This window comes from Rhodococcoides corynebacterioides NBRC 14404, assembly GCF_001894765.1.
Classification (GTDB): Bacteria; Actinomycetota; Actinomycetes; order Mycobacteriales; family Mycobacteriaceae; genus Rhodococcoides; species Rhodococcoides corynebacterioides.
Genome location: NZ_BCWV01000007.1, coordinates 57,672 through 111,501, shown reverse-complemented (window position 1 = coordinate 111,501; position 53,830 = coordinate 57,672). Strand labels below are relative to the sequence as shown.

At 69.1% G+C, this 53,830-nt stretch carries 64 protein-coding genes and 4 tRNA genes (2 of these 68 only partly in view); 25 read left to right on the top strand and 43 right to left on the bottom strand.

The features are described from left to right. The 8 genes from RC2_RS16105 to RC2_RS16075 form a co-directional block, all read right to left on the bottom strand. Positions 1–1,517 carry the 5' portion of an MMPL family transporter gene (locus tag RC2_RS16105; RefSeq protein WP_068150177.1) on the bottom strand. Its footprint begins 799 nt before the window's first position, so 1,517 of the gene's 2,316 nt are visible here — the first part of the coding sequence; the start codon lies at positions 1,515–1,517; the stop codon falls past the left edge of the window. Between the two features lie 36 nt (positions 1,518–1,553). Beyond that, the gene (locus tag RC2_RS16100; RefSeq protein WP_245811151.1) at positions 1,554–2,183 is read right to left on the bottom strand and encodes an acyl-CoA-like ligand-binding transcription factor; all 630 of its coding nucleotides are present in this window, start codon (positions 2,181–2,183) and stop codon (positions 1,554–1,556) included. A gap of 115 nt (positions 2,184–2,298) precedes the next feature. Beyond that, positions 2,299–2,433 carry a hypothetical protein gene (locus RC2_RS19320; protein WP_281250883.1) on the bottom strand — a complete coding sequence of 45 codons (135 nt, stop codon included), beginning with the start codon at positions 2,431–2,433 and terminating at the stop codon, positions 2,299–2,301. 192 nt (positions 2,434–2,625) lie between these two features. Continuing rightward, complete coding sequence (locus tag RC2_RS16095) at positions 2,626–3,303, bottom strand: YceI family protein (protein WP_068150183.1); 678 nt, start codon at positions 3,301–3,303, stop codon at positions 2,626–2,628. 101 nt (positions 3,304–3,404) lie between these two features. Beyond that, positions 3,405–3,495: transfer RNA gene (locus RC2_RS16090), tRNA-Ser, on the bottom strand. 58 nt (positions 3,496–3,553) lie between these two features. Next, a complete protein-coding gene (locus RC2_RS16085) occupies positions 3,554–3,751 on the bottom strand; it encodes a CsbD family protein (RefSeq protein WP_068106530.1) in 198 nt (65 codons plus the stop codon). Positions 3,752–3,860: 109 nt separating this feature from the next. Continuing rightward, positions 3,861–4,355: a nucleoside deaminase gene (locus tag RC2_RS16080; RefSeq protein WP_261771253.1), complete on the bottom strand. Its 495-nt coding sequence runs from the start codon at positions 4,353–4,355 to the stop codon at positions 3,861–3,863. A gap of 4 nt (positions 4,356–4,359) precedes the next feature. Beyond that, a complete protein-coding gene (locus RC2_RS16075) occupies positions 4,360–4,896 on the bottom strand; it encodes a tRNA adenosine deaminase-associated protein (protein WP_068150185.1) in 537 nt (178 codons plus the stop codon). Between the two features lie 71 nt (positions 4,897–4,967). On the opposite strand from RC2_RS16075, the gene RC2_RS16070 reads away from it, so the two are divergent. Further along, a complete protein-coding gene (locus RC2_RS16070; RefSeq protein ID WP_072681627.1) occupies positions 4,968–5,936 on the top strand; it encodes a prephenate dehydrogenase in 969 nt (322 codons plus the stop codon). Between the two features lie 9 nt (positions 5,937–5,945). Here RC2_RS16070 and RC2_RS16065 read toward each other — a convergent pair whose 3' ends face one another. Beyond that, complete coding sequence (locus RC2_RS16065) at positions 5,946–6,533, bottom strand: putative glycolipid-binding domain-containing protein (protein ID WP_068150262.1); 588 nt, start codon at positions 6,531–6,533, stop codon at positions 5,946–5,948. Between the two features lie 304 nt (positions 6,534–6,837). Between RC2_RS16065 and nhaA the strand changes: the two genes are divergently transcribed. From nhaA to RC2_RS16045, 4 genes are all read left to right on the top strand, one after another. Then, positions 6,838–8,157: a Na+/H+ antiporter NhaA gene (gene nhaA / locus RC2_RS16060; RefSeq protein WP_068150187.1), complete on the top strand. Its 1,320-nt coding sequence runs from the start codon at positions 6,838–6,840 to the stop codon at positions 8,155–8,157. Between the two features lie 122 nt (positions 8,158–8,279). Continuing rightward, on the top strand, positions 8,280–9,434 hold the full coding sequence (locus RC2_RS16055) for a DNA cytosine methyltransferase (protein WP_068150263.1): 1,155 nt from the start codon (positions 8,280–8,282) through the stop codon (positions 9,432–9,434). Next, positions 9,434–10,243: a hypothetical protein gene (locus RC2_RS16050; RefSeq protein ID WP_068150193.1), complete on the top strand. Its 810-nt coding sequence runs from the start codon at positions 9,434–9,436 to the stop codon at positions 10,241–10,243. Before RC2_RS16055 ends, RC2_RS16050 begins: the two co-directional genes overlap by 1 nt. A 7-nt stretch (positions 10,244–10,250) precedes the next feature. Next, on the top strand, positions 10,251–10,676 hold the full coding sequence (locus tag RC2_RS16045) for a very short patch repair endonuclease (RefSeq protein WP_068150196.1): 426 nt from the start codon (positions 10,251–10,253) through the stop codon (positions 10,674–10,676). Here RC2_RS16045 and RC2_RS16040 read toward each other — a convergent pair. Together RC2_RS16040 and corA are read right to left on the bottom strand one after the other, a co-directional pair. Continuing rightward, positions 10,673–11,233 carry a hypothetical protein gene (locus RC2_RS16040; RefSeq protein ID WP_068150199.1) on the bottom strand — a complete coding sequence of 187 codons (561 nt, stop codon included), beginning with the start codon at positions 11,231–11,233 and terminating at the stop codon, positions 10,673–10,675. The genes RC2_RS16045 and RC2_RS16040 overlap by 4 nt on opposite strands. A 43-nt stretch (positions 11,234–11,276) precedes the next feature. Further along, positions 11,277–12,293, bottom strand: a complete 1,017-nt coding sequence (gene corA, locus RC2_RS16035; protein ID WP_068150266.1) for a magnesium/cobalt transporter CorA — start codon at positions 12,291–12,293, stop codon at positions 11,277–11,279. A 188-nt stretch (positions 12,294–12,481) separates the two neighbouring features. On the opposite strand from corA, the gene RC2_RS16030 reads away from it, so the two are divergent. Then, positions 12,482–13,579: a ferredoxin reductase gene (locus RC2_RS16030; RefSeq protein WP_068150202.1), complete on the top strand. Its 1,098-nt coding sequence runs from the start codon at positions 12,482–12,484 to the stop codon at positions 13,577–13,579. A gap of 51 nt (positions 13,580–13,630) precedes the next feature. Then, complete coding sequence (locus tag RC2_RS16025) at positions 13,631–15,043, top strand: fatty acid desaturase family protein (protein ID WP_068150205.1); 1,413 nt, start codon at positions 13,631–13,633, stop codon at positions 15,041–15,043. A 75-nt stretch (positions 15,044–15,118) separates the two neighbouring features. Here RC2_RS16025 and RC2_RS16020 read toward each other — a convergent pair whose 3' ends face one another. The 7 genes from RC2_RS16020 to RC2_RS15990 all read right to left on the bottom strand — a co-directional run bounded on the left by RC2_RS16020 (position 15,119) and on the right by RC2_RS15990 (position 18,098). Beyond that, positions 15,119–15,382 carry a lipopolysaccharide assembly protein LapA domain-containing protein gene (locus RC2_RS16020; protein ID WP_068150208.1) on the bottom strand — a complete coding sequence of 88 codons (264 nt, stop codon included), beginning with the start codon at positions 15,380–15,382 and terminating at the stop codon, positions 15,119–15,121. A gap of 175 nt (positions 15,383–15,557) precedes the next feature. Beyond that, the gene (locus RC2_RS16015; RefSeq protein WP_068106546.1) at positions 15,558–15,728 is read right to left on the bottom strand and encodes a CsbD family protein; all 171 of its coding nucleotides are present in this window, start codon (positions 15,726–15,728) and stop codon (positions 15,558–15,560) included. A gap of 140 nt (positions 15,729–15,868) precedes the next feature. Next, positions 15,869–16,558 carry a ZIP family metal transporter gene (locus RC2_RS16010; RefSeq protein ID WP_068150210.1) on the bottom strand — a complete coding sequence of 230 codons (690 nt, stop codon included), beginning with the start codon at positions 16,556–16,558 and terminating at the stop codon, positions 15,869–15,871. Positions 16,559–16,621: 63 nt separating this feature from the next. Continuing rightward, the gene (locus tag RC2_RS16005; protein WP_068150213.1) at positions 16,622–16,894 is read right to left on the bottom strand and encodes a DUF202 domain-containing protein; all 273 of its coding nucleotides are present in this window, start codon (positions 16,892–16,894) and stop codon (positions 16,622–16,624) included. Beyond that, positions 16,891–17,241 (bottom strand): YidH family protein, encoded by a 351-nt coding sequence (locus tag RC2_RS16000; protein ID WP_068150270.1) that lies wholly within the window; start codon positions 17,239–17,241, stop codon positions 16,891–16,893. The genes RC2_RS16005 and RC2_RS16000 overlap by 4 nt, the downstream gene beginning before the upstream one ends. 27 nt (positions 17,242–17,268) lie before the next feature. Continuing rightward, the gene (locus tag RC2_RS15995; RefSeq protein WP_068150215.1) at positions 17,269–17,646 is read right to left on the bottom strand and encodes a DUF5313 family protein; all 378 of its coding nucleotides are present in this window, start codon (positions 17,644–17,646) and stop codon (positions 17,269–17,271) included. Beyond that, complete coding sequence (locus RC2_RS15990; RefSeq protein WP_068150217.1) at positions 17,643–18,098, bottom strand: MarR family winged helix-turn-helix transcriptional regulator; 456 nt, start codon at positions 18,096–18,098, stop codon at positions 17,643–17,645. The genes RC2_RS15995 and RC2_RS15990 overlap by 4 nt, the downstream gene beginning before the upstream one ends. Positions 18,099–18,185: 87 nt before the next feature. Between RC2_RS15990 and RC2_RS15985 the strand changes: the two genes are divergently transcribed. Then, positions 18,186–18,719 (top strand): thioesterase family protein, encoded by a 534-nt coding sequence (locus RC2_RS15985; protein ID WP_139277447.1) that lies wholly within the window; start codon positions 18,186–18,188, stop codon positions 18,717–18,719. An 18-nt stretch (positions 18,720–18,737) separates the two neighbouring features. Here RC2_RS15985 and RC2_RS15980 read toward each other — a convergent pair whose 3' ends face one another. The 3 genes from RC2_RS15980 to RC2_RS15970 all read right to left on the bottom strand — a co-directional run bounded on the left by RC2_RS15980 (position 18,738) and on the right by RC2_RS15970 (position 22,566). Further along, entirely contained in the window at positions 18,738–19,067 is a 330-nt protein-coding gene (locus RC2_RS15980; RefSeq protein ID WP_068150224.1) for a YnfA family protein, read from the bottom strand. A 25-nt stretch (positions 19,068–19,092) separates the two neighbouring features. Then, positions 19,093–19,581 carry an FBP domain-containing protein gene (locus tag RC2_RS15975; RefSeq protein WP_068150225.1) on the bottom strand — a complete coding sequence of 163 codons (489 nt, stop codon included), beginning with the start codon at positions 19,579–19,581 and terminating at the stop codon, positions 19,093–19,095. A 156-nt stretch (positions 19,582–19,737) separates the two neighbouring features. Next, positions 19,738–22,566 (bottom strand): FAD-binding and (Fe-S)-binding domain-containing protein, encoded by a 2,829-nt coding sequence (locus RC2_RS15970; RefSeq protein WP_068150229.1) that lies wholly within the window; start codon positions 22,564–22,566, stop codon positions 19,738–19,740. Between the two features lie 36 nt (positions 22,567–22,602). Between RC2_RS15970 and RC2_RS15965 the strand changes: the two genes are divergently transcribed. The 4 genes from RC2_RS15965 to RC2_RS15950 all read left to right on the top strand — a co-directional run bounded on the left by RC2_RS15965 (position 22,603) and on the right by RC2_RS15950 (position 25,868). Further along, complete coding sequence (locus RC2_RS15965; RefSeq protein WP_068150231.1) at positions 22,603–23,463, top strand: LLM class flavin-dependent oxidoreductase; 861 nt, start codon at positions 22,603–22,605, stop codon at positions 23,461–23,463. A 124-nt stretch (positions 23,464–23,587) separates the two neighbouring features. Beyond that, positions 23,588–24,007, top strand: coding sequence for a fluoride efflux transporter FluC (locus tag RC2_RS15960; RefSeq protein ID WP_068150234.1), 420 nt, complete (start codon positions 23,588–23,590; stop codon positions 24,005–24,007). Beyond that, the gene (locus RC2_RS15955; protein ID WP_068150237.1) at positions 24,004–24,372 is read left to right on the top strand and encodes a fluoride efflux transporter FluC; all 369 of its coding nucleotides are present in this window, start codon (positions 24,004–24,006) and stop codon (positions 24,370–24,372) included. Before RC2_RS15960 ends, RC2_RS15955 begins: the two co-directional genes overlap by 4 nt. A 128-nt stretch (positions 24,373–24,500) precedes the next feature. Beyond that, entirely contained in the window at positions 24,501–25,868 is a 1,368-nt protein-coding gene (locus RC2_RS15950) for an MFS transporter (RefSeq protein ID WP_068150240.1), read from the top strand. Here the strand turns inward: RC2_RS15950 and RC2_RS15945 are convergent. Further along, the gene (locus RC2_RS15945) at positions 25,799–27,244 is read right to left on the bottom strand and encodes a lipase family protein (protein ID WP_082895610.1); all 1,446 of its coding nucleotides are present in this window, start codon (positions 27,242–27,244) and stop codon (positions 25,799–25,801) included. The genes RC2_RS15950 and RC2_RS15945 overlap by 70 nt on opposite strands. Before the next feature lie 146 nt (positions 27,245–27,390). Beyond that, positions 27,391–28,053 (bottom strand): TetR/AcrR family transcriptional regulator, encoded by a 663-nt coding sequence (locus RC2_RS15940; RefSeq protein WP_068150242.1) that lies wholly within the window; start codon positions 28,051–28,053, stop codon positions 27,391–27,393. 336 nt (positions 28,054–28,389) lie between these two features. Here RC2_RS15940 and RC2_RS15935 point away from each other — a divergent pair, with 336 nt between their 5' ends. After that, a complete protein-coding gene (locus tag RC2_RS15935) occupies positions 28,390–29,208 on the top strand; it encodes a DUF8686 domain-containing protein (RefSeq protein ID WP_068150276.1) in 819 nt (272 codons plus the stop codon). A 76-nt stretch (positions 29,209–29,284) separates the two neighbouring features. Here RC2_RS15935 and RC2_RS15930 read toward each other — a convergent pair. The 3 genes from RC2_RS15930 to RC2_RS15920 all read right to left on the bottom strand — a co-directional run bounded on the left by RC2_RS15930 (position 29,285) and on the right by RC2_RS15920 (position 30,303). Next, positions 29,285–29,357 (bottom strand) — tRNA-Arg (locus RC2_RS15930). Between the two features lie 33 nt (positions 29,358–29,390). Continuing rightward, positions 29,391–29,480, bottom strand: a tRNA-Ser gene (locus RC2_RS15925). Between the two features lie 115 nt (positions 29,481–29,595). Next, entirely contained in the window at positions 29,596–30,303 is a 708-nt protein-coding gene (locus RC2_RS15920; protein WP_068150245.1) for a dienelactone hydrolase family protein, read from the bottom strand. A 116-nt stretch (positions 30,304–30,419) separates the two neighbouring features. Between RC2_RS15920 and hisC the strand changes: the two genes are divergently transcribed. Beyond that, a complete protein-coding gene (hisC, locus tag RC2_RS15915; RefSeq protein WP_072681625.1) occupies positions 30,420–31,484 on the top strand; it encodes a histidinol-phosphate transaminase in 1,065 nt (354 codons plus the stop codon). Here hisC and RC2_RS15910 read toward each other — a convergent pair. Then, positions 31,481–32,497 (bottom strand): alpha/beta hydrolase, encoded by a 1,017-nt coding sequence (locus tag RC2_RS15910; RefSeq protein WP_068150251.1) that lies wholly within the window; start codon positions 32,495–32,497, stop codon positions 31,481–31,483. The two genes, hisC and RC2_RS15910, sit on opposite strands and share 4 nt — an antisense overlap. Positions 32,498–33,042: 545 nt before the next feature. Between RC2_RS15910 and RC2_RS15905 the strand changes: the two genes are divergently transcribed. Then, positions 33,043–34,338, top strand: coding sequence for a PucR family transcriptional regulator (locus RC2_RS15905; RefSeq protein ID WP_068150252.1), 1,296 nt, complete (start codon positions 33,043–33,045; stop codon positions 34,336–34,338). A gap of 957 nt (positions 34,339–35,295) precedes the next feature. On the opposite strand, the gene RC2_RS15900 is transcribed toward RC2_RS15905, so the two are convergent. Further along, complete coding sequence (locus RC2_RS15900; protein ID WP_072681622.1) at positions 35,296–36,474, bottom strand: Fic family protein; 1,179 nt, start codon at positions 36,472–36,474, stop codon at positions 35,296–35,298. Positions 36,475–36,692: 218 nt separating this feature from the next. Here RC2_RS15900 and RC2_RS15895 point away from each other — a divergent pair, with 218 nt between their 5' ends. Then, positions 36,693–37,154, top strand: coding sequence for a GvpU-like protein (locus tag RC2_RS15895; RefSeq protein ID WP_072681620.1), 462 nt, complete (start codon positions 36,693–36,695; stop codon positions 37,152–37,154). Positions 37,155–37,234: 80 nt separating this feature from the next. Here the strand turns inward: RC2_RS15895 and RC2_RS15890 are convergent, their stop codons facing one another. Both RC2_RS15890 and RC2_RS15885 read right to left on the bottom strand, forming a co-directional pair. After that, positions 37,235–37,570, bottom strand: coding sequence for a hypothetical protein (locus RC2_RS15890; RefSeq protein ID WP_072681618.1), 336 nt, complete (start codon positions 37,568–37,570; stop codon positions 37,235–37,237). A gap of 5 nt (positions 37,571–37,575) precedes the next feature. Next, on the bottom strand, positions 37,576–37,932 hold the full coding sequence (locus tag RC2_RS15885) for a hypothetical protein (protein ID WP_068153601.1): 357 nt from the start codon (positions 37,930–37,932) through the stop codon (positions 37,576–37,578). Between the two features lie 151 nt (positions 37,933–38,083). On the opposite strand from RC2_RS15885, the gene RC2_RS15880 reads away from it, so the two are divergent. Further along, positions 38,084–38,764 carry a hypothetical protein gene (locus RC2_RS15880; protein ID WP_068153500.1) on the top strand — a complete coding sequence of 227 codons (681 nt, stop codon included), beginning with the start codon at positions 38,084–38,086 and terminating at the stop codon, positions 38,762–38,764. Between the two features lie 318 nt (positions 38,765–39,082). Here the strand turns inward: RC2_RS15880 and RC2_RS15870 are convergent, their stop codons facing one another. The 10 genes from RC2_RS15870 to RC2_RS15825 form a co-directional block, all read right to left on the bottom strand. Next, positions 39,083–39,286, bottom strand: coding sequence for a hypothetical protein (locus RC2_RS15870; protein WP_068153503.1), 204 nt, complete (start codon positions 39,284–39,286; stop codon positions 39,083–39,085). Positions 39,287–39,288: 2 nt separating this feature from the next. Then, positions 39,289–39,804: a hypothetical protein gene (locus tag RC2_RS15865; RefSeq protein ID WP_068153506.1), complete on the bottom strand. Its 516-nt coding sequence runs from the start codon at positions 39,802–39,804 to the stop codon at positions 39,289–39,291. Continuing rightward, complete coding sequence (locus RC2_RS18980; RefSeq protein ID WP_156509794.1) at positions 39,801–39,977, bottom strand: hypothetical protein; 177 nt, start codon at positions 39,975–39,977, stop codon at positions 39,801–39,803. Before RC2_RS18980 ends, RC2_RS15865 begins: the two co-directional genes overlap by 4 nt. A 480-nt stretch (positions 39,978–40,457) precedes the next feature. Further along, positions 40,458–40,904, bottom strand: a complete 447-nt coding sequence (locus RC2_RS15860) for a helix-turn-helix domain-containing protein (protein ID WP_068153509.1) — start codon at positions 40,902–40,904, stop codon at positions 40,458–40,460. Continuing rightward, positions 40,901–41,392 (bottom strand): WhiB family transcriptional regulator, encoded by a 492-nt coding sequence (locus RC2_RS15855; protein ID WP_068153513.1) that lies wholly within the window; start codon positions 41,390–41,392, stop codon positions 40,901–40,903. Before RC2_RS15855 ends, RC2_RS15860 begins: the two co-directional genes overlap by 4 nt. Before the next feature lie 524 nt (positions 41,393–41,916). Beyond that, entirely contained in the window at positions 41,917–42,372 is a 456-nt protein-coding gene (locus RC2_RS15845; RefSeq protein ID WP_072681616.1) for a hypothetical protein, read from the bottom strand. Next, on the bottom strand, positions 42,369–42,770 hold the full coding sequence (locus RC2_RS15840) for a hypothetical protein (protein ID WP_068149075.1): 402 nt from the start codon (positions 42,768–42,770) through the stop codon (positions 42,369–42,371). Before RC2_RS15840 ends, RC2_RS15845 begins: the two co-directional genes overlap by 4 nt. Beyond that, the gene (locus RC2_RS19215; protein WP_245811149.1) at positions 42,767–43,654 is read right to left on the bottom strand and encodes a tyrosine-type recombinase/integrase; all 888 of its coding nucleotides are present in this window, start codon (positions 43,652–43,654) and stop codon (positions 42,767–42,769) included. The genes RC2_RS15840 and RC2_RS19215 overlap by 4 nt, the downstream gene beginning before the upstream one ends. A 65-nt stretch (positions 43,655–43,719) precedes the next feature. Next, on the bottom strand, positions 43,720–44,127 hold the full coding sequence (locus tag RC2_RS15830) for a hypothetical protein (RefSeq protein ID WP_068149071.1): 408 nt from the start codon (positions 44,125–44,127) through the stop codon (positions 43,720–43,722). Next, positions 44,124–44,339, bottom strand: a complete 216-nt coding sequence (locus RC2_RS15825) for a helix-turn-helix domain-containing protein (RefSeq protein WP_068149100.1) — start codon at positions 44,337–44,339, stop codon at positions 44,124–44,126. The genes RC2_RS15830 and RC2_RS15825 overlap by 4 nt, the downstream gene beginning before the upstream one ends. A 139-nt stretch (positions 44,340–44,478) precedes the next feature. Between RC2_RS15825 and RC2_RS15820 the strand changes: the two genes are divergently transcribed. Both RC2_RS15820 and RC2_RS15815 read left to right on the top strand, forming a co-directional pair. Then, positions 44,479–44,958 (top strand): helix-turn-helix domain-containing protein, encoded by a 480-nt coding sequence (locus tag RC2_RS15820; protein ID WP_068149069.1) that lies wholly within the window; start codon positions 44,479–44,481, stop codon positions 44,956–44,958. Next, on the top strand, positions 44,945–46,054 hold the full coding sequence (locus tag RC2_RS15815) for a tyrosine-type recombinase/integrase (RefSeq protein WP_068149068.1): 1,110 nt from the start codon (positions 44,945–44,947) through the stop codon (positions 46,052–46,054). The genes RC2_RS15820 and RC2_RS15815 overlap by 14 nt, the downstream gene beginning before the upstream one ends. Before the next feature lie 72 nt (positions 46,055–46,126). On the opposite strand, the gene RC2_RS15810 is transcribed toward RC2_RS15815, so the two are convergent. Beyond that, positions 46,127–46,216: transfer RNA gene (locus tag RC2_RS15810), tRNA-Ser, on the bottom strand. A gap of 44 nt (positions 46,217–46,260) precedes the next feature. Continuing rightward, the gene (locus RC2_RS15805; protein ID WP_068149067.1) at positions 46,261–47,436 is read right to left on the bottom strand and encodes an alpha-hydroxy-acid oxidizing protein; all 1,176 of its coding nucleotides are present in this window, start codon (positions 47,434–47,436) and stop codon (positions 46,261–46,263) included. An 82-nt stretch (positions 47,437–47,518) separates the two neighbouring features. On the opposite strand from RC2_RS15805, the gene mgrA reads away from it, so the two are divergent. Both mgrA and RC2_RS15795 read left to right on the top strand, forming a co-directional pair. Then, complete coding sequence (gene mgrA / locus RC2_RS15800; RefSeq protein ID WP_139277432.1) at positions 47,519–48,550, top strand: L-glyceraldehyde 3-phosphate reductase; 1,032 nt, start codon at positions 47,519–47,521, stop codon at positions 48,548–48,550. Positions 48,551–48,584: 34 nt separating this feature from the next. Then, a complete protein-coding gene (locus RC2_RS15795) occupies positions 48,585–49,574 on the top strand; it encodes an NAD(P)H-quinone oxidoreductase (protein WP_068149063.1) in 990 nt (329 codons plus the stop codon). Between the two features lie 28 nt (positions 49,575–49,602). Here RC2_RS15795 and RC2_RS15790 read toward each other — a convergent pair whose 3' ends face one another. After that, on the bottom strand, positions 49,603–50,802 hold the full coding sequence (locus tag RC2_RS15790; RefSeq protein ID WP_068149097.1) for a cysteine desulfurase-like protein: 1,200 nt from the start codon (positions 50,800–50,802) through the stop codon (positions 49,603–49,605). 92 nt (positions 50,803–50,894) lie between these two features. On the opposite strand from RC2_RS15790, the gene RC2_RS15785 reads away from it, so the two are divergent. The 4 genes in view from RC2_RS15785 to glfT1 are tightly spaced (at most 18 nt apart) and all read left to right on the top strand, a layout consistent with a single transcriptional unit that may run on beyond the window. Next, positions 50,895–51,503 carry a bacterial proteasome activator family protein gene (locus RC2_RS15785; RefSeq protein WP_068149061.1) on the top strand — a complete coding sequence of 203 codons (609 nt, stop codon included), beginning with the start codon at positions 50,895–50,897 and terminating at the stop codon, positions 51,501–51,503. Positions 51,504–51,521: 18 nt separating this feature from the next. Then, positions 51,522–52,382: a galactan export ABC transporter permease subunit Wzm/RfbD gene (gene wzm / locus RC2_RS15780; RefSeq protein ID WP_068149059.1), complete on the top strand. Its 861-nt coding sequence runs from the start codon at positions 51,522–51,524 to the stop codon at positions 52,380–52,382. Positions 52,383–52,397: 15 nt separating this feature from the next. Further along, the gene (gene wzt / locus RC2_RS15775) at positions 52,398–53,249 is read left to right on the top strand and encodes a galactan export ABC transporter ATP-binding subunit Wzt/RfbE (protein WP_068149058.1); all 852 of its coding nucleotides are present in this window, start codon (positions 52,398–52,400) and stop codon (positions 53,247–53,249) included. Further along, positions 53,242–53,830, top strand: the 5' portion of a protein-coding gene (gene glfT1, locus RC2_RS15770) for a galactofuranosyltransferase GlfT1 (RefSeq protein ID WP_068149055.1). 299 nt of this gene lie beyond the right edge of the window; 589 of the gene's 888 nt are visible here — the first part of the coding sequence; its start codon is at positions 53,242–53,244; its stop codon lies beyond the right edge, outside the window. Before wzt ends, glfT1 begins: the two co-directional genes overlap by 8 nt.

Below are 53,830 nucleotides of genomic sequence, written 5' to 3'. Positions count from 1 at the left end.
GGGTTCAGACCGGCCTGCTGCGCGTTGGCGACGTCGGGCTCCGACGACGCCCGGTCGACGACGGCCGCGAAGGCCGCGGTGCGATCGGCTTCCGGCACCGCGCTGCCGTCGACCACCATGAGCAACTGACCGTTGCGGCCCGGGCCGAACCCCTTGTCGATCAGGTCGTACGCCTCGCGGGCCGGGGTGCCCGGCTCCGCCGTGGCGACGGACGGCAGCGCCAGTCGCAGCGACGTCATGGGGCCGGCGATGACGCCGAGCACGATCACACCCAGGACCAGCACGATCGCCGGTCGCTTCAGCACGATGCGGACCCAGCGCAGACCGTTCGTCGGCTTGTCGCTGTGCTCGGGATCCGGCACGGTCCGGATCCTGCCGGCGAAGGCCTTGCGGCCGAACAGACCGAGCACGGCGGGCAGCATCGTCAGCGCCACGAGCACCGCGACGAACACGCCGAAGCCGGCTGCGAGTCCCATCTGCGAGAGGAAGGGGATGCCGACCACGCGCAGCGCGACCAGCGCGATGAGGACCGTCGTCCCGGCGAAGACCACGGCACTGCCGGCGGTTCCCACCGCGCGCCCGGCGGCCTCTTCGCGATCGTCGGTCTCCGAGAGCTCGTTCTTGAACCGCGCGACGATGAACAGGGAGTAGTCGATCGCGACGGCCAGGCCGATCATGATGGCGAGGATGGGCGTGAACTGGGTCAGTTCCGCGAAGCCCGACGCGGTGGTGATGGTGAGACTGGTGACGCCGATCCCGACGATCGCCGTGATGAGCGGCAGCCCGGCGGCGACGAAGGATCCGAACATCACCACGAGCACGACGGCCGCGACGGCCAGGCCGATGAGCTCGGCCGTCCCACCCGGCGGGTTCGCCGCCTGCATGGCGCTGCCGCCGATCTCGACGGTCAACCCCGCGTCCCGCGCGGGCTGAGCGGCGTTCTGCAGGTCCGTGCGGGTCTGGTCGGTGATGTCGGTGACCGTGCCGGAGATCGGCACGGTGACGATGCCGACGGTCTTGTCCGGCGAGAGCGGCGAGACCGCCGCGGCATCGGCCGCGGCCACGTCCGGCGGCGCCCCCGCCTGCGCGTACTGGTCGACGATTGCCTGGTTGCCCGCGACCGGATCCAGCAACGGCTGCGCACCCTCGGGCACGGGACCGGCGGCCGGGTCGACCTTCGCGCTGTCCTTCACCGCGGCGATACCGCGGATGTTCGCGATGGTGGCGTCGATGGCCGCCGTGGCCTCCGGGCTCTCGAGCGTGGTTCCGGCCGGAGCCTCGAACACGTACTGGGCCGACGCCGCCGTCAGCGGGTTCTCGCCTCCGCCGAATCGCTCGGACTGCAGGTCCAGGGCCTGCTGTGCCGGTGTTCCGGGGATGGAGAAGGACGTGCTGGTGGGGCCGGACAGCGTCGCGGCGCCGACGCCGGCGAGCACCAGGATGGCGAGCCAGATCGGCAGCACGATGCCTTTGCGTCGATACGCGAACCGCCCGATGCGGTACAGGAAGGTGGCCACGGGTTTTGCTCCTCGGTCGGGTGGTCGACGGTCGAGTCAGACGGACGGGGGTGGGGTGGGGCCGGGAAGGGGTGTGTTCAACCCCTGCTCGAGCTGCTGCAGAGCGTGTTCGACGACGGCGCGGGCCGATCGGTGCTCGGGGTCCTCGGCGACGTAGGCCAGCGCGGCGCTCACGGCGGCGCCGACGGAGGCCTGGGCGAGCGTGGGGAAGAGATCGCGACGGGCATCGAGGCCCGTGCGCTCGGCGACCACCCGACGGAACTCGTCGGACAGCGATTTGTCGAAGGCGAGCTTCTTGGCCAGGAGCGACGGAGTCTCTTCGATGAAGCGCGCCGTCTCGATGGTCTCCGCCAGTTCGCGCTCGGGGGCGGTGACGACCTCGAGCAGCAGGTATCGCACGGAGTCCCAGAAGTTCTCGTCCGCAGGGCGGTTCTCGAGGAGGTCGACCCACTCGAACGCGGCCTTCTGCAGATGGAAGAGGGCGGCCTCCTCCTTGCTGGAGAAGTAGTTGTGGAACGTCCGCGTGGAGACGCCGGTATGGGCGGCGATGGCCTCGGCGGTCACGCCGTCGAAGCCGAGCTCGCGGCCGAGGCTGACCGCCGCGGCGCTGAGTGCGCTGCGCGTCTCCGCCTTCTTGCGGTCACGCAGGCCGGGTTCCGTCGTCACCGAACCCAGGGTACGGAACTTGCGTAGTTCGGCAAGTTTGCAGAAAGACGCAATTATGTGACGGTCCCCACCCCGTCACGCGGTGTTGCCGGGACGGTGGCGGGGTACCGGCGCGTCAGCTCCGGTCGGAGAAGAGGTGGGTGTAATCGGGCTTGGCGACGGGCGCGGTCGCCTCGGTGGCAGGCGTCTCGGCGGCGTCGGCCTCGGCGGACGCGTCGACGGGTGCGAGGAAGAGCGGTGTGGTGTCCATGTGACCCTTTCGGGCAGAGAGAGCGCGCACGGTGTGCGCGGCGGAAGAAGCGCAGAAGACCGAGAAGGGTTCGACAGATCGAACGGCTCGACGAACGAACGACTCGGCGCGCTCTGCTTTCGACCCTACGCCACGATCGTCGACCCGACCGTCACCCCCGCCCCGGCGGGCCTCCACTACCCCTCGAGTCGGTCAGCCCTTGCTCAGCGTCACCAGGAAGTCGACCGTGCCGGTGGGCGCGACGGTGACGAATCCGAGCGACGGCGGCTCGACCCCGAAATCCGTCCACGTGGCCGGAATACCGCCCGACGCAACCAGATTCGCGCCGTCCCGCAGGACCGACGCCTCGACCGTCACCGGGCGCGTCTGCCCCTTGAGCATCAGCTCGCCGGTGAGCGGAACGGTGGCCGTGGTGCCGTCGGTGGGCACGGTCGACAGGTCGACGGGCTCGGTGATCGTGAACGTCGCCGTCGGGTTCGCCGCGACGTCGAAGATGGTGCCGCGGAACTGATTGTCGCGTCGATCGCTGTCGGTGGTGATGGTGCCCGTTTGCACGACGATCTCGCCGCCCGTCAGCGTCGAGCCGTCGACGGTGGCCGATCCGCTCACGTCGCGGGTGGTGCCCACGACCGTGACGTCGGCGCCGTTGAGCACCTCGGCCACGGTGTAGCCGGCGGAGGTGGGGTTGCTCTCGGTCCCCGGCGTGACGGCCCACTGCCCGTCCAGGTCGCCTTCCGCGGCGCGCGCGCCCTCGGTGGACACCGTGGCCGCGGGGTCACTGCTCTCGACCGAGGCGTAGATGCGTGGCCCGACGAACAGGGCGATCACTGCCACGACCACGACGGCTCCGACGATCCACCACTTCTTCATGGGGTCGACTTTAGTTGTGGTTTCAACGATGCGGGCGGTTCCGCGGCTGGGAACTCCCTGTGAAACGACGAAACCCCCCGGTGTGACGGGGGGTTTCGTTCTGGCGGTGGCGGAGGGATTTGAACCCTCGGACGGGGGTTACCCGTCACACGCTTTCGAGGCGTGCTCCTTAGGCCGCTCGGACACGCCACCGCCGACCAGGCTACCGGAGGGGGTGGGCGATCGAGAAATCGCGGCCGGAGCTGCGCACTCAGTGCCCGGTGAGCTTGTCCTTGATGTTGGACGCGGCGTCCTTGACCTTCTCCACGCCGTCCTTGACGGCGGACGAGGCCTGGTCGCCCTGGCCCTCGGCGCGAAGCTGGTCGTCGCCCGTGGCGTTGCCCGCGGCTTCCTTGCCCTTGCCCTTGAGGTCTTCCGCCTTGTTGGAAATCTTGTCGTCCAAGCCCATGGTGCTCTCCTGTTCGTCCCGTGGTGGGACTGTCACAACGCAGAACATGACGTCCACCCCTCCGTTTCGGCGGGGCAGGCGACGCAGGTGCTGCGTCTGTCGTTCTACGTCAGAGCAGATACCCGGGCTCCCGGCGCGGCGAAACATCGCGAGCACGGTGGAAGAAGGCCGTGACCGAATCGGAACACTCGCGCTCGAGCACTCCCCCGGCCACCTCGGGTCGGTGGGTCAGTCGCCGGTCGCGCACCACGTCCCACAACGACGACACCGCCCCGGTCCGCGGCTCGTACGCGCCGAACACGATGCCCGAAATGCGTGACATCACAGCGGCTCCCGCACACATGGTGCACGGTTCGAGCGTCACGACGAGGGTGCATCCGCCGAGGCGCCAGCCGTCGCCGTGCCGAGCCGCGGCGGCCCGGAGGGCGAGAATCTCCGCGTGCGCGGTCGGGTCGCCACACTGCTCGCGGCGGTTGGTCGCCTCGGCCAGAACGGTCCCGCGGGCATCGACGATCAGCGCGCCGACGGGAACGTCGTCGTCGGGAGTCGCGGCGGCGACCTCCAACGCGCGCCGCATCCACCGCTCGTGGTCGGCGGCGGGCAGCACGTCAGTGCTGGAGCGAGTCGAGCACGGCGGCGAACTCCTTCGCGAAGCCCATTCGCTGCGCGATCATGCCGAGTTGCTCGTCCGGGTAGAGGTCCGTCTCGGCGACGATCACGCCGAGAACGGGCTCCGGCAGACCCATGTCGCTGAGCAGGTCGAGATCGCCTTCTTCCCACGGCTCGACGTCGTCCAGCTCGTCGGGATCGAGATCCGGGACGTCGATGTTGAGACGGTCGAGCACGTCGGCGGCGATGTCGTAGTCGAGTGCGGCGGTCGCGTCGGACAGCAGGACCCGACTGCCCGACGGCGCCGGGCGCAGGACGACGAAGAACTCGTCGTCGACGTCGAGCAGTCCGAAGACCGCACCCGCGCTGCGCAGCTCGCGGAGCTCGGTCTCGGCGGTGGAGAGGCTGGTGAGAGCATCCGACGACAGGGCGCGACAGGTCCACTTGCCGTCCTCGCGCACGACGGCAACCGCGAACCCCTCCATGTCGTCGTCCTCGTCGGAGGAGGTGTTCCCACTCCCACGCTGTGCAGCCATGCGCGCAACCGTAGTCGCTGTGAGCGGTGTCGATACGTCGACCCTTCTGCGGATGTGCTTTTCTCACAGCTGTGAACTCACCCGATCGTCCCGTCTGCGTCCTGGGTCTGGGTCTGATCGGCGGATCGCTGATGCGGGCCGTCGTGGCGTCCGGTCGACCGGCCCACGGCTGGAACCGGTCCGCGGGCGCCGTCGACGCCGCGCGACTCGACGGGTACGACGTCACCGGCGACCTCGAGACCGCCCTGCGGCGCGCGGCCGACGAGCGTGCCCTCGTCGTCGTGGCGGTGCCGATGACGGCGGTCGACGACGTCCTCACCGCTGTCGCGACGTTCGCTCCCGAGTGCCCGCTGACCGACGTCGTCAGCGTCAAGGTGGAGATGGCGGATGCGGTCGCCCGGCACGGACTGTCCGCCGCGTACGTCGGTGGCCATCCCATGGCGGGCACGGCGGCGTCGGGCTGGATCGCCGCCGACGCCGACCTGTTCCGCAACGCCGTCTGGGTGGTCACGGTCGACGACGGAACCGACCCCGACGTCTGGATGCAGGTGGCCTCCCTTGCCCTGACCTGCGGATCCGTCGTCGTCCCCGCGCGATCCGACGAACACGACCGCGCCGTCGCCCGCGTCTCCCACCTTCCGCACGTGTTGGCGGAGCTGCTGGCGAGCGTCGGCGCCGACGGCGGTGAGCTGGCGCTGCGTCTCGCCGCCGGATCGTTCCGGGACGGGACCCGCGTGGCCGGCACCGCGCCCGCCTTGGTCTCCGCGATGTGCGACGCCAACGCCGCGGCCCTGCTCGAGGCCGTCGACGACGCCCTGGCCCGCCTCACCCGGGCCCGCGAGTCCCTGGCGGCGTCGTCCTCCACGACGGAGCTGACCCGCGACGGGCACCGCGCCCGGACGCGGTACGACGATCAGCTGCAGTGGTGGGAGATCACGGACGTCGTGGTCGGCGCCGACGGGTGGGCCGACGCGATGCGGGACCGGGCGCGCGCCGGTGGCGTCGTGCAGCGGTTGCCGGAGCGTCGCTCGATCACCTGACCGGACCGGTCAGATGCGGTGCGCCATCCCGTCGTACCCGACGACGAAGCCCTCGGAATCGACCGTGACCCGCGAATGGCCCATCGGGGAGTCGACCTCGAACTCGGTCGGACCGCCGCGGTAGGAGAGGGTCTCGGCGCGGGCGGTCAGGTCCGGCAGACCGACGTAGACCACGGGAACCTGCTGGTCGGACGCATCCGCGGTGTGCAGACCGAGGCGACGGATGGCCAGGGTGTTGAAGAACGGGCTCCACACCAGCTCGGTGTCCAGCGCACCGTCGAAGTCGCTGCGGGTGGGGGACGCGCTGTCGATCAGCCAGAACCCCTGGGAATCACGGCTGATGGAGATCTGACTCTCGCCGGCGGCCACCGCGGCGCGCACGGAGAGCCGCTTGGTCACCCCGGTCTCGTCGGTCACCAGGTCGTACGACGCGGAGAACGCGGGATGCTCGTCGCAGGCACCGGCGATGATCCGGCCGGCAGCCTTGATGCGCTTGCCGTTCATCTGCACTCGCACCGATTCCATGCGAGGTGCCTCGAGCGCGCGCCAGGTGAGAACGGCCGGCCACGACGATCCCGGCGCGTCGGCGGACGACAGAGACGTGGGTGCGGGAGTGGTCACGTGCACACGGTAGAGCACCGGGCCCCGCCGAGGAGCAGAGCAGCCAGAATTGTCCGTGATCGTGATTCTCGCGTACTCGTCCTGCGACACCGCCCGATGCTCGCAGGTCGCTGAGCAGCCGTTTCGCACCGAGGCGGGTGAACGGCGCCACGAGCGTCGACGCCCGCGATCGTGCTCACAGACGCGCGATAGGCTGGTTCGCGGAGTGCCGGGAAGTCTGGTCGGCGGCTCACCGGTGGCCTCACGCCGGTCCCGACCGGTCCCCGAACGAAAGTCTCCGATGCCTCCCACTCCTCGCCTGTTCGGCCTCGGTTCCTGGTCCGAAGCGTCTCGGATCACCGCCGTCCTGCGCCGCGAGACGGTCGGCGGCGCGCTGTTGCTGGCCGCCGCGGTGACGGCCCTCGTCTGGGCCAATTCACCCTGGTCCGCGGCCTACCACTCCCTCATGGACCTGCGCGTCGGGCCGTCCGCGCTGCATCTCGACCTGACGCTGGCGACCTGGGCCGCGGACGGTCTGCTCGCCGTCTTCTTCTTCGTCGTCGGTCTGGAGCTGAAGCGTGAGTTCGTGGCCGGCGACCTCCGCGATCCCGCCCGCGCCGCGCTGCCCATCGTCGCCGCGGTGGGCGGCATGGTCGCTCCCGCGCTGATCTACGTGGCGATCAACGGCCTCGCCGCCGACGGCGCACTCCGCGGCTGGGCCGTCCCGACGGCGACCGACATCGCGTTCGCCGTCGCCGTTCTCGCCGTCGTCAGCTCGCATCTGCCGATCGCGTTGCGCACGTTCCTGCTCACCCTGGCGGTCGTCGACGACCTTCTCGCGGTGACGGTCATCGCGATCTTCTACACCGACGAGCTGAACGTGGCCGCGCTCGCCGGTGCGATGGTTCCGCTCGCGCTGTTCGCTCTCGCGGTCCAGAAACGGATTCGATCCTGGTGGCTGCTGATCCCGCTGGCCGTCGTCACGTGGATTCTCGTGCACGAGTCGGGAGTGCACGCGACGGTCGCGGGCGTCCTGCTGGGCTTCACCGTGCCCGTCCTCCGGAGCCGGGCTGCGGGTGGACCCGAGGCCGGACCGGGTCTCGCCGAGCACTTCGAACACCGCATCCGTCCCCTGTCCGCAGGGGTGGCGGTCCCGCTGTTCGCGTTCGCGGCGGCCGGAGTGACCGTCGGCGGTCTCGCCGGACTCGGCTCGGCGCTGCGCGACCCCGTCGCCCTCGGCATCGTGGCGGGACTGGTGGTGGGCAAGTTCCTCGGCGTGTTCGGGACCACCTACCTGGTGGGTCGATTCACCCGCGCCACTCTCGACGAGGGACTCGCGTGGCGCGACGTGGGCGGGGTGGCGATGCTGGCGGGCATCGGGTTCACCGTCTCGCTGCTCATCGGAGATCTCGCGTTCGGCATCGGATCCGAACGCGACGATCACGTGAAGGTCGCCGTCCTGACCGGGTCGGTGGTGTCCGCGACGCTGGCCACCCTCGTTCTGCGCAGCCGCAACCGCGTGTACCGCGCGATCGAGGAGGACCAGACGCGGGACGACGACGGCGACGGCATCCCCGACGCGTACCAGCGGGGCCACCGGGACGTCCAGGGCGGACGGTAGCGCGGCACCGCGGGCCTGTCGGTGCGTCCCGGTAACGTCTGCGTCGATCGAGATCGGGCCGAACGGCACCGGTCGGCGGGACGAGACAGGCGAAAGCGAGGACCGGCGTGGGCACAGGCACGATGGTCGGTCTCTTCGCCGGTATCGGTGGCCTCGAGCTGGGGCTGACGCAGCACGGGTGGTCCACCGAGCTCCTGTGCGAGATCGATCCCGGCGCCGGATCCGTCCTGCGCACGCGGTTCGCCGACGTGCCGCTGCACCGCGACGTCACCACCCTCCGGTCCCTCCCGGCGGGCACGGAGCTGGTCGCCGCGGGCTTCCCGTGCCAGGACCTGTCCCAGGCCGGCCGTACCGCGGGGATCACCGGAGCGCGCTCCGGACTGGTGGATCAGGTCTTCCGCCTCGTCGCCCGGCGCCGCGGCCCGCGGTGGCTGGTCATCGAGAACGTTCCCTTCATGCTGCAACTCGGCCGAGGCGCCGCCATGCGGCACATCACGCACGCGCTCGAGGACCTCGGGTACACGTGGGCGTACCGGGTGGTCGACGCCCGCGCGTTCGGACTCCCCCAGCGCCGTCAGCGCGTGGTGATGCTGGCGTCGCGGACCGAGGATCCTCGAGAGGTGCTGTTCGGCACCGACTCCCTCGTGCCGCACCCGGTCGAGTCCGAGTCCGTGCCCTGCGGTTTCTACTGGACCGAGGGAGTCCGTGGGCTGGGGTGGGCCGTGAACGCGGTTCCCACGCTCAAGGGGGGATCGACTCTCGGCATCGCGAGTCCGCCGGCGGTGCGTCTGCCCGCAGGTGAACTGGTGACGCCCGGCATCACCGACGCCGAGCGTCTCCAGGGTTTCGACGCCGGGTGGACGGCGCCGGCCGTCGACGTGCCCGGGGTGCGGGCCGGCCACCGCTGGAAGTTGGTGGGCAACGCGGTGAGCGTGCGCATGGCGTCGTGGATCGGCGAGCGGCTGGCCGACCCGATGGTGTACGACGCCTCCGCGGACGTGCCGATCGTCCCGGGGCAGCGGTGGCCGACGGCGGCGTGGGGTCGTGACCGCCGGGCCTACCGGGTTCCGGTCGGCACCTGGCCCGTCGAGAACCCGTACGAGGATCTCGCGGACTTCCTCACGGAGCCGAAGTTATTGTCGGAGCGGGCCACCGCCGGGTTCCTGCGCCGTGCGCGGTCCGGCAACCTCCGCTTCGAGCCCGGGTTCCTCGACACCGTGGACGCGCACCTCGAGCGCATGCGAGCAGAGGACCGCGAGCCGGTGCGCGTCGCCTGATGTACCCGCTCACGTTCGCTCTCGACTTCTCCGGCGACCGCCCGTCCCCCACCGCCGATCGCGGGGAGAAGAAGAACTACGCCCAACGGCTGTCCAACCACCTCGCGCAGGTGGTCGCGGACGGTCTCCGTCCGCGCTACCCGGCGATCACTCCGGACGCCCACGGCGTGGGGCAGGAGGCGCAGGTCGACGTGGCCAAGGGCCGCAAGCGGCTCGACGTCAAAGCGCTCGACCCCACCCTCGGACTCATCCTGTGCGTGTCCATCAAGACCTACAGCTTCCAGGACTACAGCCCCACGACCGGACGATTGGGCCGGTGGACCAAGAACATCGTCCGCAACGACCACGAATTACGCGGCGAGGCCATGGTCCTGCACCAGCGACAGCCGTACAGCGTGCTCGTTGGCGTGATGTTCGAGCCGTGGTCCACCTGCGAGGACGGTGATCCCACCAAGTCCAGCGACGTCGGCAAGTCGTCCTTCGCGCACCATGTCACGACGCTCGCGAAACGATGCGGGCGCGGGAAGCGGCCCGTGGTCGGCAGCAGTGAGCGGGCGTGGGTGGACCTCGGGGCCGAGGACACGCGCTACGACCTGTTCGAGAAGGTCTTCATCGGGCTGTACGAGCCGGACGGGCCGTACCGCGGAGACGTCCGGTTCTTCGATGTCGAGGACGCACCGCCCCGCAACGGGCGCCCTCCCGAGCGGTCCCTGCTGCACTTCGACGAGTTCCTCGACGTGGTGCATGCCGAGGTGGAGCGGCGAAACCGCTTCGCGCCCAGCTGGTCCGAGCCGGACGACGAGGACTGACGCCGCCATGGCCGAGCGTCCCGGCACCGATGCGGCCACCAGTGCGCGGCTGTCGAAGCAGCGTCGTCGGGACACCAAGCCCGAGCTCGCGCTCCGCCGGCTGCTGCACGCAGCGGGGCTGCGCTATCGCGTCGACTGCGCCCCTCTGCCCGGTATGCGCCGCCGCGCCGACGTCGTCTTCACCCGCGCGCGGGTGGCGGTGTACGTGGACGGCTGCTTCTGGCACAGCTGTCCGGTGCACGCCACCCGCCCCCGCAACAACGCCCAGTGGTGGGCGGACAAGTTGGCGGCCAACGTCGCTCGCGACCGAGACACCGACGGACGATTGGCGGATGCCGGGTGGACCGTGGTGCGTATCTGGGAACACGAGGACCCGGCGGTCGCGGCGGAGAAGGTCATCACGACCGTCCGGGCGGACCGAACGAGCGACTAACGCTCGTGACGCCCGCCGGTGTCCGGCGACTGCGGAGTGACCGGACCGCGATCGTGGCCGTACCGCTCACCGACAGCCTCCGAACCGGTGCCGTCGTGTGCGTCGCCACGCACGGTGCCGTCGTGTGCGTCGCCACGCACGGTGCCGTCGTGTGCGTCGCCACGCACGGTGCCGTCGTGTCCGTCGCCACGCACGGTGCCGTCGCGCCCGTCACCACGCACGGTCGGATCGAGCTTGTTCGCCCGCTCCCACTCCTTGTCCAACTCGTCGCGGCTGCTGGCGGCCTCGCCGCGGTGCTCCTGTGCGCGCTGCGCGGCGAGCCTGGCTTCGGCGGCCTTGGCGTCGGCCTCGGCGGCGGCGCGGCGAGCGTCGGCCTCGGACTTCTGCGCCAGGGCCTCGCGCTGCTCCACCTCCGCGGAGCGCTCGGCCGCCTGCTCGCGGATGCGCTCGGCTTCCTCGAGTCGCTTCTGCTTGCTCTTCTTCGACAGCGCCACCGCCACGGCGGCCAACAACAGCACGACGACAACGGCCACGACGATCCACACGGTGGTGTTCATCCCGGGCGGCTACCCGGGCGGGGCCCCGTTCACACCCGCGCGGTCACAACCACTTCTGGCGACGGAACACCAGATAGAGGACGCAGGACGCGATCAGCATCGTCGTCACGGCGGCGGGATACCCGAAGCGCCAGTGCAGCTCGGGCATGTGGTCGAAGTTCATGCCGTACACCCCGGCGATGAGTGTCGGCGCGAAGAGGATGGCACCCCAGGACGAAATGCGCTTGACCTGTTCGTTCTGCTCGAGGCTCACCTGCGTCATCGCCCGCATCTCGTCGTTCTGCCGCTGACCGACGAGGGTGGTGTGCACGGACAACGCGTTCTGCAGCGTCGCGCGGAAGGAGTCGACGCGCTCGGTGATCCGGATGGCGTGGTCGAGCACGTCGCGCAGATTGCGCCGTAGTTCGAGGTCCACGTTGTACTTCTCGGACCCGCGGCCGAGAGCCTCGATCATCGCGACCAACGGGTGGGTGGCGCGCTGGAACTCGATCACCTCGCGCGAGAGTTCGTAGATGCGTCGGGAGACGTCGGGATCGCCGTCGAAGAGCTGGTCGTCGATCTCGTCGATGTCGTTCTCGAGCCCCTTCACCACGGGCTCGTATTCGTCGACCACCTGGTCGAGAATCGCGTAGAGCACGGCCTCGGCGCCCTGCTGGAGCAGCGCCGGTGCGTCCTCGAGACGGCGCCGCACCACGGAGAGGTTGGGCGACTCCGCGTGTCGGATGGTCACGACGAAGTCCGGACCGCAGAAGACGTGGACTTCGCCGAACTCGACCTTCTCCGTCTCGTCGATGTAGCGAGCCGGATGCAGCACCACGAAGAGCTGGTCGCCGTACCGTTCGAGCTTCGGCCGCTGATGCGCGGACACCGTGTCCTCCACGGCGAGCGGATGCAGTCCGAACTCGTCTGCCACCGACGCGATCTCGTCGTTGTCCGGCCGGTAGAGGCCGATCCACGCCATGCCGCCGCACTTGCGGAGCAACTCGTAGGTCCGATCGAGACTCTCCGGCTGCTCGGTGCGCGCACCCTGTACGTACACGGCGTTGTCGACGATGGTCACGTCGTCCTCCTCACCCTTCGCTCGGTGCTCGGCCCCCGGCCCGTCGAGGAGTCTGTCACGGTCGGAAGCGCCGATCTCGAGAGACTTCGGAGGTTTGAAACGCAGGACATGCGCACCGCGTCTCCGCACCCGCCCGACTATTGCGTGTTCGGACACCTGTCACCGGCGGTGACAGTACCGTTGGCGCCATGGCTGAACGCGGTGCACGCCCCCAGGTCTCGGTCCTCCGGCGAACCATGCTCAAGGCGTTCAAACATCTGTCGAACCCGCTGCGGCCGGACGACTACTTCGAGATGATCAATCCGCTGTGGACGACGCGGGAGCTCCGGGGGAAGGTCGACCGCGTCGAGCGGGAAGGCACCGACGCCGTCTCGGTCTTCATCAAGCCGGGGTACGAGTGGGGCGGCCACGAACCCGGTCAGTACCTACGACTCGGCGTGCTGATCGACGGTCGCTACCACTGGCGCGCGTACTCGCTGACCTCCGATCCGCACGGCGACAACGGCCTCATCTCCGTCAGCCCCAAGCTCGTCCCGGAGGGCACCGTCTCGCCCTTCCTCGTCGAGAAGATCAAGCCGGGTGACATCGTGCGGTTGAGCGAGGTCGAGGGTGTCTTCACGCTTCCCGACCCCGTACCGGACAAGTTGCTCTACATCAGCGCCGGCAGCGGCATCACGCCGATCATGAGCATGCTGCGCGAGCTCGACCACCTGGATCAGATGAAGGACGTCGTGGTCATCCATTCCGTCCACAGCCGCGATCAGTGCATGTTCTCCGACACCCTCGAGCGGCTCGACCGCAAACACTCCACGCTGCAGCTCGACATTCGCGTCACCGAGGATCGCGGCCGCATGAAGGCGTCCGATCTGGACGAGTTGTGCCCGGATTGGCGGGAACGGCAGGCATTCTGCTCCGGACCGGCCGATCTGTTGGACGATCTGAAGGCGTGGTGGAAAGAGAACGGTGATCCGGACAAATTCCACAACGAGAGTTTCCAACCCGTCATCGGCAGCGGTGACGAGGAGGGCGAGGGCGGCACGGTTCGCTTCCTGCGCAGTGACAAGGACGTCGAATGCGACGGTGGCACACCGATTCTCGCGGCCGGCGAAGAGGCGGGACTGGACCTCAAGTTCGGCTGCCGCATCGGCATCTGCCACACCTGCACGGGCACCCTGAAGAAGGGGCGTTTGAGGGACTTGCGGAACGGGGAAGTCTCCGAACCTACGGGGCAGGCAGTACGCATCTGCGTCAACACTGCCGAGGGAGACATCGAGATCGATCTCTGACGAGACCGGTTGCCATTACCGCCACGCGGTATCTACAGGGGAGGAATCGTCATGAGCGTCGACACGAGCCGGACGAACGACATCGTCAGTCCACTCGCTCATCTGAGCGACGAGACCATCGAGGCATTGGCCAAGGAATTCGACGCCATTCACGACGAGGTCTACGCCGACCTCGGCGAGCGCGACCGCAACTACATCACCACGGTCATCGCGGCGCAGCGGCAGCTCGCGGTGGCCGGCCGCGTGATCCTGTTCGGGTCGAAGTCCAAGACGGCGTGGGTCGCCGGAACGGCGTGCCTCGGAATCGCGAAGATTCTCGAGAACATGGAGATCGGCCACAACGTCATGCACGGCCAGTGGGACTGGATGAACGATCCGGACATCCACTCGTCGGTGTGGGACTGGGACACCGCGTCCACTGCCGAGGCGTGGAAGCACTCGCACAACTACGTGCATCACACGTACACCAACATTCGCGGCAAGGACAAGGATCTCGGTTACGAGATCATGCGCATCGATCCGCACCAGAAGTGGACGCCGGTCTACCTCGCGCAGCCCTTCTACAACTTGCTGCTCATGGCGTTCTTCGAGTGGGGCGTCGCGCTCCACGATCTCGACATCGAGGCGATCCGACGCGGCGAGAAGCCGGTCAAGGACGTGCTCACCGATCTGCGCGGTATCGCCACCAAGATGCGTCGTCAGATCGTCAAGGACTACATCGGCTGGCCCGCGGTCAGCGCGGTCGCCTACGGCGCCGCCCAGGTGGCCACCGGTGGCCGAGTCTCCGGCCGCGGCAAGTCCAAGCTCGGCAAGCGGCTGCGTGACGTGAGTTCTGCTCGCGGGGCACGTCGGGTGGCGTCGGTCCTCGATCGACACGGTGCCGGCATCGAGCAGACGTTCGTCAACACGTTCGCCGCGAACTTCGTCGCCAACATCATCCGTAACGTGTGGTCGCACGGGATCATCTTCTGCGGCCACTTCCCGGACCAGGCGTACACCTTCAGCCAGAAGGAAGTGGAGAACGAGACCCGCGGCGGGTGGTACGTCCGCCAGCTCGTGGGTGCCGCCAACATCGAGGGCTCCGCACTGTTCCACCTGATGTCCGGCAACCTGAGCTACCAGGTGGAGCACCACCTCTACCCGGACATGCCCAGCACCCGGTACAAGGAAGTGGCGCCGAAGATCAAGGACATCTGCGAGCGGTACCAGCTGCCGTACAACACGGGACCGCTGTCCAAGCAGTGGGGCACTGTGCAGCGCACCATCATTCGGCTGGCGTTCCCCGGCGGAAAGCCGCGCCCGAAGCCCGGCCCCTACCGCGGTGAGCGCGTCGGCGGCTCGTCGTCTCAGCCGAGCGAAGCAGCCCGCTTCCGCAATCGCGTCCCCGCGGGACATCCGGACGCCGGCCCCGAGCACAACGGTGGCGGCGTCGCGGCGGACATCCCGCCGCGTGGCGACGACTGACACCAGGAACACGAAAAGAGCCGCCCACCGATTCGGTGGGCGGCTCTTCTTCTGTCGAACCGTGCGAGACGACTGTCAGCGCACCGCGCGACGGACGCGCAGCGCACCGGAGACGAAGAAGGCGATGACCGCGCCGACGACCGCGGCACCCAGCAGAGCAACGCCCTGGCTCAGGTCGAGGTTCCACCCGAGAAAGTCGATGGTCGTGGAGTTCGAGTTCTGGAGAACGAAGATCACCAGAGCCACGACGAGCACGAGCGAGAGCAGCAGGGACAGCGTCGAGAGGAATCCTCCGGCACGCTTGCGTCCGGTATGCGTGGTGTGGGCGGTATCGGTCATGGTCGTGCCTTTCGCAGAGCCTCCAGCGTCCGCCGGGGGCGATGATGAGGGGGTTACTCCGACCCGAGGATCACGAAACATGTCCTCGCGGTACGGAATTCGGTGTACCGGGTAGAGAAGACACGAGAGGCGCCGAACCCACTCGGGATCGGCGCCTCTCGGAGAACGGGGAACCTTACTTGAAGGCGTCCTTCACGTTCTCGCCGATCTTCTTCGCGCCGGCCGAGCCCTGATCCTTCTTGCCCTCGGCCTCGAGGTCCTTGTTGTCGGTGACGTCACCGACAACTTCCTTGGCCTTGCCGATGGCGTCTTCTGCAGCGTTCTTGGCCTTGTCGACGAATCCCATGAGATGTCCTTTCTCTCGATGCGACGGCGTCTCCATCGCGTTCTGGATATGAGTCGAGACGACTCGCCGAAAGCGCACGCCCCCGTTCGGTGATGCCGGTCACATTCGTGTATCGAGCGGTCACAGGTAGTTGTCGGCCCTCAACCACCCAGCGCGAATGCGACGAGGAACCCCGCCGCCGTGGACAGGCCGACCCACCAGCCGCCGTCCTTGTACGCCTCCGGCATGAGAGAGTCGGCCAGCACGGCCAGGGTCGCGCCGCCCGCGAACGCCTGCACCGCGGAGATGCCGACGTCCGGAATCGCGTCGGCAAGCGCGTGTCCCACCACCGTCACCACCACGAGCACGGCGGCGGTCAGCGACCAGAGCGCCATCGCCCGCGATGCGGAGAACCCGTGCCGGGCCCGCATCAGCGCCGCGCCACCGACTGCTTCGGGCACGTTGCCGACCGCGACGGCCACCAGCAGCACCAGTCCACCGCCTGCGGTGAGCGAGACGCCGAGCGCGGTGTTCTCCGGAACGCCGTCCAGGATCGTGCCGAGCATGAGCGCGGGACCGATCGCAGCCGGGCCCAGACGATTCTCGATCAGATGGTTGGCCCCGACGTAGACGCCCGCTCCCGCGATCAGCGCGAGGCCCGACACCACGATGCCCGCCTGCGTGAACGCGGGTTCGAACAGTTCGGACGACACGGCGGCGATCATGGTCCCGGCCCCGAAGGCCATCAGTGCCGCCAGCGCCCGCTGCGGGAGCGACCAGCGCAATCCGATCGCGGCTCCGATGACGAGCGGTAGGGCGGTGCCCAGTCCGTACAGCAGCGCGGTCAACATGGGACACGGTTTCTCACCGGTCCTGCGTACCCCCACCCGAGTGACGTACGCACCATGGTCCGCTCACCGCAGGGACGCGGCCGCCACGGCTGCGGCGAGCACCAGCAACGCCACGACCAGCACCCCGTGCCGCAGGGCGCGGTTCGGTGCGGCGAGGACGACGACCACGACGACCCCGGCGACGACGGCCACCGCCGCGGCCACGACGACCGCCATCGCGCCGCTCACCGTCCACTGCGACTGCACGGCCCGCGCGACGATCAACGACGTCGCCGCCACGGCGAGCGCGGTACGCCGCCGCGCGAGCACGGTGCGTTCCGGGGCCAGTCCGGTCACGCCGCGAGGCCCACGAGAAAGACCACCACGGCGACGGTCAGACCCAGGGCCAGCACCGCCGTCGTCGCCGGAACGGGGAGGGACTCCCGTCGTCGCAACGCGATCTCCACGCGCATCCACCGCACCAACGAGGTCGCTCCGACGACGGCGGACAGCACGGCGAGCCCGACCACCAGCGCGGCGTGGACCGGTCCCGGCACCACCCGATCACCGAAGGCCTCCAGGGCCGCCGCGGCGGCGAGCAGGCCGAGAGCGGTCCTGATCCAGGCGAGGAAGGTGCGCTCGTTGGCGAGGGTGAAGCGCGGATCCGGATCGGTTCCACTGCGGAGGTCGCGAGGGCGTGGCATGCGCACGGGTGCAGTCTCCCGGGTGGATCAGCGGCCGGGGCGCCACCGCTCGTAGTTGCGACGCTCGCGTTCCTCACGGGCGACCTTCTTCGGATTCTGCAGATCCGGCGACAACCCGTGCGCGGCCAGTCGGCGCCGGCGGTTCGGCTCCATGTAGGCCAGGGAGTAGAAGAGGGCGAGCAGCACGGCGAGCAGGATCATCGCTCCGCGCAGCCACAGCTCGCCGGGGAAGAGCAGGAACGCCAGAAAGATCGGCAGGAACGGCACCATGCTCCGGATCAGGTGGCGCGGCACGGCGGTGTCCCCGATCAGATCGTTGCGGACCCAGCCCTGCAGCTCCGGGGGCAGCGTGCGGCCGACGGAGTAACCCAGCCACTGCACGGGATTCGGACGACGAGCACTCACTGATCGGTCCTCTCGGGAACGGTATCGACGTGTCGGTTGATCACCGCGAGGGCGGCGTGCAGTCGTTCGAGGTCCGCGACGTCGACCCCGAGGGCGTCGATCACGCGGGCCGGTACCGCCTCCGCCTGCGCCCGGAGGGCCTGTCCCGCGGCGGTGAGCTCGACGACCAGCCGTCGCTCGTCGTCCTCGCTGCGTCGACGGGTCAGCAGGCCGCGGGCCTCGAGGCGTTTGAGCAGCGGCGTGGCCGAGGCGGGATCCAAGCACAAGGTCCTGGCGATGTCCCCGGCCGACCGCGGCGATCGCTCCCACAGCGCGAGCATGACCAGGTACTGCGGATGCGTCAGGCCCAGCGGCTCGAGCACCGGGCGGTAGACCCCGAGTACCGCACGGTTGGTGACCGCCAGGGCGAAACACACCTGACGGTCGAGCGCGAGTGGATCGGCGACGTCCATGATTCGACTCTACGCCAACAATTAGTGGTCCAACTATCGGCCGCATCACAGGTCGGGCGCCGCATGGGGCAGAGTGGGCGCGTGCTGATGTCCCTTCGCGCGTTGCGCCAGATGGTGCCGTGGCGCGCCGGGCGCGGCCCGGTCCGTGCCGACACCACCGTCACCTGGTTCCGAGTCGCCCCGTCCGACCTCGACGTGCTGCTGCACATGAACAACGGCCGCTACCTGTCGATTCTCGACGCGGGCCGGGTCGACATGTTCGTCCGCGGCGGACTCTGGACCGCCCTGCGCCGCGAGGGTTGGCATCCCGTGGTGGCGGCACAGTCGATCACCTACATCGCCTCGCTCACGTTCTGGACCCGATTCTCCGTCACCACACGCCTGCTCGGATTCGACACCAAGAACGCCTATCTCGAGCAGACGTTCGACGCGGGCGGGCGTACCTGCGCATCCGCCGTCGTCGCCCTGCGCATCCTCGACGGGCAGGGGCGCTCGGTTCCGAGCGCGCGCGTGCGCGAGCTCTTCGACCCGGCCGCGGCGCCGGTGCTCGTCGACGACCGCGACATCCCGCTGGGACGACGGACGCAGCACGACGTGGTGACGACGTTCGACGGTCCCTGACCGATCTCGGGTGGTGGGTCAGCGCGGCGAATACATGATGATCGCCACGCCGACCAGGCAGACGAGCGCGCCGGTGACGTCGTACCGGTCGGGCCGGAACCCGTCCATCACCATGCCCCAGGCCAGGGACCCCGCGACGAACACACCGCCGTACGCGGCCAGAATCCGGCCGAACTCCGCGTCCGGCTGCAGTGTCGCCACCAGGCCGTAGGCTCCCAGCGCCACCACACCGACGCCGATCCAGAGCCAGCCGCGGTGCTCCCGGATGCCCTGCCAGACCAGCCAGGCACCACCGATCTCCAGCACCGCGGCCGCCCCGAAGAGCGCGATCGAACGCAGAACGGTCATGCGCGAAGGGTAGAGGCCCGACCGCTCAACCGCGCCGCACGCGATCGGCGAAACTCGCGCTCGTTGCGCGCAGCGCGGCGATGCGCTCCTCGCGTGCCGCGTCCATGTCGTATCCGGGGAACGGCCGCGGCGGATCGCGCCGGACGTTGGCCGAGCACTGGAAGTCGCGGCAGACGAGGGTGCCCACGGTGCTCCCCCGCTTGCCCGCCGGGCCGGCGAGCTTGGCCGCGTAGAAGACGACGTCGTTGGGCAGTCGAACGTCGCGGCACCAGGAACACTGCGTTCGGGTGCGGGGCGTGGCGTCGGCCTGGCGCAGCAGGATGCCGATCGGCTCACCGTCCGGCGCGGGGATCACGGCGTAGGCGCGGCCGTCGAACTTGGTGTCGCGCCACCCGAGGTAGTCGAGGGCATCGAAGTCCACCGCATCGAGGTCGGGGATCGAGGCGTCGGAGCGTTCCTTCCGGCTGGCGTTGACGAAGGACGCGCGCAGGTCGGACGAGGACAGAGTGTGCATGAGGAATCAGCCGTTCGGGATGCGGGCGCACGGGGCACCCGGGTGTCGTCAGGGTACGAGCGATGACCGGTCGTCGCGGGGAGCGAGACCGGTCGGGGCGCGGTTACCTGATGCCGGCGCCCGAAGCGCCGACCACCTCCGATTCGAGGATCGGGTTCATCGTGGACACACGTCGACGGTAGCACCGGCGAGCAGTTGGGCGAGGTGCACTCCGCGACGCTCGGTGAGGTCCGCCAGTTGCGTGCGGCACGAGTAGCCGTCCGCCAGCACGACGGCGGCGTCGTCGGCCGCCCGCACCGCGGGGAGCAGATGCTGGTCGGCGACGGCGAGGGACACCTCGTAGTGCCCCTTCTCGACACCGAAGTTCCCGGCGAGACCGCAACACCCACCGAGTCGTGTCACCTCGGCACCCGCCGCGGAGAGCAGTGCGGCATCGGTGTCCCAACCCATCACCGCGTGATGGTGACAGTGCGGCTGCGCCACGACGGTGGTACCCGTCAGGTCCGGCGGTGCCCACCCCCGCTCGGTGAGCAGCTCGGCGAGGGTGCGGACCCGGCTCACGACGGCCTCGGTGGCGGGCGCTCCCAGCAGACCGGACGCGTCGGATCGGAGCGTTGCGGTGCACGACGGCTCCATGCCCACGATCGGCACGCCCGGTTCGGCCGCGTCCTCGAGCCGACCCACCGTGCGCCGGAGAACGCGGCGAGCCGAGTCCAGCTGCCCGGTGGTGATCCAGGTCAGCCCGCAGCACACCGGCCGGGCGGTGATGCGGGGCGCGAAACCCGCTGCCGTCAGCACCTGCACGGTGGCGATCCCGACGTCCGGAGAGAAGTGGTCGGTGAAGGAATCGACGAACAGGACGACGGGGTCGCCGTCGATCGGACGGTGGGACTCGGTGCGAGCGAACCATTCTCGGAACGTCTCGGTCGCGAAGGTCGGCAGCGTGCGTCGACGATCCACGCCGGCGGCCGCCAGCGCAGCGCGACGCACGGGCGGGAATCGCAGCACCGCGTTGACGACGCCCGGGGCACGACTCGCGAGGCGCGCCCACTGCGGCAGGCGACCGAGCGCGTAGTGCGACGCCGGCCGGAGTCGCCGCCGGTAGGTCTGGTGCAGCATTTCCGACTTGTAGGTCGCCATGTCGACGCCCGTCGGGCAGTCCGACGCACACCCCTTGCAGGACAGGCAGAGATCGAGGGCGTCGTGCACCTCGGGCGAACGCCAGCCCTCGGTCACCAGCGAGCCGACGGCCATCTCCTGCAGGACCCGTGCGCGACCGCGGGTGGAGTCCTTCTCCTCCCGTGTCGCCAGGTACGACGGGCACATGACGCCGCCGACGGCCGTGGTGTCGACCCGACACTTGCCCACCCCGGTGCAGCGGTGGACGGCCTGCGTGACGTCGCCGCCGTCCTCGTCGAAGCGAAAGCCACTGCGGCGCAACGGTAGCGCCATGGGTACGCGAAGGTCGGCATCGAGGGGGCGGGGGTCCACCAGCACGCCGGGGTTCAGGATCCCGTCCGGATCGAACACGTTCTTCACCGCGGCGAAGAGATCGAGCGCGCCGCCGGAGTACATCAACGGCAGCAGTTCACTGCGCGCGCGACCGTCACCGTGCTCGCCGGACAGCGACCCGCCGTACGCGGACACCATCGTGGCGGCGGCATGCAGGAACTCATGGAACTCCCGCACTCCTCCGCGTCGATCGAGCGGGAAGTCGAGTCGGATGTGCAGGCACCCGTCGCCGAAGTGGCCGTACGGCAGGCCCGTCACACCCGCGTCGGCCATCAGCGTCTCGAAGTCGCGCAGGTAGCTGCCGAGACGCTCCGGCGGCACGGCCGTGTCCTCCCACCCGGCATGTGCGGGACGTCCGACGGGACTGCGAGCGGACAGTCCGGATCCGTCGGCACGGATGCGCCACAGGCGATCCGCCGACGCCGGGTCGGTGACGACCGCACTGTCGGAGGCCCCGCAGTCGCGCGCCAGCTCGTCGGCGCGGGCGAACACCTCGTCCGGATCGTCCCCGGCGATCTCGACGAACAGCCAGGCCGCGCCGGCCGGGAGGGGTGGGACGGCGGCGGCGCCGAATCGGGTTCGGACCACGTCGACGATGCGGGCGTCGATGCCCTCGCACGCGGTGGGTCGGTACCGCAGCACGCTCGGGGTCGCGTCGCCCGCGTCGGGCATCTCGGGGTACCCGAGAACCACCAGGACGCGGTGCTCCGGCTCGGCCACCAGTCGCACCGTCGCGAGTCGGGTGATCGCGAGCGTGCCCTCGCTTCCCACCAGCATGCGCGCGACGTCCGTACCGCGCTCGGGCAGCAGGTGCTCGAGCGAATAGCCTGACACCTGACGGACGAAGCGACCGAATTCGGTTCGGACGGTGGCCAACCCGCGTCCCACGACGTCCCGCACCGCGTCGACGGTGACCGAGTCCGGCGGCGGCGCACCGCTCACCAGGTGCAGCCGCTCGCCCGTGCCCGTCAGCACGTCGAGGGCCGCGATGTTGTCCGACGTGCGGCCGTAGCCCAGAGCCCGGGTGCCGCACGCGTTGTTGCCGATCATCCCGCCGACGGTGCAGCGCGTCGACGTCGAGGGATCGGGGCCGAAGCGCAGCCCGTGGGGCGCCGCGGCTCGCTGCAGGACGGCCTGCACGACACCGGGCTCCACCACCGCGGTGCGGGCGTCGGGATCGACGGACACGATGCGCTGCAGATGCCGGGAGGTATCCATCACCACACCCGTCCCGACGGCGTTGCCCGCGATCGACGTGCCCGCGCCGCGCGTGGTCAGCGGCACACCCGTCCGCCGACACACGTCGAGGACGGCGTCGATCTCGTCGACGTGACGGGGGCGGACGACCACCGTCGGCACCACGCGATACAGCGACGCATCGGACGAGTAGGCGGCCCGCGTCGTCTCGTCGACCAGGACGTCGGTCACACCGACGTCGCGCAACGCCGAGGCGAGCAGATCCGGTTCCCTCACACTGCGGGACGCTACGCCGTGACAGGCTCGGTCACCATGACGACTCCCTTCATCGGCACCGTCTTCACCCCCGCCCACGATCCGACCCGTCTTCCGGCGGCCGTTCGCGCCGCCGAGGCCGCCGAGCTGGACGAATTCTGGTTGTGGGAGGACTGTTTCAGCCACGGCGGGCTGACCACCGCGGCCGTGGCGTTGGCCTCGACCACGCGGATCCGGGTGGGTCTCGGCCTCATGCCTGCCCCGCTGCGCAGCGTCGCGCTGACCGCCATGGAGGTGGCCTCGCTCCATCGCCTCTTCCCCGGCCGCTTCGTGCCGGGTGTCGGTCACGGGGTACAGCGCTGGATGGAGCAGGTCGGATCGCGGGCGGCCTCCCCCATGACTTTGCTGGACGAGTACCACGCCGCGCTGCGCGCGCTGCTGGCCGGCGACGAGGTCACCGTCGACGGTCGCTACGTCCGGTTGAACGCCGTGTGTCTGCAGTATCCCGTTCCCGGCGCGCCGCTGATGGTCGGCGGCGAGGGACCCAGGACCGTGCGATTCGCGGCGGCACGCTCGGACGGCACCCTGCTGTCGGCGGCCCTGACCGACGACCGGCTCCGCGCCGCCTGCGCGGAGGTCCGCGACGCCGCGTCGACCGACGATCATCCGATCGTCGCGCCGCGACTGGTCGCCGTGGGACCCGGTGCGGCGGATCGCCTTCGCGCCGAGGCTGCCCGGTGGGGGCGGGATTCCGCGGACGACATCGCCGTCGCGGGCGGGGCCGAGGAGATCGCCGCGGAGTTCACCCGACTCGGCGCGATGGGTATCACCTCGGTGCTCGCGCACCCCACCGACGACGAGCCGGACCTCGAGGGCTGGACCGCCGTGATCGGGGAGGCGGCGGCGCTGCTGCGGTGACGGCTGCGGTCCGGTCGTGACGCGCCGCTCGCAGAGCGGCGGGGACGATTCCCGCGGCCTTCGGCGCGTAGATTGATCGGCGCCGCCGACCGTCGGGGGACCCGACCGACCGCGAGGAGAGCGCATGCCCGGTTCCCCCGTCCGCATCGCGGTGCCGGTGAGCCTGGTCGCCGTCGGCGGAGGTCTGGGAACCGCCGTTCGGTACGGGGTCGAGTCCGCGCTGCCCCACACCGATACCGGTTGGTCCACCGGCACATTCGTGGTGAACGTCGTCGGCTCGTTCGTGCTCGGGCTCCTGCTCGAGGCGTTGTCTCGGCGAGGATCGGACACCGGCCCACGCCTGCGCCTGCGCCTGCTGCTCGGCGTCGGATTCTGCGGCGCTCTCACCACCTACAGCACGTTCGCCCTCGAGATCGTGGAGTCGCTGCGGCGGGGCGCCGCTCCGCTCGCCGCGGCGTACGGCGCGGCGTCGATCGTGGCGGGCCTCGCCGCCGCGGCGGCCGGCATCGCGGCCGCCGGGGCCGTACGAAGGTCCTCGTCGTGACCGCGGTGCTGGTCGTGCTCGCCGGCGCCCTCGGTGCCGTCGCGCGGTTCGCCGTGGACTCCGCCGTGACACGCCGGTGGCCGACCACGATCTCGTGGGCGACCGTCGGCATCAACGTGTCCGGCTCGTTCCTGCTCGGGGTGGTCGCCGGAGCCGTCGCCCTCCACTCCGCGCCGGATGCCTGGCAGACGGTGGTCGGAACGGGATTCTGCGGCGGCTACACGACGTTCGGCACCGCGATGGTGCAGGCGGTCCGTCTCACACGGTCGACGCGGCTCGGCGCGGCGGCGATCGGGATCCTCCTCACGCTGGGCGCGTCGATTGCGGCGTGTGCCGCGGGATTCGTGGTCGCGGCGCAGTTCTGAGGCGCCCCGGGGGCGTGGTCGAGCTGCGCCCGACACCGATATGACGATTTCTTGACGATCATCACACCTGCAGCATACTGTGACCGCACTCACTGCTCGACCTCCCACTCCGGAACGAGGAAACGCCCATGACGCGTCCCCGACCCACGAGACAGCGCTCCGGCCTGCTGGTTCTCGTCCTCTGCTTCGTCACCATCGTCTTCGACGGGTACGACCTGGTGGTCTACGGATCGACCGTTCCCACCCTGATCGCGTACGAAGGATGGGACCTGGACACGGGGTCGGCGGGTCTCATCGGCAGCCTCGCTCTCGTGGGCATGCTGCTCGGCACACTGTCGGTCGGCCTGGTCACCGATCGATTCGGGCGCCGTCGCATCATGATCGGATCCATCGCCTGGTTCTCCGTCTGCATGCTCGCCACGGCCTTCGCCCCGAACGAGGTCGTCTTCGGCGTTCTCCGATTCCTGACCGGCATCGGTCTCGGCGGCGTGGTGCCCACCTGTATCGCTCTCACCGTCGAGTTCGCGCCGAAGAGCCGCCGTCAGATCTCGAACGCCGTGATGTTCAGCGGCTACTCCGTCGGCGGCGTGGGCGCTGCGCTTCTCGCGATCGCACTCCTGCCCGAGACCGACTTCCGCGTGCTCTACGCGCTCGGCGCCCTGCCGTTGATCACGCTGCTGCCCATCGTCGTTCGCTACCTCCCCGAATCGGTGTCCTATCTCGCCGCCACCGGTCGCGAGGACGAGGCCCGTGACGTCGCCGCCCGGCACGGACTGGTCTACGACGACATCGTCGCGCCGGTTCCCGCCGCATCAGCGGTCGGCGCCGTCGACACCGCGCCCGCGGTCTCGAGCATGCGCGAACTCTTCACCCCGCGGTGGCGTCGCTCCACTCTCCTTTTCGCCGCGGCCAATTTCTGCGGCCTGCTGCTGGTCTACGGCCTCAACACCTGGCTCCCGCAGATCATGCGCAGCGCCGGCTTCGCGCTCGGAAGCTCGCTCGCGTTCCTCCTGGTGCTCAACCTGGGCGCCATCGTCGGCGCGATCAGCGCGTCCTTCGTCGCCGATCGGATCGGCGTGCAGAAGGTGGTCACCGCGTCGTTCCTTCTCGCCTGCGTCGCCATCTTCCTCATCAGCCTGAATCTGCCCGCGGGACTGCTCTTCCTGTTGGTCGCGGTGGCCGGCCTCGGCAGTGTCGGCACCCAGATCCTGGTGGGCGGGTTCTGCGCCACCCACTACCCGCAGAAGCTGGGCGCCACGGCACTCGCCTGGTCCTTGGGGGTCGGCCGCATCGGCGCCATCTGCGGTCCGCTCCTCGGCGGCCTCATCGCCGGGTGGGCGATGGGATACCAGGTGAACTTCTACGCCTTCGCCGCGGTGGCCGTGGTCGGCGCACTGGTGGTCAGCTCGATCCGCACGCAGAACCGTCAGGACCCGATCGGCTCTCCGAAGAGTCCCGCGACGATCTCGCCCACCGCGTCGACCCAGACGGGGTAGGTGCGCTCGTCCAGAGCCATGGACCCGACGTCGGTGGTCCGGCAGCCCGGTGCTGCCGGAACACCGGCGAAGCGGTCCCGCAACCACAGGACCGCGCTCGGGAACGCGATGACCTCGAGGCTGAGATGCTCACTGAAGTGGTCGCGCGTGTACGTGACGTTCGCTCCGGAGCGGCTGCAGTACGCGTCCACCATCGCGTTCACCGGACCGATCGGCACCAACCAGTCCGGATTCGAGTGGTACACGTAGAGCGGCATGTCCGGAGTGGTACCGCCCAGAGTCAGCGGACCCAGCGCGCGTCGAACGACGGGGTCCTGCAACGGATCTCCGTCCGTACGAAGGAATCCCTTCAGATTCAGGAACGGCAGGAGCGCGGACGACCATCCGACGCAGAGGTCGTCCTTCGCGGCGAACAGAGCGCGTCCCGCAGGGTCGATGGTCCGGTCGAGGAACTGCGCGAGTTCCGGATCCTCGCGGCTCGCCCCGATGATTCCCGAGGCGACGATGCCCGAGCCGAGGGCATTGTTCGCGTTGTTCACCAGCGCCGCGACCTCGGCAGGGGTGCCGCCCTCGGTGACACCGACGATGTCGAGCTCGGGCGCGTAGGAGGCGGCCAGCTCGGCGGCGTGGCCGGTGGCGATCGCGCCGCCGGAGTACCCACTCATGCCGACCTCGGTGGCGACACCGGCGAGATCCATCGGCGCGAAATTCTCCGCCGCGCGAATGCCGTCGAGCGTGATCCTTCCCGCGACGGGACCGGACGCGAAGGCGTTGTTCGGCCCCTGGTGGTCGGGGACCGACACTGCCCACCCCTGGGCCAGCGCCGCCTGGACCTCGAGGAACTGCGCTCCGGAGGTCACCGCCCCGGTCACCGGCCACGGCACCGCCCCCTGCCGCATCACGTACGACGGCGAGCAGTACGCGGCGAGGGAGTCGACCGCCATCTGCACCGACAGCAGCGGTCGCGGTTCGGCGGCCTCGCCGCGCGGCCTGATGACGGTGGTCACCGCTGGGATCGGCTCGCCCCGGCCGTTGGTCGACCGGTAGGACAGCTGCCAGGCGTCGACCGGCGTCGGGACGACGTTGAGGGTGCCGAGCTCCACCGGGCGCGCGGCGATGATCTGCCCCGGCTCCGCCGCGGCGAGGACGTCGGCAGGCGGGTCGTAGAACTCCGTGTCGTATTCCGGACTCGGCAGGAACGGCGCGGGCACCGGCGGAATCGCCGGCTGCGCAGCGGCCGGTGCCGTGGCGACGGGCGAGACGGACAGCGCCGACGCCACGGCGAGCACGGCGACACTCGCCGTGATGCGCCCGCGTCGGGTCGAGAGGACGACGACCACTGGTGACTCATCTCCGCGTCGGGCCGCGATCGGCATGAACCGTGTGCCCGACGCAGACGAGACCCGGCACGGCTCACAATCTTGGACACGCGTGTCCGAGATCGTGCGAGGACTGTAGACCGGGTGTGGGGCGGAACACAATCACCGACCCGTCGACCCAGCGTGGCGCCCCGGGGACGTCGTCAGTCGGCCATGCGGTGCGGCGCGTCCAGGTCCGGGACGAAGGCACCGAGCACGGCGACCATCGTGTCGACGATGCGGTCGACCGGGGGGCGCGGGTCGGGCATGCGCGACCAGGTCGAGATCAACTCCGTCAACGCGCCGATGAACGCCGTCGCCGCGAACTCGTGGCCCCCCGGCGGGACGACGTCACCGCCGAGCTCGCTCCGCAACGTCGCTTCGATGAATGCCGCCCATTCCGTGCGACGACGGCTGCGGTGTCGTTCCACCGCGTCGCTCACCCCGAGCATCTCGAGGTACGACACGCGGGCCCGTCGAGGATCGCTGCCCAGCGAGTCGATCAGCGCGGTGATCGCAGCGACCACCAGGGCGCGTCGATCGCCGGTCCGGACCCCCGCCAGGGCGGCGACGACCGCGTCGCGGGCGTCGTCCTGCACGACGTCGTACACGTCCAGCAGGAGCTTCTCCCGATTCGGGAACTCGTCGTAGAACTGGCTGCGGGCGAGACCCGCTGCCGCACAGATGTCCGCGACCGACGTTGCGGCGTAACCTTTCTCGCCGATCACCAGGAGGCCTGCGGCGAGGAAGCGTTGCCGGCGCTCGGCGCGCCGGGCGGACAGCGCCCGGCCACCGTAGACGCGTTCACGATCATCGGCGACGTTCACCGCAGCAGCGTACTCGGGGCCCGAGTCGAGCACGGGAGACACGAGACGCGATCCCGTCCGACCTCCCCATCGGGCACCCCACGTCGGAACGGCCGATCGCTCCCGGAGGACGGGTAATCGAAAAGTGTGCCGAGTACGGCCACCGGCCGTTTATCGTTGCGCTCCTCTCCCCACGGCGGTGGAGAACCGAAGGGTTGGTCGGGACATGGCGGGTGCGTACAGCGGTCGGATCGTCCACGGTGCGAGCAGTCCGGACGGCGTCGATGACTGCCCCGCATTCCCGTTCGGACCGGCGTCGTTGTCGTCGGTGCGGTGGTCGCGGTCGTGAAACCGCGCATGACGCGGACCCGGTCGATCGCGATCCTCGCCCTCGTCGCGGTCGCCTACGTCGCGATCACCACGCTCTACCTGCTCGGGGCCCGCGACGTCGCCGACGAGGACGCTCCGCCGCCCCCGTCCGGCGGTGTCCTGGTCAGCCTCGACCTGGACGGACTGCGCGGCGAGACGTACTCGCTGGAGACCCGCGTGTCCATCGAACCGGATGCGGCCCTGCTGGATTCGACCGGCGAACTCACCGGCGCGGTCACCGTCGAGGTGCGCCCGGCGGCCAACACGGGCACGGCGACCTTCGCTCAGGGCACCCGCGCCGGCTCCGCTCCGGTCACGCTCTATCTCGACGGCGACATCCGGCAATGGCCGTTCGACCGCTACGAAGCGGCCGGACTCACCGTGGTCGCCACGATCGACGACGGGACCGGCCGGACCACCGTGCCCGTCGCCGTGACGGTGACGGACTCCATGCCGTCGTGGGTGACCGGACTGGTCGACGACGGCACCGGACCGGTGACCATCACCGCCGAGCGCACCACGGAGACCGTCGCATTCGCCGTCGTTCTCTGCCTCGTCCTGGTGGCGCTTCCCGTACTGACATTGTTCGTCTCCGTCGCGACCCTGCTGGGGCGCAAGCAGTTCCTGCCGCCGATCGTCACCTGGTTCGCCGTGATGCTGTTCGCGGTGCTGCCCATCCGCAACCTGTTCCCGGGCGCGCCGCCACTCGGGTCGCGCGTGGACTACGTCGTGGTGCTGTGGGTGGTGTTCGGACTCGCGGTGTCGCTGGTGCTCTACGTGACGGCCTGGTGGCGCCAGGGACCCTGACCGGCCCCTGACCGGCCCCTGACCGCCCCCGAATGGAACGATCCCCCACCCGGCCGAGCCGGATGGGGGATCTCTGTGCGCCCGAAGGGATTCGAACCCCTAACCTCTTGATCCGTAGTCAAGTGCTCTATCCGTTGAGCTACGGGCGCATGTCTTCTGTTGTCTCCGACCGAGGTCGAAGGTGGCGGAGGCGAGAGGATTTGAACCTCCGGACCCGGTGAAGGGTCAAGTCATTAGCAGTGACTCCCATTCGGCCGCTCTGGCACGCCTCCTGAGCCTTCTTCCGAAGGGCACCGGTCCTTTCGAACCGCCGAGAGAGAAGACTACACATGCCCCACAACGGACGCAAAACCGCAGGCCGACGGCGCCGCGGCGGTCCCGAACGACTCAGCGCAGATGGCTGTCGAACCAGTCGAAGATGCGGCGCTGGGCGTCGACGACCGCATCCTCCCCGGCGGTCGTCCCCGACTCGGGCGACACCTCGTCGGGACGGTGGTCCAGGCCGTCGTAACTGACGACGAGCGTCGCCACCGGGGCCTCGGCGACGGCGTCGCGGAGCCGGTCGACGTGCGCCGCCGGGATGCGCTCGTCTCCCTGTCCGTAGAGACCGAGCCACGGCGCCTGCAGGGACGGCGCCGCGTCGATCAGCGCCCGCGCGTCCGCCGTCAACGGCTCGACGATCCCCGGGGCGGCGACGCTCACCGCCGCACCGACGGGCCGGTCGGTGGCCACCAGCGCGGCCGCCGTCCCGGCGTCGTCGAACCCGATGACTCCGATGGTGTCGGCATACACGCCGTGACCCGTCAACCACGTCACCGTCGCGTCGAAGTCCTCGAACAGCGCGTCGCCGAACACCTCGTCGTCCGACGCGGCGCGGTGGAAGAGGTGTGGAGCGGCGACCAACCACCCGTCCTCGGCGAGCGCTCTCATGAAGTCCAGAAGAGCCGGGGAGAAGTCCCGTGACTCGTGCAGGACGACGATGCCGCCGCGCGGAGTGGAGGCCGGGCGGAAGGCCGTGAGCGGAACACGCTCCGCCGACTCGGTGCCGTCGTCCGCACGGCGAAGAGGGGCCGAATCCTCGATCGATGCCGTCATGGAACCACCGTAGAACCGACGCGCGCATCTGGCGAGAGCCTTCGGTGGTCCGACACCACTTCCGTGTCCTCCCGCCCGCCACCACCCACCCGTCGGTTCGCGCATAATCGGATGTCGTGACCGCTCGTACCCGCCCCGACCTCGACGCCATTCCCGGATACATCCCGGGACGAACCGTGGCGGGCGCGATCAAACTCGCCAGCAACGAGACGACGGCGGGGCCGCTGCCCAGCGTCCGGGACGCCATCACCGAGGCCGCGGCCGGGGTGAATCGATACCCCGACAACGCCGCGACCGCGCTGACGGACGCCCTCGCCGACTTCCTCGACGTCCCGTCGCCGACCGTCGTCGTGGGATGTGGCTCGGTGTCGCTGTGCCAGGAACTCGTGCAGGCGACGTGCTCGCCGGGCGACGAGGTGGTGTTCGGCTGGCGGTCGTTCGAGGCCTACCCGATCGTGACCCTGGTCGCCGGCGCCACCGCCGTTCGGGTCCCGCTCACCGACGACGACGTCCACGATCTCGACGCCATGGCCGTCGCGGTCACCGACCGGACGCGCCTGATGTTCGTCTGCAATCCCAACAACCCGACCGGCACCGTCGTCGACCCGGCGGATCTCGACCGATTCCTCGACGCCGTCCCCGACCACGTGCTGGTGGTCCTCGACGAGGCGTACTTCGAGTACACCGACCGCCGGATCGACGGTGTAGAGATCGGACGCACGCGCCCCAACGTCATGGTCCTGCGCACGTTCTCCAAGGCGTACGGCCTGGCGGGGTTGCGGGTCGGGTACGGCGTCGGAGCACCGTCCGTCGTCACCGCGATGCGGAAGGTGCACACCGCCTTCAGCGTGAGCTCGGTCGCCCAGAGCGCCGCGATCGCCTCCCTCGCGGCGTCCGACGAGCTGCTCTCCCGCACGGAACTCGTCGTCACCGAGCGGGCGCGACTGCGCGACGGTCTGCGCAGCGCCGGCTACCGCGTGGCCGACTCCTTCGCGAACTTCGTCTGGCTACCGCTGGGCGAGGCCTCCGGCCGTTTCTCGTCGGACGCGACCGATGCGCGAATCCTGGTGCGCGCGTACGGGGACGACGGGGTCCGCGTCACCGTGGGCGACCCGCACGAGAACGACGCGTTCCTCGACTTCGCCGCGGCGGCCGCGGACCGTTACGTCTCCACCGTCTAGACCCCGAGAGCGCGCGCAATCACGGGCCAGGAGGCGTGCATCTCGTCCTGCCAGTAACGCCACGAATGGGTGCCCCAGGGCTTGCGCACGATCGTCGCCGGCACACCGGCGCGGTTCAAGGTGTCCACGAACCCGTCGGTGCAGAGGTTGGCCGCCGCCTCGAGTGGGCCGCCGACCAGCAGCGCGTCCCACAACTGGTCCAGCGGCGAACCGCCGGCTTCGTACGGGCCGGGCAGACCCGTGCCCGACGACACGTAGATCTCCTTGCCGCGCAACGCGTCCACCCGCAGGCTCGGATCGTTGTCCGCCCATGCCGGATCGGAGTTCGACCCCCACATGTTGGTCGCATCCCCACCCGTCGACCCCACGGTCGTACGCACGGCGTTCTTGGTCTCGTTGCTGCGGTTGTCGTAACACCCGCTGAACGCGGCGATCCCGGTGTAGAGGGACGGGTGCTTGGCGATGAGGTTCATCGCGCCCTGCGCCCCCATCGACAATCCCATGAGCGCGTCGGTGCCGTTCCCGGAGAACCGAGCGTCGATCAGCGGGGGGAGTTCCCGCGTCAGGAACGTCTCCCACATGTTCACTCCGAGCACCGGATCCGGCCGCTGCCAGTCCGCGTAGTAGCTGCCCCGCCCACCGATGGGAAGAACGACGTTGACCGGCTTGTCGGCGAAGAAGGCCACCGCATCGGTCTTGGCGGTCCACGTGCTCTCGGTGTAGTTCGTCTCCTCGCCGGCACTCACACCGTCGAGCATGTACAGCGACGGACGGGGCACGGACCGGTCGGCCGGCAGGAGGACCTGGACCGGTATCTCCCGGCCCATGGACGGCGAGAACACCGACACCATCGCTCGCCGATCGGTCTGCATGGTGACCGAGACGACGCGGGCACCCGTGTCCCCGACCAGGGCCACAGGTCCGGCCGGATCGGCGGTGGCGACGGCCGGCGTGGCCATGACGAGCGTCGCCGTCGCCAAGCACGACGCGGCGAGGGCCGCGAGACGTCGCATGGTCGGTCCCTTCGTCGTGGGCGGGCAGGGGCCCCGGGGGCACGTGAGCGGAGCGACACGTCGGCGCGGAGCGTGCGAAGCATCGGTGCAGACGAGGTTACTTCGCAGTAAGGACAGCCAGAATCCTGTCCAGTGCATCCGCTCAGGTCCTGGAATCGGTCACAACGCCGGTTACAGCTGACCGAAACCCTGCTCATAGTCAGCGAAAGAGACCGCAGATCCGTATACAGCCGCTTGTCGATGCGTTACCGTCCCGATATCGGTCTGTGTGTAGTCACAAAATCGATCCCGTTTCCGTTGTGCAGACGCAAGTCGACAAGGGCGTTTCGGGCGGTGATTGCGGACTCAACAGTCGTTGATTTCCGGCGAAATTGCAGGTCGGACGTGGCGTGATGGGGAACACCCGAGGGGCCGTTCGCTCGTCCCCGGAAAAACATGACGCTTGGTTCAATCCGGCAAAACAATCTTCGTCCCCGTTAAGGGTTGTTACGGTACACCGAGAACCAGCCCAACCGGCATGAACTACACAGTCATGGGGGAGCCAGATGACGACACCGAAGACCGCCGCGAGCCCGCTGCCGAGCAAGGTCGAAGCCGGGCTCATCGCCGGCACCAAGGGGAACAATCTGGCCCTCAGTGACCTCCGCGGAGTCGCCCGCCACCTGGTCGACCACTTCGCCGCCAACACGGCCTGCGGCACCCTGCCGGGCGAGCTCCTGCACGGCGACGTCACCGAGGTGACCGTCAAGTGCCTCGGGCTGGCCGTGCGCATGCTGGAGTCCGGCAACACCCCGTCCGAGAAGGACCTGGCCAACGTCCACGACGCCGCGGCGCGTTGGGCCCGCGAGGGCGTCCCGCTGCGGGCCATCCTCCGCGCCTACCACGACGGCTTCCGCTACGGACTCACCCTGGTGGGCCGCCAGACGGCCGGCCAGAAGGTCGAGGACGTCACCGCCGATTCCCTGGTCCTGGTCACCCTGCTCGAGGCCGTCACCACCGAGGTCTCCATGGCCTACGTCGACGAGTACCGGTCCGTCGCCTCCGAGCACCACACCGCCACGCACACGCTGGTCACGACGCTTCTCAGCGGCGGCAAGAACGCCACCGCCACTGCCCAGCAGTGCGGAATCGACCTCGCCGACGACTACCTCGTCCTCGCCCTGCACTTCCCGCAGCATCCCGACGAGGCCAACCCCGTCGTCGACCGCACCGTGTCGGCCCGCCGCAAGCTGCGCCGCATCCAGGCCGAACTGGCCACCTCGTGCGGCAAGTCCCCCCTCGCGCTGCTGAGCACCGAGGGCGGCACCATCCTGCTCCCCGCACCCCGCGATCGGGAGTGGGTCGACGCGCTGATCGAGCGTCTCTCCCGTGCCGGTGAGGTGCCCGTCACCGGCGCCGTCACCTCCTCCGACCGCGACGACATCCCCGCCGCCGCCGAGCACGTGTACGAACTGCTGTCCCTCGCTCGGCAGCTGGGCCGCCCCGCCGGCCTCTACCGCACCGAGGACCTGGTGCTCGAGTACCAGCTCACCCGTCCCGGACGTGGTCGCGAGCAGCTGCTCCGCGCACTCGAGCCGCTCGACGACGCCCCCGAGCTCCTCGAGACGCTCACCTCGTACCTCGGCCACGAGCTGAACCGTCAGCGCACCGCCCGGCACCTGTTCGTCCACGCGAACACCGTCGACTACCGCCTCAAGCGCATCGGCCAACTCACCGGCATCGACCCGTCCATCCCGTCGGGCCTGCGCTACCTGCAGGCCGCCATCGTGGCGCGCGGGCTCGAGAACGCGAAGAACGCCCAGAGTGCTGCCGCCGCGGCCAAGACGACGCGCAAGCGCTGACAGTTCCCCTACTCGGCCCCCTCGTCCCCGTGATGAGGGGGCCGAGGTGTGTTCGGGGGTCGGGCGCACCTGCTCAGGTTGCAGCCACCCTCACCGGTTGCAACCCGTGCAGGTGACCGGAAGCTGCGCAGATGGAACCAGTGGCGGCACCTGCTCAGGTTGCAGCCACCCTCACCGGCTGCAACCCGTGCAGGTGACTGAAACCTGCGCAGGTGGGGTGCACCGGGCGCCCGCCCGAACTTGCTCCTGCTCCAGCCACTTGCTCCGGCTACAACAGGAGCACGCTGCGGAAAGGGGAGCAAGTACTGCCCGGAGCCGCACTTACTCAGGTTTCCGCCACCCTCACAGGTTGCAACCCGTCCAGGTGACCGGAACCTGCGCAGGTGGTGTTCGGCAGGCGTCGGCCCGAACTTGCTCCTGCTCCAGCCACTTGCTCCGGTTACAACAGGAGCAAGATGCAGAAAGGGGAGCAAGTACCGCCCGGAGCCGCTCTTGCTCAAGTTTCCGCCACCCTCACCGGTTACAACCCGTGCAGGTGACCGGAAGCTGCGCAGGTGGGGGTGCTGCAGGCGCCGGCCCGAACTTGCTCCTGCTCCAGCCACTTGCTCCGGTTACAACAGGAGCACGATGCGGAAAGGGGAGCAAGTACCGCCCGGAGCCGCACCTGCTCAGGTTTCCGCAACCCTCACCGGTTGCAACCCGTCCAGGTGACCAGAAGCTGCGCAGATGGAACCAGTGGCGGCACCTGCTCAGGTTGCAGCCAACCTCACCGGCTGCAACCCGTGCAGGCGACCGGAACCTGCGCAGGTGGGTGGCGGAAGCGGAGGGATTTGAACCCTTCCGGTACCCCCAGGTCACGGCAGTATTGGTGCTTGATCTGCGGTTTTACGTCTCACCCAATTGCACAGGATCGCTCTAGATCGTGGGCGAGTGTGGGCAAAGTGTGGGCGGACGCAATCACACCAAGAACTGGGTCACGCCAAGGACCTGGCGGCACGCAAAGAGCCTGTTCTGCTTCTTGCCGGTGATCTCCGTCAGTAGGCCCTTGTCCACCAGTTTCGCGACAGCTTGGTTCGCGGTCTCGAAGCCCTTGCCTGTCAGGATGCGTGCCGTCGGGACGTCGAGCACGGGATAGCCGATGAGGAACTCGGCGAGGTGCAGTGCGGTTCCCTTCACCCCGTCAGCCCTGAGGTCATCGAGAATCGTGTCGCGAAGTCGAAGCAACTGGGTGATCTTCTCGACGCCTGCTCTCGCCTGTACCCGCACCGCCTCGCCGAAGAACTCGACCCACGGATCGAACTCACCCGTCATGGTGACGTTCAACAACCCCTGCTGATACTCGTCGCGATGCTGCTCCAGCCACGGTGCCAGGTTCAGCACCGGCCATCGAAGAACGCCGTCTTGCATGAGCTGAAGGATGGCGATGAGACGACCGAGCCGTCCATTACCGTCCGCGAACGGATGCAGAGTCTCGAACTGGTAGTGCGCCATGGCCATTCGGGCAACAATCATGAACTGGTCGTCTCTGTTGACCCACTTCTCCCAGTCGCTCACCCCATCGGCGAGACGGCTGTCGCCGGGTGTCGGCACGAACCGAGCTTCTTCGATGGGTCTGTTCTTCGGGCCGATTGCGACCTGCCGCTGTCTGATGTCACCAGCGTCGTAACTGTCACCCTCTGTTCCTCGGACGATGGTGGCTTGCAGCTTGCCGGCCAAGTTTCGACTGATTGGGTACGACTTGATTAGTTCGACTGCCTGTTCAGTCGCCGTCACGTAGTTGCGGATCTCTCTCTGCTCGACAGAGAGTTGCCGATCTTCTAGGAAGTCCGCTTCAAGCACGTCGTCAAAGCTGGCGTAGGTGCCTTCGAGCGCCGACGTGCTGGCCGCCTCTCGACGAACAGATGGCCGCACGAGGATCTCCGGCCGCGGGAGCTGTGACACCGCTTGGTCCAACCGGGCGACCTCCATCGCTGCCATGGCGGCGACGTTTGCAGCCCGGCTGCCGAGCCGTGGTTCCTCGGGCAGCGGTGTCGGGATGAACGCCCAGTACGACCAGTCTCGGCCGGTTCGCGGGTCGGTACCGGAGATCGGAGCCAGCTTCCCGACCGGCGATTTCCTGAGGCCGTCAACATCCATGATTCCAGTTTAGGCCACAAAACCTGAACGTTCGACGAGCCGTTCAGGTTTTCAGTTACATCATGCGTAACACTCCGGTTGGAGGCTACAAACCTGAACTTACAAGCCTGTGGTTCAGGTTTCGCGGTGCATGGTGCGTCGTCGTCTCGCGGAGGGGTTCCCTGCGGATGTCACAACCTCCTGACACAGTGAAGACCCACGATAAGGAGCGCATAGCCATGACGGACCCCGCCGCACCCTCAGATACCGACACACCGGAAGACATCGAGCAGGAGGTCGAACTGACGGAGCTGCCGCCAGACGTGCCGCTGGCCAAGCTCGTCATACTGCTGAATCGCTCGCCGGAAGGTGAGGCTGGCATCACCTTCACGGTGCAGGGGAACGTTGTCAGTGGACACCTGGTTTCCGGACTGCGGTACTTCAAGCACGTCCGAGACAAACTCTCCGCTTCCGGCTTCGAGTGGCTGTATGACGAGCAGATCGAGCACTACCAGTCGGTAGCGACGGACGAACTTCACTTCGAGCGCGAGCTGGTGCGCACGAAGTTCGTACACCTTCTGAATGTCACGATTTACGAGGGCACGCAGCAGATCCGACTCGACGCCTGGCGAGGCCGTCTGGATCAGGTCACCGGGTGGTCGCTCGGCATGCTCGACCGAACGCCCCTGACCGACGACTAGGTTTTTTCTAACCCTCTGCGCGGATCAGCGCCCTCCCCCGCAGTTCGTCCCCCCGCGGTCGGAAGGGACCCTCCCCACCCCTACCGGGCGGCGACGACGGTCATCTTCTCCAGGCGGCACGCGGCGCCGGCCGGGTCGACGTAGGTCACCGTCCCGGTCGCTTTGTCGACGAGCACCACGGGATCGTCGGACGCCGACGCGTCGTGGCCGGCGGGATGCGCGACCGGCACCAGGTACGCCTCACGGTCCTCGCGGCCGGCCTCGGCAGCGGTGAAGCGCTGGAGGTGGCGGTACTGGTCGCAGATGCCACTCTTACGCCATGCCCGCTCGGCGAGCTGGCGGGCGTCGGCGAAGTCCACGACCGGCTTGATGCGCTCGTTGTTGCGCGGGTGGACGATGACCGGGAAGCTGCGCACGGCGGTCAGAGCTCCGTCAGGTCGCCCGACGTCGCGGTCACCGAGTAGTGCGCGAGCAGCCCGTCGAACGCGGCTGCGGCCGGCACTCCATCGGCGGCGAGCTCGTGCAGCGCCTTGCACGCCGCGACCTGATCTTGCAGCGCGCTGACGTAGTCCGTGAACCCCACCACGCCGTCGAACAGCGAGCGAAGTGCTGCCTTCAGCTCCTCGGAGACAGCCGGATGGCGGTCGTCACGCAGCAGCTCGGCGACGACGGCCACCCGCTCAGTGAGCTGAGAGCCGGTCTCGCGAGCGACGCTCTGCACGACCAACGACGTTGTGCGTGCGAGCATCTCGGCAGTCGCGTTCAGAGTCTGGCTCATATGTGGAACCCCACCCCGATCGCTGGATCGGAGCTGAACAGTGCCCCGCCCGCGTTTCTTGAACCCTCCGCGCGGGTCAGCGCCCTCCCCCGCGGTTCGCCCCCCCAGCCCGTTAGGGGGTGCCCCCCACCCAGCAGGGGATAATTCGCGCATGCGGATCGCACGTGCCCTTACCCTCGCCCTGGCGGCACCTCTGCTAGTCATTGGTATCGGGTCGGTCTGGCATCACCTGGCGGGGTGGGACCTGACCCAGGCTCAGGCGGCGGTGATCGCAGCTTCGATCAGCGGACCGTTCCTGGTAGTCGCGGCGATCCTGGCTTTCAACGGTCAGGCCGCAACGCGCCTGGATGAGCGGCGAAAGTTCGCGCGGCAACTGCTCTTCGAGAAGACGAAGTACACCGAGGAACTCGCCTCCGCCGCTCGTTTGGAGGCCGACAAGCACCGCCGTCAGGTGTCCTTCGAGATGCTGGGCCGGGCGATGAGCGCACTCATTGGACTGAGGACTTGCTACATCGACCTTGACCGACTGGCCGAAGAGTTTGCCGATCGGCCGGCTCCGAAGACTGCAACCGAGCAAGCGGCGAGAGCGCTCGTTGTTGAGGCCAAGAAGGGTGTTGAAAACGCCCGCGCTGAGCTGACCACTGTCGCGGCCATGATGCTTCTACTGGACTACGAAACTGCCTATGAATCACTGATGGCCGTCAATAACAACGTTGGCGGCCGCATGGCCTTTGCGCACGCAAGCCCTATCACCGAACGTGAGATGCGCGAGTTCGCCCGGCTCTTCACAGATGCCATCAACTCGCTGCGTGGAACGTACAACTCGGCGTGACCCTTCAGCGTCCCGCGGTGGCCCTGTTGCACACCACGTGCTCGGGGCCGCGGTACCTCGTGCGGTCGTGGTCGTCGTGCCCGAGGTCCCACGCTGCACCGCGCGCGATGCGTTGCCCGCAGCGCCAGCAGCGAACGTGGCCGGCCGCGACTCGCGGTGCCCAGCGTCGGCGCTCTCGGTCGTGCTCGGCGTCGTAGCCACGCTGTTGCTTGGTTCCTCTGCCCTGCTCACGTGCTGTCCGGTGAGCAGGGCAGAGGGCCTCGGGCTGCATGGCCGGGCAGCCGGGGGTGGAGCAGACGCGCTCACGGGCGCGGGGCATCACGGTGCCGGCGGTGGGATCTCGGTGACCTTGCGGCCGTCGGCGACGGTCGGGGTCACGTCGATGATCAGCAGTTGACCGTCCCGGCCTCTGCGGAGACGCTCACCGACCGGCATCAGGTTGGAATCCAGCGAGCCGTCGGGGTTGCGCGGTAGGTACGGGTAGTCGCCGCGGGGGCCGGGGTCGAGTGCATCGACGGCCATGGTCACGCGACCTCGGTCGGCGGCTCGGGCACTCGCTCGGCGAGCAGCTCCTGTGCCCGGTCGAGGTACCGACTTTCGATGAGCCGGGCCAGCTCGTCGAGGAACTCGACGCCGCGCAGCAGCCCCTCCGTCTCCGCCACCGGACTGTTCTGCGCCCCGATCGTTCGCGTGGCCACCCCCGCCGCCGTGCGCGCGTGGTACTGCGCGGTACGGGCAGCGCGGTGCTCGACGAATGCGGTCGCCGCCGCGTTCAGGTCGCCGGCCGCGACCGCTCGGCCGAACTCCTCGAAGGCTTCGGTGCTCACCGCCTGGAGTTCGGTGTCGACGTCGCCGGCCCGGTCGTACACGCCCTGCGCGTGATCTTTCTGGGCGGCCGCGAGTCTGGCCGCCTTCGCCCTGGCGCGCGTGCCGAGTTCGGTGGCGATTCGATCGGCCTTGGCCTGCGCCTCCTGTTGCTGCCGAACGAGTTCGTCCTGCTCGGCCTGAAGCTCCTCGTTGGTGGCGGGCTCGTCGATCATCGGTTTCGCTCCTCTTCGGATACGCGGTCGTGAGCCTGCTTGGCGGATTCCTGGTAGCCCATCGCCATGCGCATCGCGGGAGTAAGACTGACGCCGCGCTCCTCGAGGGACCGGAGGTGAGCGGCTTCCGCGTCCTTGGCGGGGTCGTACTGCGCCGCGATCCGTTCGTCCATCGTGCGATTGGGGGTGGTTGCGTCGAACCCACGCGCAATCTGACGCCTGGCTTCCGCTTCGCTCTGTGTCACAACAACTCTCGCTTTCTGTCGCAGAAGTAAAGGGCCCCGCCGAGTCGCCTCGACGGGGCCGCGGCGCGCGTCGCGGACCTTCCACGTCCGGAGCTGCTGCCGTTCTCCACTCGACCCGAAGCGGCGTTCATCTGGCCGACTCGGGGATGCGGTCGAGGGAAGTTCCGTGAGGACGTCGGGCCATCCGAACGCGCCGGCCCCCGCGATGAGTTCCTGTTCGAGGATCGCGTCGCCGACGACGCGTGCGCGGCGGAGCAGGTGGAGGGCGTCGGCCTGGCCTCGATCGGGCACGCGGTTGTGGCGAGCCGCCGACGCGATACGAGCGACACGATCGGCTGCGTCACGCCGACTCAGCGTGGCGTCCAGCTCGTCGACTGCGATGGGTGGCATCGGCCGCGGCCCTTCGGATCAGAGTTCGAGGCGCTCGTTACGGAACCGCTCGGCGTCTGACCGCCGCACGAACCACTTTGCGCCTCTTCGGATTCCGCTGAGTTGCCCACTGGTTATCGCGTACCGGATCGCCCGGTCGCTCAATCCCGTCACCGTCGCGGTTTCCGGGGTGCTCAACAGCTCCACCAGATCACCATGCGTCGTCGGAGTTTGCAAACGGATTTCCGCGTCTGCGGAAGCGTCGCAGGTGAGGTGCTTCCGCTCGCTTCCGCTACTGCGGGAACGCAATGCGGCTTCGTGGAGTGCGAGCAGCACGGCATCGACTTCGGTGTCGGTGCCACGAGCGGCCACGCGCAGAGCCTCGATCGAGGTGTTCGCCTCGATCCACGCCGCGACGCGCGCCGGGACCAGCACCACCGGCCCGTCGATGCCGTGCACGTACGCGCCCGCCGGCCGCGCGGTCATGGCCAGTCCCGGCCGAACAGCTCGCCCGCCCACACGCCGCGCACCAGGCGGGGCGGCAGGACGCGCCGGGCAGCGTCGCAGGCGTCGGTGACCGGGCAGCGTCGGCACACCGCGATCGCGCCGCGTAGCCGCTCGTCGGCCTGGTCGCCGGTCTCGCCGTGGACCTCGGCGTCGAACGCCGGTTGCAGGCCGCGGCACGCGGCGTCCTCGAGCCCGACAGCGAGCACCGCGGCCTCGGGCACGGGGTCGGGGCCGTGAGGGCTCGCGGGAGCGAGTGGGGCGGCCCGTGCGACGGCGAGGGACCCCCGTCGCTGTCGAGCTGCGAGCGCCGCGCGCGTGGTGCTGGTGGCGATGCCGGCCGCCCGCAGCAGCCTTGCCGCCTCGGGCCCACTGGTGTCTCGGGGAGCGCGGATTCGGTCGAGGTGGGCCACGGTCTCGGCGACCTGTTCCGCGGAGGGCGGGCGGACGATGCGGCTACCGGACGGCACGGCGGCTCCAGGCTCGTTCCTCGACGGTGTTCACCCGGGAGGTCCGCGCGAGGTGCGGCCGGCACACCAAGCACGGGATCGGATGGCCGTCGCCGTCCTCACCCAGCCATCCGCGTCTGCACCGGGGGTCGTGGCCGCCGCGGGCGTCGAGGTCGATGACCTCGCCTGTCCGATCGTGTGTCATCGCTCGTCCTTTCGGAGGTGCGCGAGCCAGGCCTCGGCGGGCATCGGGGTGTGGTCGCAACGGACGGCCGGTAGGTCGTAATCACGGACCTCGGGGGGCTCGATTCGCAGTCCGGTCTCGTCGCAGTGCGGGCACGTGTCGATCGCCCGTCGTCGGTCGCGCATGACTGCCGCCCGCTCGGCTTCGCGACGGGCGTCCCACTCCTGACGCGTGCGCCGCGCATCGCCGCATGCGCGGCACGCGTCGGGCGTCCCCGCGGGGTGCTGCGGGCAGGTTCGTGGGGGTGGTTCTTCCGCACGGTCGGGAGCTGCGGTCCCGCCCTCGCGCGCGCCCCCTTCTTTCAACTTCTTAGGAGAGAGGAAAGATGTGGGCGATCGCCCATGCGGTCTGACCTGCGATTCGGTCGATCGCCCGATTCGATGTGGGCGATCGACCGAATCGCAGGTAGAGGCAAGACGCGATACGACGCCGTGTGGTCGCTGGACCCCATGGTTCGGTGCTTCTCGACCTCCAGAACGCCGGCCTTCTGGAGCGCCGCCACCGTCTTGCGAACCTGGTCCACCGTCAGCCCGGTGTCGTGCGACAGGGCGCCTTGCGTAGCCCTCCACCAGCGCCCGCCACCGTCCTCGACGCGATCGCCGCCGGGCACTCTGCACCGGTACTCGACGAGCGCGTACAGCAAGGCCGCGTTGCCGCCTCGAAGCGCGCGAACGACGTCGGGGCGGACCGAGAGGAACTCGTCCGCCGGGTCACCGCCTCCGGCCGGCCGCGCGAGCTCTTCGAGGCGATCGGTCATCCGTCGCTCTCGTCTCTCGACGCCTGCGCCGCTTCGATCTCGGCCACCTTGTCGACGACACTCGCGATCGACTCGGCCAACAGGTGGACCTTCCCGAGGCTGACCGACATCGGGGGCAGGTACGCGGCGAACTGCACCAGGGGTCCGCGCCGTTCGTAACCGTCCGGTCCGATGCGGTCGACCACATAGATGCGGTGTCCGAAGTCGAACCCGATCACCCACTCTCGCACCAGATCCCCACCGTCCGCGTCCCAGTCGGGCACCTCCAGGCCGTCGAAGCCGGCCGGGGCGTCGGCTAGCGCTGCCTCACACGCGGCGCGGTATTGGTCCCTGGCGGCGTCGAGGGCCACGTTCAGCTCCTTGATTCGCAACAGTGCGAGTTCGACGTCGTGGTTCATGTCGCCGAGCCCCTCCCTGCCGACCAGCCACCAGGGCGCCCCGGGGCCCGCGTAGCGAGTTGCTCCTGCGACCGCGCGCCGGACGCGGACCTGTCGCACGTTGGCAGCACCAGACGGTCGAGCGCGCGCACCTGGGCATCGGCGTCAACCTCGACGTATCGCTGAGTCGTCTGCAACGAGCCGTGTCGCATCAGTGTCTGGACGGTCCGCAGATCCGATCCGCTGCGAACCAGCGTGGTGGCGAACCAGTGCCGGAGGGAATGAGCGCTGCCGGGAATCTGCGCCCGGTCCATTGCGTTGCCGATCGTCCGGCCGACCGATCCCGGCCTCACCGGCCCGGATCCTCGACTGTTCGCGGGGAACCAATAGCCCTGCCGCGGCATCGTTTCGGCGAGCACGACCAGCTGCGGATGCAGGGGGATCAGGGCTTCCTTCTGGCCCTTGCCGTAGACGAACATCGTCCGCTCGTCGAGGTCGACGTCCTCACCGCGCACCTTGGCGATCTCGTGGACGCGGAGGCCGGCCAGCGCGGCGAGCAGGATCATCGCGTGCGTCTTGCGGTGCATCGGCGTCCGCAACAGCGTCTCGAACTGCGCCTGTGTGAGCGGTTTCGGAATGCCACTGGGTTGCCGCGGTCGAGGAAGCGCCGCGGTGGGGTCAGCGTGGTCAGGATGGACACTGATGTGCCAGCGGAAGTAGGAGCGCAGCACGCCGAAGTAGGTGTGCCGCGATCCTGGTGACAGGTGCGGTCGACCGAGGAAGCGTGAGACGTCGACCGGCCGCGCGAGGTACGCGGCCAGCCCGAGGAAGCGCTCGAACGCGGTCAGGGCAATCAGGGCCTCACGACGGCGCTTGTCGGACACCCCCGCGCCGAGCAGGAACACCTCGTAGTCCTCGAGGTCTCTGTCCGTCGGCTCCCCGCCAGTCGGCACCGACCGCAACCGCGCGCTCACTGTTCACCGCCCGCGAAGATCGCGGCCGCGGCCCGAAGCGCATCGCTGATGCGCAGCGCCTCGGCGAACCCGATCGACCCGTCGCGAACACGCATCGCCGAGACCTCGATCGTCTCCACGGTCCGCACGAATGTGGCGCCGTCGAACGTGTCGCTCGCCAGTAGCGAGATGCGCACCGTGTCCGATTCGCAGGGGATCTCGCGCTCCCAATCGATGTTGGGGACGCCACGCAGGGTCGCGGCCTCGTTGTAGTCGCCCGGCCTCCACCAGGTCGGCGGGGTGAGAGAGGTGGTCGGGGTATGGTCGGACACGGTTCTGCTCCTGTCGTGGTTGCTGGAACTGCTGCCCTCGATGCCCTGGCCGGCGTCGGGGGCGTTCTCGTTGGCGGGCTGCTCGCTGATCACGCGGATACCGGTCGGTCGTCGGTGCGCTGGAAGGTGTGTGCCTCCAAGTACGCCTCGAGGTCGGCCCAGCGGTAGAGAACCGTGCGCCCGTGCTTGACGAAGCGCGGCCCGGTCCCGCGATACCGGTGTTCAGCGAGCTTCTGTGTGGTGGACCGCAAGTAAGTGGCAGCCTCCGCGGCGGTAGCCAAAGGTGACTTCGTTTCGGTGGTCATGTTTTGTCCGTTCTGCATATCGCTGAATGCTGGTCGGGTCATGCTTATTCTTAGCGCAACGTTTGAGTGCTGCAAGCTCCGACCTAATATCTGCAACATGGCGACAAGGCGTGTTGAACTGGGGCCCACCGGTCGAACCGTGCGCGAGAACGTCGCACGCGTGCGGCGCGAGCAGGGGTTGACCCTTCGCGACGTTGCCGATCGGCTATCGAACACCGAACGGCCGATAGCGCACAACACGATCAGCGAGATCGAACGGGGTGCTCGCCGGGTCGATGTCGACGACCTCATGGCGCTCGCGGCTGCCCTGAGCGTGTCGCCGGTCGCGCTGCTCTTCCCGAGTGCCGAGAGCGCCGAAACAGCAGTTCACGCAACAGGATTCGGAGAGGTCGCGGCCAGCCAGCTATGGACGTCGATGCACGCGCCGCCTTCCCCAGAGACCGCCAACGCCTCCTGGTGGAGCACGATGATCGCTCCGCAGATGGACGAGCAGCCGGCGGATCTGATCGCCCGGGCAATCACGATCGTTGCGCAGGGTGCGGGCTCCTTCAAACCCGAGGACCTCGTGAACCTCCTGGTCCCCGGAACCAGCAGTGGGAGTTCAGATGGCGACGATTGAGTCCTACGACACCGCCGCCGGCAAGCGCTGGCGCGTCCGGTACCGGACACCCGATCGTCGCCAGACCGACAAGCGTGGGTTCACCTCGAAGCGCCTGGCGCAGGACTTCGCGGCCACGGTCGAGGTCGAGAAGATGCGCGGCGAGTACGTGCCGCCGAAGCTCGGCCGGATCACGCTCGCCGAGCTGGGGCCGGAGTGGTTGCAGCGCAAGGAATCCACCCTCAAGCCGTCGGCGTATCGCTCGCTTGAGACGTCGTGGCGGGTGCACGTCGAACCGCGGTGGGGCGACCGCCGACTGACCGACGTGGACCTCGACGCGGTGGAGTCGTGGATCGCGGCGATGGTGCGCTCCGGCAGCGGCGCCACCGTGGTGATCCGCGCGTACGGCGTGCTGGCCGGGATCCTCGATTCGGCGGTGAAGGCGCGGCGCCTGGCGAAGAACCCCGCGCGCGGCGACGAGAACCTGCCCCGCAAGGGACGGAAGGCCGTCCGGGTGTACCTCTCGCACGAGCAGGTCGCGCAGCTCGCCGCGGCGGCCGGCCAGCACCGCGCGCTGGTGCTGGTGCTGGCCTACTGCGGGCTGCGGTGGGGTGAGGCGATCGGCCTGCGCGTGCGTCACCTCGACCTGCTCCGCGGCCGGCTCGCGGTAGTCGACAACGCCGTCCAGGTCGATAACGTGGTCCACGTCGGCACCCCGAAGTCGCACGAGCAGCGCTCGGTGCCCGTACCGGCCTTCCTGGTGGCAGTGCTGGCCCGCCAGTGTGAGGGGAAGGGCTTGGACGATCTGGTCTTCCCTGGGCCGAATGGGGCCTACCTACGGCGGTCCGTCAGCTCGACTGGCTGGTTCACCCGGGCAGTCTCGAAGGCCGGCGTGCCGCGGCTGACGCCGCACGACCTCCGGCACACCGCTGCGTCGCTCGCCGTGTCCGCCGGCGCGAACGTGAAGGCGCTACAGAGGATGCTCGGGCACGCCTCCGCGGCGATGACGCTCGACGTCTACGCGGACCTGTTCGACGACGACCTCGAGGCCGTCGGCACCGCGCTCGATCGCGCTGCATCTGCCGCAGGTGTGGGCAAACTGTGGGCAGTGGAGTGACCACCCCACCGCTACCCTGACGCAAAAAGGCCCCCGAACTGCGCGGATAGCGCGATTCGGGGGCTGTCGCGGTGGCGGAAGCGGAGGGATTTGAACCCCCGGACGCTGTTACACGTCTCTCGCTTTCAAGGCGAGTGCATTAGGCCGCTCTGCCACGCTTCCAGGTCGATCACCTCGGAATACTAGTGCCCGAGGACGCCCCTTCCTCACCCACCCGCGAGGATGCTGCGATCCACCTCGGCGAGGGAGGTCAGACCGGCGAGACCCATGGTGATGTCGAGGTCGGCGAGGATGCAGCGCAGGGCGTGCTGGACACCGTCGCGGCCCGCCAGGCCCAGGCCGTAGACCCACGGGCGGCCGTAGAGCACCGCGTCGGCGCCCAACGCCAGAGCCACGAGAATGTCGGCGCCGGAACGGATTCCGGAATCCAGCAGCACCGTGGACGAGTCCCCCACCGCGTCGGCGACGGGGCCGAGTGCGTCGACGGCGGCGATGGCGTTGTCCACCTGCCGCCCACCGTGATTCGACACGACGACGCCGTCCGCTCCGGCGTCGACGACGGCGCGCGCGTCGTCGGGATGCAGGATGCCCTTGACCAGGACGGGCAGGTGGGTCCACTCCTTCACGCGGGCGATGTCGGCGGGGCGGAGCGTGTGGTTGCCGAACATTCCCACCCAGGTGAGCACCGCGATCTGCAGGGCTTCGTCGCTCGACTCGGGCGGCGCGGCGAGACGCGATCGGAACACCGGATCGGACAGATAGTTGGCAATGCCCTGCGCCTTCAGGAACGGCAGGTGACCGAGGTCGAGATCGCGCGGGCGCCACCCCATTCCGGGGGTGTCGGCGGTGACCACGATCGCCTTGGCGCCGGCGGCGGTGGCGCGACGGACGAGCGATTCGGCGACGCCCTCGTCGGCGGGCCAGTAGAGCTGATACCACCAGTTCTCCCCGGACACGGCCGCGACCTCCTCGATGGGGGTGGACGAGGCCGTCGACAGCACGGAGCCGACACCGAGCTCGGTGGCCACCGAGCCGACGGCGGGTTCGGCGTCGGGATGCACCATGCCGAGCACCCCGATCGGTGCCGTGAGGATCGGCGCGTCGAGACGCAGTCCGAACAGGTCGACGGAGAGGTCGCGGGCGTCGGGCGCGCTCGCTCCGCGCCACATGCGCGGCACGATGCGGTGCCGGCCGAACGCCTCGACGTTGCCGACGGCCGTGCGCTCGGTGGACGCGCTCCCGGCGATGTACGCGAACGCGGCGGCCGACAGGGTCTCGCGAGCCCGGGCCTCGAGCCCGGCGGCGGTGGTGGGGAGGTCCGGCGCGGTTCCGCCGAGGCCCGTCAGGTAGATCTCGTTCTGGAAGTTGCCGAATGCACTCACCCGTCGAACGCTAACCGCTCGGGCGCGCCCGCCGCACGCGTTTCTCGCCGCGCAGCGCGCCCGGTCCGGCAGGATGGCAGGCATGCCCGATCCCTACGTCGCTGCCGCCGACCGTTACGAGCACATGCCCTACCGCCGCACCGGCGCCTCGGGCCTGAAGCTTCCCGCCATCTCGCTCGGACTGTGGCACAACTTCGGCGACGACAAGCCCCTGGCCACCCAGCGCGCGGTGCTGCGCCGGGCGTTCGACCTGGGCATCACCCACTTCGATCTGGCCAACAACTACGGTCCTCCGGCCGGCAGCGCCGAGATCAATTTCGGGCGAATCCTGAAGGAGGACTTCGGTCCCTATCGCGACGAACTGGTGATCTCGACGAAGGCCGGGTGGGACATGTGGCCGGGGCCCTACGGATTCGGCGGCTCGCGCAAGTACCTGCTGTCCTCCCTGGACCGTTCGCTCGAGCGCATGGGGTTGGACTGCGTCGACATCTTCTACAGCCACCGCGCCGACCGCGAGACACCCGTCGAGGAGACCGCGGGTGCGCTGATCAGTGCGGTGCAGCAGGGCAAGGCACGCTACGCCGGCATCAGCTCCTACTCCGCCGCCCGCACCCGGCAGATGGCGTCGCTGCTCTCCGACGCGGGTGTGCCGCTGCTGATCCACCAGCCCAGTTACTCCATGGTGAACCGGTGGATCGAGTCGGATCTGCTGCCGACCGTGGACGAGCTCGGCGTCGGCGTCATCGCCTTCTCACCGTTGGCGCAGGGCATGCTGACCGACAAGTATCTCGACGGTGTTCCCGAGGATTCCCGTGCGGCGCAGGGCAAGTCACTGAATCCGGAGTGGCTGACCGACGAGATCCGGGAGAACCTGAACGCGCTGAACGACATCGCGTCGTCGCGTGGCCAGAGCCTCGCGCAGATGGCGATCGCGTGGGCGCTGCGCGACCGGCGGGTGACGACGGTGCTGCTGGGCGCGTCGTCGGTCGACCAACTCGAGGACAACGTCGCGGCACTCCAACGCCTCGATTTCGACGACGACGAACTGTCGCGTATCGACGCGCACGCCCCGGATGCCGACGTCGACATCTGGGCGGACTCCACGCGGATCTGACCCCGGATCACCCGGCGGGCCTACTCTGACAATCATGCATGCGATCACGCTGACCGAGTACGGCGATCCCGACGTCATGGTCTGGGCCGAGGCGGCCGATCCCTCGCCCGGAGCGGGCGAGGTGGCCATCGCCGTCACCGCGGCCGGGGTCAATCGCGCGGATCTGCAGCAGCGACAGGGCAATTACCCACCGCCACCGGGGGCCTCCGAAATTCTCGGCCTCGAGTGCTCCGGGGTGATCGAGGCGCTCGGTGACGGCGTCACGGGACTGCAGGTAGGCGAGGAGGTGTGCGCCCTCCTGGCCGGCGGCGGCTACGCCGAGCGCGTCGTCGTCCCCGCGGAGCAGGTCCTCCCGGTTCCCGACGGCGTCGATCTCGCGGTCGCGGCGTCGCTACCGGAGGTGGCCTGCACGGTGTGGTCGAACGTCGTCATGTACGGCGGGCTCGGTGCGGGTGACACGCTGCTGATCCACGGCGGCGGAAGCGGAATCGGCACGCACGCGATCCAGGTCGCCAAGGCCCTGGGCGCGCGGGTCGCGGTGACCGCGGGCTCCGCCGAGAAGCTCGAGACGTGTCGGTCCTTCGGTGCCGACATTCTGATCGACTACAAGGAGCAGGACTTCGTCGACACCCTCCGCGAGGCCACCGACGGGCACAGCGCCGACGTGATCCTCGACAACATGGGCGCGAAGTACCTGTCTCGCAACGTGTCCGCCCTCGCCATGGACGGGCGGCTCGTCACGATCGGCATGCAGGGCGGGCGGAAGGCGGAGTTCGACTTCGCCGCGCTGATGGCGCGCCGCGGGAGTGTGCACTGCGCGGGACTGCGGGCGCGTCCCGTGACGGGGCCGGGCGGCAAGGCCGAGATCGTGCGGCAGGTCCGTGAGCGCGTGTGGCCGATGATCGCCGACGGGTCGGTCACTCCCGTTGTGCACGAGCAGGTTCCGATCGCCGAGGCACCCCGGGCACACCGTCTGCTCGACGAGCACTCCACGGCCGGCAAGGTGATCCTGCGAGTGCGGTGATCGACTTCGGGGCCGACCACACCGCGCCTCAGGCCATCGAGTCCAACACCGACGCGAGCTGGTCGATCTCGTGCCGGGTGGTGTACGGCGCGAGACCCACCGTGATCGCTCCCCCGGCATCGGCGACACCCAGCGCTTCGAGCAGGCGGCTGCCGCCGTGGACTCCGGAGACGACGTCGATGCGGTGGTCGGCCAGGCGGGCCGCCACCTTGTCCGATTCGACCCCGTCGACACTGATGCTCACGCACGGCACTCGGCTCGCCGCGGTTCCGATCGTCATCAGATGCGGCCGGTCGAGCCGGTCCAGGAGGTAGGCGAACAGGGAATCGTGATAGTCCTGGAGCGATCCGATGGACATCTCGAGCTTCTGCCGACGTGTTCCCTGCGCCCCCTCGTCGAGCGACGCGAGGCAGTCGATGGACGCGGTGGCCCCGGCGAGCAGCGAGTAGTGCAGTCCGCCGAGTTCGAGCCGCGCGGGTCCGGTGGACTGCTGGTCCAGCGCGATGGACGGCAGCCGATCGAGCAGGCCGGGATCGCGGAACACCAGCGCGCCGACCCGCGGGCCGCCCCAGGCCGCCGCGTTCACTGCGACCACGTCGGCCTTGAGGTCTTCGAGGTCCAGCACCGCGTAGGGCGCGGCGCCGGACGCGTCGACGACCATCAGCCCACCGACGTCGTGCACCAGATCCGCGGCCACGCGCACGTCGGGCGCCGACCCGACCAGCGAGGACGCCGCCGTCACGGCCACCAACCGCGTGTTGGCGGCCACGAGCTCGTCGAACTGCCACGTCGGCAACTCGCACGTCTCGATGTCGACCTCGGCCCACTGGACCTGCGCGCCGTACCGGTTGGCGATGCGGAGCCACGGCGCGACGTTGGCCTCGTCGTCCAGCCGGGAGAGCACGATGCCGGTGCCGAGACCCAGTCGCGTACTCAACGCTTCGGCGAGCCACGCGAGAAGCACCGAGTGATCCGGGCCCAGCACCACCCCCTCGGGTGAGCCTCCGACCAGATCTGCGACGGCCTGCCGGGCCTCCTCCACCGCCTGCGTGCTGCGACGCGCCGCGGGATACCGAGAGGAGTGGGACGTGGCCGAATTCCGGAACGTCGTCGACACCGCCGTCGCGACGCGGTCCGGAATCTGCGCACCCAGCTGCGGATCGAGATGTATCCAGCCGTCGCCGAGCGAGGGAAAGAGCCCTCGTACGCGGGCGACGTCGTAGGTCATGCCGAACACTCTAGGCGTCGTCGGCGACTCCTCGGTGGGTCGGAGGGTCGGCCGCCTTCTGTCCTGTCGGTGACCCGGGTCAAGATGGAGTCATGACCACACCTTCCGGTTCGGAATCCTCCGCTTCCACCGACGGTGACGGGTCCGACCACGTCGTCGTCATCGGCCCGGATGGGCAGCCGATCGCCCTCAGCCCTCGCGAAGCGGCGGCCGCGGCGGCCCGGGCGAACGTCACGGGAGCCGACTCGTCCGACGACGACGACAGCGAGTCGCTGGCCGACATGGTCGAGCAGCCGGCCAAGGTCATGCGCATCGGCACCATGATCAAGCAGCTGCTCGAGGAGGTGCGGGCCGCTCCTCTCGACGACGCCAGCCGCACTCGTCTCAAGGAGATCCACACGTCGTCGATCCGCGAGCTCGAGCAGGGGCTCGCGCCGGAACTGCGGGACGAGCTCGAGCGCCTGGCCCTCCCGTTCGGCGAGGACGCGGTGCCGTCGGACGCGGAGCTGCGGATCGCACAGGCGCAGCTCGTCGGGTGGCTGGAAGGGTTGTTCCACGGCATCCAGACGGCACTGTTCGCTCAGCAGATGGCAGCGCGGGCCCAGCTCGAGCAGATGCGGCAAGGGGCACTCCCGCCCGGCGTCGCCATCGGTGGGGGCGGTCCGGCCCAGCACAACCAGGGCACCGGTCAATATCTCTGACGGGTACTCTCGTCCGTCGTGGTAGCACCAGCGATCGACTCGGACACCGGCGGCGAACCCGCGTCGGACTCCCAGACCTATCGCCGGGCGGTTCGTGACCTGCGCGAGGGCTACGGTCAGCGCGAGCTGTGGCTCAGCCTCGGCTGGCAGGACATCAAGCAGCGCTACCGCCGATCGGTCATCGGCCCCTTCTGGATCACCATCGCCACGGGCGTCCAGGCCGTCGCCATGGGCCTGCTGTACTCCGTGCTGCTCGACATCGACCTGCGCTCGTTCCTGCCGCACGTCACCGTCGGCCTCATCATCTGGAACCTCATCAGCGCGTCGATCCTCGAGGGCGCGGACGTCTTCATCGCCAACGAGGGGCTGATCAAACAGCTGCCCTCGGCGCTCAGCGTGCACGTCTACCGCCTGGTGTGGCGGCAGGTGCTGCTGCTCGGGCACAACCTGCTGATCTACCTCGTCATGTTGGCCGTGTTCCGGCCGGAGCTGCACTGGACCATCATCACGGCCATTCCGGCGTTCCTTCTCATCGTCGTGAACATGGTGTGGGTGGCCCTGCTGTTCGGGATCGTCGCCACCCGGTACCGCGACCTCGCGCCGATCCTGGGCAGCCTGGTCACGCTGTTGTTCTTCATGACGCCCATCGTGTGGACCACCGCCAACCTGCAGACCATGGGCGGTGAAGCAGCGCAACGCGCCCGCCTGGTCGAGATCAACCCGCTGTTCCACTACCTCGACATCCTGCGCGCGCCGTTGATCGGCGAGGACCAGCAGGCGTATCACTGGTACATCGTGCTGGGCTGCACCGCGGTCGGCATCGCTCTCACCATGGTCGCAATGCGCACCTTCCGCGCCCGCGTGCCCTACTGGGTCTGATCGGAGATCGCGACCATGACCGTCAGCATCGACACGCATTCCGCGTGCGTCGACTTCCCCATCTTCGACGCCAAGACCCGCTCACTGAAGAAGGCGTTCCTCGGCAAGGCGGGCGGAACGATCGGCCGCAACGACAGTGACGTCGTCGTCGTCGAGGCACTGCGCGACATCACCCTGTCCTTGCGCGAGGGCGACCGAGTGGGGCTCGTCGGCCACAACGGCGCCGGCAAGTCGACACTCCTGCGGCTGCTCGCGGGGATCTACGAACCCACGCGGGGCAGCGCCGTCGTTCGTGGCCGGGTGGCGCCGGTCTTCGACCTCGGCGTCGGCATGGACCCCGAGATCTCGGGCTACGAGAACATCATCATCCGCGGGCTGTTCCTCGGGCAGACTCGGAAGCAGATGGCGTCCAAGATCGACGAGATCGCCGAGTTCACGGAGCTGGGCGACTATCTGGACATGCCGCTGCGCACCTACTCCACCGGCATGCGCGTGCGCATCGCCATGGGTGTGGTCACCAGCATCGACCCCGAGATCCTGCTGCTCGACGAGGGAATCGGCGCTGTCGACGCGGAGTTCATGAAGAAGGCCCGCACGCGGCTGCAGGAGCTGGTGAAGCGCTCCGGCATCCTCGTCTTCGCCTCGCACTCCAACGAATTCCTCGCCCAGCTCTGCGACACCGCCATGTGGATCGACCATGGCCAGGTGCGGCAGCAGGGCGGGATCGAGGACGTGGTCCGGGCCTACGAGGGTGACGACGCCGGTGACCACGTCGCCCACATTCTCCGCGAACTGGCCGTGAGCGACGGCAAGCGCGACAGCACAATGGGCGACGGTACCGGGAGCGACGGGGAGCGCGGTGCCTGAGACGATCGTCGGCGTCGTCGTCACCCACCGTCGTCGGGCACTGTTGGCGGAGTCCCTGGCCGTCCTGGCGTCGCAGTCGCGGCCGCTCGACCACCTGATCGTCGTCGACAACGCGTGCGAGGACGACGTCCGGGCGTTGGTCGAGTCGCAACCTCTCGCGACGACGTACCTCGGCAGCAAGCACAATCTCGGCGGCGCCGGCGGCTTCGCCCTCGGCATCCTCTACGCCCTGTCCCTCGGTGCCGACCGCGTCTGGTTGGCCGACGACGACGGCCGGCCCGAGGGTCCGGACGTGCTCGCGACGCTGCTGCGCTGCGCGGAGACCCTCGCGCTCGACGAGGTCTCACCAGTCGTCTGCGACATCGACGAGCCCGACCGGCTGGCCTTCCCGCTGCGCCGGGGCACGGCGTGGCGGCGATGGCGGTCGGAGTTGGGAACGGAGGAGTTCCTCCCGTCCTACGCGTCGCTGTTCAACGGGGCGCTGTTCACGGCGGCGGCCGTCGAGGCCGTCGGCGTGCCCGATCTGCGCCTGTTCGTGCGTGGCGACGAGGTCGAGGTGCACCGTCGCCTCACCCGCTCCG

What these genes read in the sequence shown, in the direction of transcription:
- RC2_RS19320 (WP_281250883.1), bottom strand. Translation starts at nt 2,433, where the DNA reads ATGGACACCACACCGCTCTTCCTCGCACCCGTCGACGCGTCCGCCGAG.
- RC2_RS16095 (WP_068150183.1), bottom strand. Translation starts at nt 3,303, where the DNA reads ATGAAGAAGTGGTGGATCGTCGGAGCCGTCGTGGTCGTGGCAGTGATC.
- RC2_RS16085 (WP_068106530.1), bottom strand. Translation starts at nt 3,751, where the DNA reads ATGGGCTTGGACGACAAGATTTCCAACAAGGCGGAAGACCTCAAGGGC.
- RC2_RS16075 (WP_068150185.1), bottom strand. Translation starts at nt 4,896, where the DNA reads ATGGCTGCACAGCGTGGGAGTGGGAACACCTCCTCCGACGAGGACGAC.
- nhaA (WP_068150187.1), top strand. Translation starts at nt 6,838, where the DNA reads ATGCCTCCCACTCCTCGCCTGTTCGGCCTCGGTTCCTGGTCCGAAGCG.
- RC2_RS16055 (WP_068150263.1), top strand. Translation starts at nt 8,280, where the DNA reads ATGGTCGGTCTCTTCGCCGGTATCGGTGGCCTCGAGCTGGGGCTGACG.
- RC2_RS16050 (WP_068150193.1), top strand. Translation starts at nt 9,434, where the DNA reads ATGTACCCGCTCACGTTCGCTCTCGACTTCTCCGGCGACCGCCCGTCC.
- RC2_RS16045 (WP_068150196.1), top strand. Translation starts at nt 10,251, where the DNA reads ATGGCCGAGCGTCCCGGCACCGATGCGGCCACCAGTGCGCGGCTGTCG.
- RC2_RS16040 (WP_068150199.1), bottom strand. Translation starts at nt 11,233, where the DNA reads ATGAACACCACCGTGTGGATCGTCGTGGCCGTTGTCGTCGTGCTGTTG.
- RC2_RS16030 (WP_068150202.1), top strand. Translation starts at nt 12,482, where the DNA reads ATGGCTGAACGCGGTGCACGCCCCCAGGTCTCGGTCCTCCGGCGAACC.
- RC2_RS16025 (WP_068150205.1), top strand. Translation starts at nt 13,631, where the DNA reads ATGAGCGTCGACACGAGCCGGACGAACGACATCGTCAGTCCACTCGCT.
- RC2_RS16020 (WP_068150208.1), bottom strand. Translation starts at nt 15,382, where the DNA reads ATGACCGATACCGCCCACACCACGCATACCGGACGCAAGCGTGCCGGA.
- RC2_RS16015 (WP_068106546.1), bottom strand. Translation starts at nt 15,728, where the DNA reads ATGGGATTCGTCGACAAGGCCAAGAACGCTGCAGAAGACGCCATCGGC.
- RC2_RS16010 (WP_068150210.1), bottom strand. Translation starts at nt 16,558, where the DNA reads ATGTTGACCGCGCTGCTGTACGGACTGGGCACCGCCCTACCGCTCGTC.
- RC2_RS16000 (WP_068150270.1), bottom strand. Translation starts at nt 17,241, where the DNA reads ATGCCACGCCCTCGCGACCTCCGCAGTGGAACCGATCCGGATCCGCGC.
- RC2_RS15990 (WP_068150217.1), bottom strand. Translation starts at nt 18,098, where the DNA reads ATGGACGTCGCCGATCCACTCGCGCTCGACCGTCAGGTGTGTTTCGCC.
- RC2_RS15985 (WP_139277447.1), top strand. Translation starts at nt 18,186, where the DNA reads ATGTCCCTTCGCGCGTTGCGCCAGATGGTGCCGTGGCGCGCCGGGCGC.
- RC2_RS15980 (WP_068150224.1), bottom strand. Translation starts at nt 19,067, where the DNA reads ATGACCGTTCTGCGTTCGATCGCGCTCTTCGGGGCGGCCGCGGTGCTG.
- RC2_RS15975 (WP_068150225.1), bottom strand. Translation starts at nt 19,581, where the DNA reads ATGCACACTCTGTCCTCGTCCGACCTGCGCGCGTCCTTCGTCAACGCC.
- RC2_RS15965 (WP_068150231.1), top strand. Translation starts at nt 22,603, where the DNA reads ATGACGACTCCCTTCATCGGCACCGTCTTCACCCCCGCCCACGATCCG.
- RC2_RS15960 (WP_068150234.1), top strand. Translation starts at nt 23,588, where the DNA reads ATGCCCGGTTCCCCCGTCCGCATCGCGGTGCCGGTGAGCCTGGTCGCC.
- RC2_RS15950 (WP_068150240.1), top strand. Translation starts at nt 24,501, where the DNA reads ATGACGCGTCCCCGACCCACGAGACAGCGCTCCGGCCTGCTGGTTCTC.
- RC2_RS15945 (WP_082895610.1), bottom strand. Translation starts at nt 27,244, where the DNA reads ATGCCGATCGCGGCCCGACGCGGAGATGAGTCACCAGTGGTCGTCGTC.
- RC2_RS15935 (WP_068150276.1), top strand. Translation starts at nt 28,390, where the DNA reads ATGACGCGGACCCGGTCGATCGCGATCCTCGCCCTCGTCGCGGTCGCC.
- RC2_RS15920 (WP_068150245.1), bottom strand. Translation starts at nt 30,303, where the DNA reads ATGACGGCATCGATCGAGGATTCGGCCCCTCTTCGCCGTGCGGACGAC.
- RC2_RS15910 (WP_068150251.1), bottom strand. Translation starts at nt 32,497, where the DNA reads ATGCGACGTCTCGCGGCCCTCGCCGCGTCGTGCTTGGCGACGGCGACG.
- RC2_RS15905 (WP_068150252.1), top strand. Translation starts at nt 33,043, where the DNA reads ATGACGACACCGAAGACCGCCGCGAGCCCGCTGCCGAGCAAGGTCGAA.
- RC2_RS15900 (WP_072681622.1), bottom strand. Translation starts at nt 36,474, where the DNA reads ATGGATGTTGACGGCCTCAGGAAATCGCCGGTCGGGAAGCTGGCTCCG.
- RC2_RS15895 (WP_072681620.1), top strand. Translation starts at nt 36,693, where the DNA reads ATGACGGACCCCGCCGCACCCTCAGATACCGACACACCGGAAGACATC.
- RC2_RS15885 (WP_068153601.1), bottom strand. Translation starts at nt 37,932, where the DNA reads ATGAGCCAGACTCTGAACGCGACTGCCGAGATGCTCGCACGCACAACG.
- RC2_RS15880 (WP_068153500.1), top strand. Translation starts at nt 38,084, where the DNA reads ATGCGGATCGCACGTGCCCTTACCCTCGCCCTGGCGGCACCTCTGCTA.
- RC2_RS15870 (WP_068153503.1), bottom strand. Translation starts at nt 39,286, where the DNA reads ATGGCCGTCGATGCACTCGACCCCGGCCCCCGCGGCGACTACCCGTAC.
- RC2_RS15865 (WP_068153506.1), bottom strand. Translation starts at nt 39,804, where the DNA reads ATGATCGACGAGCCCGCCACCAACGAGGAGCTTCAGGCCGAGCAGGAC.
- RC2_RS18980 (WP_156509794.1), bottom strand. Translation starts at nt 39,977, where the DNA reads ATGGACGAACGGATCGCGGCGCAGTACGACCCCGCCAAGGACGCGGAA.
- RC2_RS15860 (WP_068153509.1), bottom strand. Translation starts at nt 40,904, where the DNA reads ATGACCGCGCGGCCGGCGGGCGCGTACGTGCACGGCATCGACGGGCCG.
- RC2_RS15845 (WP_072681616.1), bottom strand. Translation starts at nt 42,372, where the DNA reads ATGACCGATCGCCTCGAAGAGCTCGCGCGGCCGGCCGGAGGCGGTGAC.
- RC2_RS15840 (WP_068149075.1), bottom strand. Translation starts at nt 42,770, where the DNA reads ATGAACCACGACGTCGAACTCGCACTGTTGCGAATCAAGGAGCTGAAC.
- RC2_RS15825 (WP_068149100.1), bottom strand. Translation starts at nt 44,339, where the DNA reads ATGACCACCGAAACGAAGTCACCTTTGGCTACCGCCGCGGAGGCTGCC.
- RC2_RS15815 (WP_068149068.1), top strand. Translation starts at nt 44,945, where the DNA reads ATGGCGACGATTGAGTCCTACGACACCGCCGCCGGCAAGCGCTGGCGC.
- mgrA (WP_139277432.1), top strand. Translation starts at nt 47,519, where the DNA reads ATGCCCGATCCCTACGTCGCTGCCGCCGACCGTTACGAGCACATGCCC.
- RC2_RS15795 (WP_068149063.1), top strand. Translation starts at nt 48,585, where the DNA reads ATGCATGCGATCACGCTGACCGAGTACGGCGATCCCGACGTCATGGTC.
- RC2_RS15790 (WP_068149097.1), bottom strand. Translation starts at nt 50,802, where the DNA reads ATGACCTACGACGTCGCCCGCGTACGAGGGCTCTTTCCCTCGCTCGGC.
- RC2_RS15785 (WP_068149061.1), top strand. Translation starts at nt 50,895, where the DNA reads ATGACCACACCTTCCGGTTCGGAATCCTCCGCTTCCACCGACGGTGAC.
- wzt (WP_068149058.1), top strand. Translation starts at nt 52,398, where the DNA reads ATGACCGTCAGCATCGACACGCATTCCGCGTGCGTCGACTTCCCCATC.